53 protein-coding genes and 1 pseudogene (2 of these 54 cut by a window edge) are annotated in these 57,671 nt (G+C 58.0%); 24 read left to right on the forward strand and 30 right to left on the reverse strand.

From position 1 onward, the window contains the following. The 4 genes from JM93_RS15060 to JM93_RS15075 form a co-directional block, all read right to left on the reverse strand. Positions 1-215: the start of an ABC transporter ATP-binding protein gene (locus JM93_RS15060; RefSeq protein ID WP_145344998.1), read on the reverse strand. The gene continues 832 nt to the left of window position 1, outside the view; 215 of the gene's 1,047 nt are visible here — the first part of the coding sequence; the start codon lies at positions 213-215; the stop codon falls past the left edge of the window. Next, the gene (locus tag JM93_RS15065) at positions 212-2,149 is read right to left on the reverse strand and encodes a dipeptide/oligopeptide/nickel ABC transporter permease/ATP-binding protein (protein WP_145345000.1); all 1,938 of its coding nucleotides are present in this window, start codon (positions 2,147-2,149) and stop codon (positions 212-214) included. Before JM93_RS15065 ends, JM93_RS15060 begins: the two co-directional genes overlap by 4 nt. Continuing rightward, entirely contained in the window at positions 2,149-3,093 is a 945-nt protein-coding gene (locus JM93_RS15070; protein ID WP_145345003.1) for an ABC transporter permease, read from the reverse strand. The genes JM93_RS15065 and JM93_RS15070 overlap by 1 nt, the downstream gene beginning before the upstream one ends. A gap of 97 nt (positions 3,094-3,190) precedes the next feature. Then, a complete protein-coding gene (locus JM93_RS15075) occupies positions 3,191-4,750 on the reverse strand; it encodes an ABC transporter substrate-binding protein (protein ID WP_145345005.1) in 1,560 nt (519 codons plus the stop codon). 143 nt (positions 4,751-4,893) lie between these two features. On the opposite strand from JM93_RS15075, the gene JM93_RS15080 reads away from it, so the two are divergent. Continuing rightward, positions 4,894-6,135 carry a Zn-dependent hydrolase gene (locus tag JM93_RS15080; RefSeq protein WP_145345008.1) on the forward strand — a complete coding sequence of 414 codons (1,242 nt, stop codon included), beginning with the start codon at positions 4,894-4,896 and terminating at the stop codon, positions 6,133-6,135. Between the two features lie 161 nt (positions 6,136-6,296). On the opposite strand, the gene JM93_RS15085 is transcribed toward JM93_RS15080, so the two are convergent. After that, positions 6,297-8,117, reverse strand: coding sequence for an ABC-F family ATP-binding cassette domain-containing protein (locus JM93_RS15085; protein ID WP_145345011.1), 1,821 nt, complete (start codon positions 8,115-8,117; stop codon positions 6,297-6,299). Between the two features lie 181 nt (positions 8,118-8,298). Here JM93_RS15085 and JM93_RS15090 point away from each other — a divergent pair, with 181 nt between their 5' ends. From JM93_RS15090 to JM93_RS15110, 5 genes are all read left to right on the forward strand, one after another. Then, complete coding sequence (locus JM93_RS15090; protein WP_145345014.1) at positions 8,299-8,820, forward strand: BA14K family protein; 522 nt, start codon at positions 8,299-8,301, stop codon at positions 8,818-8,820. Between the two features lie 217 nt (positions 8,821-9,037). Continuing rightward, positions 9,038-10,621 carry a peptide ABC transporter substrate-binding protein gene (locus JM93_RS15095; RefSeq protein ID WP_145345017.1) on the forward strand — a complete coding sequence of 528 codons (1,584 nt, stop codon included), beginning with the start codon at positions 9,038-9,040 and terminating at the stop codon, positions 10,619-10,621. Positions 10,622-10,711: 90 nt separating this feature from the next. Continuing rightward, positions 10,712-11,635: an oligopeptide ABC transporter permease OppB gene (gene oppB / locus JM93_RS15100; RefSeq protein WP_145345020.1), complete on the forward strand. Its 924-nt coding sequence runs from the start codon at positions 10,712-10,714 to the stop codon at positions 11,633-11,635. An 11-nt stretch (positions 11,636-11,646) separates the two neighbouring features. Beyond that, positions 11,647-12,774, forward strand: coding sequence for an ABC transporter permease subunit (locus JM93_RS15105; RefSeq protein ID WP_145345023.1), 1,128 nt, complete (start codon positions 11,647-11,649; stop codon positions 12,772-12,774). Between the two features lie 5 nt (positions 12,775-12,779). Further along, positions 12,780-14,405 (forward strand): ABC transporter ATP-binding protein, encoded by a 1,626-nt coding sequence (locus tag JM93_RS15110; protein ID WP_145345026.1) that lies wholly within the window; start codon positions 12,780-12,782, stop codon positions 14,403-14,405. 38 nt (positions 14,406-14,443) lie between these two features. On the opposite strand, the gene JM93_RS15115 is transcribed toward JM93_RS15110, so the two are convergent. Together JM93_RS15115 and JM93_RS15120 are read right to left on the reverse strand one after the other, a co-directional pair. Further along, positions 14,444-15,178 carry a GntR family transcriptional regulator gene (locus JM93_RS15115; RefSeq protein WP_145345029.1) on the reverse strand — a complete coding sequence of 245 codons (735 nt, stop codon included), beginning with the start codon at positions 15,176-15,178 and terminating at the stop codon, positions 14,444-14,446. A gap of 307 nt (positions 15,179-15,485) precedes the next feature. Beyond that, complete coding sequence (locus tag JM93_RS15120) at positions 15,486-16,547, reverse strand: dipeptidase (RefSeq protein ID WP_244300854.1); 1,062 nt, start codon at positions 16,545-16,547, stop codon at positions 15,486-15,488. Between the two features lie 170 nt (positions 16,548-16,717). On the opposite strand from JM93_RS15120, the gene JM93_RS15125 reads away from it, so the two are divergent. Then, positions 16,718-17,443 carry a L,D-transpeptidase gene (locus JM93_RS15125; protein WP_145345032.1) on the forward strand — a complete coding sequence of 242 codons (726 nt, stop codon included), beginning with the start codon at positions 16,718-16,720 and terminating at the stop codon, positions 17,441-17,443. 37 nt (positions 17,444-17,480) lie between these two features. Here JM93_RS15125 and trhA read toward each other — a convergent pair whose 3' ends face one another. Beyond that, positions 17,481-18,137, reverse strand: a complete 657-nt coding sequence (gene trhA / locus JM93_RS15130; RefSeq protein WP_145345035.1) for a PAQR family membrane homeostasis protein TrhA — start codon at positions 18,135-18,137, stop codon at positions 17,481-17,483. Between the two features lie 289 nt (positions 18,138-18,426). On the opposite strand from trhA, the gene JM93_RS15135 reads away from it, so the two are divergent. Beyond that, entirely contained in the window at positions 18,427-19,785 is a 1,359-nt protein-coding gene (locus JM93_RS15135) for a malonyl-CoA decarboxylase (RefSeq protein WP_145345038.1), read from the forward strand. An 18-nt stretch (positions 19,786-19,803) separates the two neighbouring features. Beyond that, a complete protein-coding gene (locus JM93_RS15140; RefSeq protein ID WP_196220712.1) occupies positions 19,804-21,315 on the forward strand; it encodes a malonate--CoA ligase in 1,512 nt (503 codons plus the stop codon). Between the two features lie 22 nt (positions 21,316-21,337). On the opposite strand, the gene JM93_RS15145 is transcribed toward JM93_RS15140, so the two are convergent. Together JM93_RS15145 and JM93_RS15150 are read right to left on the reverse strand one after the other, a co-directional pair. Beyond that, a complete protein-coding gene (locus JM93_RS15145) occupies positions 21,338-22,702 on the reverse strand; it encodes an MFS transporter (protein WP_145345044.1) in 1,365 nt (454 codons plus the stop codon). Positions 22,703-22,785: 83 nt separating this feature from the next. Next, positions 22,786-23,754: a LysR family transcriptional regulator gene (locus JM93_RS15150; RefSeq protein WP_170230678.1), complete on the reverse strand. Its 969-nt coding sequence runs from the start codon at positions 23,752-23,754 to the stop codon at positions 22,786-22,788. 57 nt (positions 23,755-23,811) lie between these two features. Between JM93_RS15150 and JM93_RS15155 the strand changes: the two genes are divergently transcribed. Continuing rightward, a complete protein-coding gene (locus JM93_RS15155) occupies positions 23,812-24,759 on the forward strand; it encodes a DMT family transporter (protein WP_145345050.1) in 948 nt (315 codons plus the stop codon). A 39-nt stretch (positions 24,760-24,798) separates the two neighbouring features. On the opposite strand, the gene JM93_RS15160 is transcribed toward JM93_RS15155, so the two are convergent. Further along, positions 24,799-25,707: a LysR family transcriptional regulator gene (locus JM93_RS15160; RefSeq protein ID WP_145345053.1), complete on the reverse strand. Its 909-nt coding sequence runs from the start codon at positions 25,705-25,707 to the stop codon at positions 24,799-24,801. A gap of 91 nt (positions 25,708-25,798) precedes the next feature. Here JM93_RS15160 and JM93_RS15165 point away from each other — a divergent pair, with 91 nt between their 5' ends. Beyond that, positions 25,799-26,878: an L-dopachrome tautomerase-related protein gene (locus JM93_RS15165; protein WP_145345057.1), complete on the forward strand. Its 1,080-nt coding sequence runs from the start codon at positions 25,799-25,801 to the stop codon at positions 26,876-26,878. A gap of 110 nt (positions 26,879-26,988) precedes the next feature. On the opposite strand, the gene JM93_RS15170 is transcribed toward JM93_RS15165, so the two are convergent. Together JM93_RS15170 and JM93_RS15175 are read right to left on the reverse strand one after the other, a co-directional pair. After that, positions 26,989-27,645 carry a cupin domain-containing protein gene (locus JM93_RS15170; protein ID WP_145345060.1) on the reverse strand — a complete coding sequence of 219 codons (657 nt, stop codon included), beginning with the start codon at positions 27,643-27,645 and terminating at the stop codon, positions 26,989-26,991. Positions 27,646-27,769: 124 nt separating this feature from the next. Then, a complete protein-coding gene (locus JM93_RS15175) occupies positions 27,770-28,585 on the reverse strand; it encodes a substrate-binding periplasmic protein (protein WP_170230679.1) in 816 nt (271 codons plus the stop codon). Positions 28,586-28,847: 262 nt separating this feature from the next. Here JM93_RS15175 and JM93_RS15180 point away from each other — a divergent pair, with 262 nt between their 5' ends. Further along, positions 28,848-30,320 (forward strand): helicase HerA domain-containing protein, encoded by a 1,473-nt coding sequence (locus tag JM93_RS15180; RefSeq protein ID WP_145345064.1) that lies wholly within the window; start codon positions 28,848-28,850, stop codon positions 30,318-30,320. 90 nt (positions 30,321-30,410) lie between these two features. Further along, positions 30,411-30,881: a DM13 domain-containing protein gene (locus JM93_RS15185; RefSeq protein ID WP_145345067.1), complete on the forward strand. Its 471-nt coding sequence runs from the start codon at positions 30,411-30,413 to the stop codon at positions 30,879-30,881. A 50-nt stretch (positions 30,882-30,931) separates the two neighbouring features. Here the strand turns inward: JM93_RS15185 and JM93_RS21765 are convergent, their stop codons facing one another. From JM93_RS21765 to JM93_RS15205, 6 genes and pseudogenes are all read right to left on the reverse strand, one after another. Further along, positions 30,932-31,105 (reverse strand): hypothetical protein, encoded by a 174-nt coding sequence (locus JM93_RS21765; protein ID WP_170230681.1) that lies wholly within the window; start codon positions 31,103-31,105, stop codon positions 30,932-30,934. Positions 31,106-31,180: 75 nt separating this feature from the next. Continuing rightward, positions 31,181-31,744 carry a hypothetical protein gene (locus tag JM93_RS15190; protein ID WP_145345069.1) on the reverse strand — a complete coding sequence of 188 codons (564 nt, stop codon included), beginning with the start codon at positions 31,742-31,744 and terminating at the stop codon, positions 31,181-31,183. A gap of 307 nt (positions 31,745-32,051) precedes the next feature. Further along, on the reverse strand, positions 32,052-32,252 hold the full coding sequence (locus JM93_RS22175; RefSeq protein ID WP_145345072.1) for a hypothetical protein: 201 nt from the start codon (positions 32,250-32,252) through the stop codon (positions 32,052-32,054). 96 nt (positions 32,253-32,348) lie between these two features. After that, a pseudogene (locus JM93_RS22300) lies at positions 32,349-32,420 on the reverse strand (hypothetical protein); the annotation flags it as partial. 106 nt (positions 32,421-32,526) lie between these two features. After that, positions 32,527-33,870 (reverse strand): ATP-binding protein, encoded by a 1,344-nt coding sequence (locus JM93_RS15200; protein WP_145345075.1) that lies wholly within the window; start codon positions 33,868-33,870, stop codon positions 32,527-32,529. After that, positions 33,858-34,592 carry a response regulator gene (locus JM93_RS15205; RefSeq protein ID WP_145345078.1) on the reverse strand — a complete coding sequence of 245 codons (735 nt, stop codon included), beginning with the start codon at positions 34,590-34,592 and terminating at the stop codon, positions 33,858-33,860. Before JM93_RS15205 ends, JM93_RS15200 begins: the two co-directional genes overlap by 13 nt. A gap of 206 nt (positions 34,593-34,798) precedes the next feature. On the opposite strand from JM93_RS15205, the gene JM93_RS15210 reads away from it, so the two are divergent. Beyond that, positions 34,799-35,104 carry an EF-hand domain-containing protein gene (locus JM93_RS15210; RefSeq protein ID WP_145345081.1) on the forward strand — a complete coding sequence of 102 codons (306 nt, stop codon included), beginning with the start codon at positions 34,799-34,801 and terminating at the stop codon, positions 35,102-35,104. A gap of 94 nt (positions 35,105-35,198) precedes the next feature. Further along, complete coding sequence (locus JM93_RS21985; RefSeq protein ID WP_208995200.1) at positions 35,199-35,900, forward strand: SH3 domain-containing protein; 702 nt, start codon at positions 35,199-35,201, stop codon at positions 35,898-35,900. 97 nt (positions 35,901-35,997) lie between these two features. Here JM93_RS21985 and JM93_RS15220 read toward each other — a convergent pair whose 3' ends face one another. The 3 genes from JM93_RS15220 to JM93_RS15230 all read right to left on the reverse strand — a co-directional run bounded on the left by JM93_RS15220 (position 35,998) and on the right by JM93_RS15230 (position 41,269). Continuing rightward, on the reverse strand, positions 35,998-38,508 hold the full coding sequence (locus tag JM93_RS15220; protein WP_145345084.1) for a sensor domain-containing protein: 2,511 nt from the start codon (positions 38,506-38,508) through the stop codon (positions 35,998-36,000). Positions 38,509-38,709: 201 nt separating this feature from the next. After that, on the reverse strand, positions 38,710-39,054 hold the full coding sequence (locus JM93_RS15225; protein WP_208995202.1) for a hypothetical protein: 345 nt from the start codon (positions 39,052-39,054) through the stop codon (positions 38,710-38,712). Between the two features lie 181 nt (positions 39,055-39,235). Further along, on the reverse strand, positions 39,236-41,269 hold the full coding sequence (locus JM93_RS15230; protein WP_145345087.1) for a methyl-accepting chemotaxis protein: 2,034 nt from the start codon (positions 41,267-41,269) through the stop codon (positions 39,236-39,238). Positions 41,270-41,468: 199 nt separating this feature from the next. Here JM93_RS15230 and hmgA point away from each other — a divergent pair, with 199 nt between their 5' ends. The 9 genes from hmgA to JM93_RS15275 all read left to right on the forward strand — a co-directional run bounded on the left by hmgA (position 41,469) and on the right by JM93_RS15275 (position 50,774). Next, positions 41,469-42,839: a homogentisate 1,2-dioxygenase gene (hmgA, locus tag JM93_RS15235; protein ID WP_145345090.1), complete on the forward strand. Its 1,371-nt coding sequence runs from the start codon at positions 41,469-41,471 to the stop codon at positions 42,837-42,839. After that, positions 42,839-43,711, forward strand: a complete 873-nt coding sequence (locus tag JM93_RS15240) for an MBL fold metallo-hydrolase (RefSeq protein ID WP_145345094.1) — start codon at positions 42,839-42,841, stop codon at positions 43,709-43,711. Before hmgA ends, JM93_RS15240 begins: the two co-directional genes overlap by 1 nt. 3 nt (positions 43,712-43,714) lie before the next feature. Further along, on the forward strand, positions 43,715-44,725 hold the full coding sequence (locus tag JM93_RS15245; protein WP_145345097.1) for a fumarylacetoacetate hydrolase family protein: 1,011 nt from the start codon (positions 43,715-43,717) through the stop codon (positions 44,723-44,725). Positions 44,726-44,728: 3 nt separating this feature from the next. Next, positions 44,729-45,070, forward strand: coding sequence for a hypothetical protein (locus tag JM93_RS15250; protein WP_145345101.1), 342 nt, complete (start codon positions 44,729-44,731; stop codon positions 45,068-45,070). 24 nt (positions 45,071-45,094) lie between these two features. Beyond that, entirely contained in the window at positions 45,095-46,045 is a 951-nt protein-coding gene (locus JM93_RS15255; RefSeq protein WP_145345103.1) for an MBL fold metallo-hydrolase, read from the forward strand. Further along, positions 46,042-46,566 carry a DinB family protein gene (locus JM93_RS15260; protein ID WP_145345106.1) on the forward strand — a complete coding sequence of 175 codons (525 nt, stop codon included), beginning with the start codon at positions 46,042-46,044 and terminating at the stop codon, positions 46,564-46,566. Before JM93_RS15255 ends, JM93_RS15260 begins: the two co-directional genes overlap by 4 nt. Positions 46,567-46,588: 22 nt before the next feature. Then, complete coding sequence (locus JM93_RS15265; RefSeq protein ID WP_145345109.1) at positions 46,589-48,211, forward strand: FAD-dependent oxidoreductase; 1,623 nt, start codon at positions 46,589-46,591, stop codon at positions 48,209-48,211. Beyond that, a complete protein-coding gene (locus JM93_RS15270) occupies positions 48,208-48,411 on the forward strand; it encodes a DUF2783 domain-containing protein (protein WP_145345112.1) in 204 nt (67 codons plus the stop codon). Before JM93_RS15265 ends, JM93_RS15270 begins: the two co-directional genes overlap by 4 nt. A gap of 110 nt (positions 48,412-48,521) precedes the next feature. After that, on the forward strand, positions 48,522-50,774 hold the full coding sequence (locus JM93_RS15275; protein ID WP_145345115.1) for a sensor domain-containing phosphodiesterase: 2,253 nt from the start codon (positions 48,522-48,524) through the stop codon (positions 50,772-50,774). 42 nt (positions 50,775-50,816) lie between these two features. On the opposite strand, the gene kce is transcribed toward JM93_RS15275, so the two are convergent. The 8 genes from kce to JM93_RS15315 all read right to left on the reverse strand — a co-directional run. Further along, positions 50,817-51,788, reverse strand: a complete 972-nt coding sequence (gene kce / locus JM93_RS15280) for a 3,5-dioxohexanoate:acetyl-CoA acetone transferase (protein ID WP_145345118.1) — start codon at positions 51,786-51,788, stop codon at positions 50,817-50,819. Beyond that, positions 51,785-52,732 (reverse strand): 3-hydroxyacyl-CoA dehydrogenase, encoded by a 948-nt coding sequence (locus tag JM93_RS15285; RefSeq protein WP_145345121.1) that lies wholly within the window; start codon positions 52,730-52,732, stop codon positions 51,785-51,787. The genes kce and JM93_RS15285 overlap by 4 nt, the downstream gene beginning before the upstream one ends. Before the next feature lie 117 nt (positions 52,733-52,849). Then, complete coding sequence (locus JM93_RS15290) at positions 52,850-54,193, reverse strand: nucleoside hydrolase (RefSeq protein WP_170230683.1); 1,344 nt, start codon at positions 54,191-54,193, stop codon at positions 52,850-52,852. A gap of 387 nt (positions 54,194-54,580) precedes the next feature. Further along, complete coding sequence (locus tag JM93_RS15295) at positions 54,581-54,817, reverse strand: hypothetical protein (protein WP_145345127.1); 237 nt, start codon at positions 54,815-54,817, stop codon at positions 54,581-54,583. A 268-nt stretch (positions 54,818-55,085) separates the two neighbouring features. Further along, positions 55,086-55,856 (reverse strand): tyrosine-type recombinase/integrase, encoded by a 771-nt coding sequence (locus tag JM93_RS21775; RefSeq protein WP_170230684.1) that lies wholly within the window; start codon positions 55,854-55,856, stop codon positions 55,086-55,088. A gap of 323 nt (positions 55,857-56,179) precedes the next feature. Next, entirely contained in the window at positions 56,180-56,614 is a 435-nt protein-coding gene (locus tag JM93_RS21780; RefSeq protein ID WP_170230686.1) for a DNA-binding protein, read from the reverse strand. A 146-nt stretch (positions 56,615-56,760) separates the two neighbouring features. Continuing rightward, complete coding sequence (locus JM93_RS15310; RefSeq protein WP_145345135.1) at positions 56,761-57,084, reverse strand: hypothetical protein; 324 nt, start codon at positions 57,082-57,084, stop codon at positions 56,761-56,763. Between the two features lie 126 nt (positions 57,085-57,210). Continuing rightward, positions 57,211-57,671, reverse strand: partial view of a hypothetical protein gene (locus JM93_RS15315; protein WP_145345138.1) — the 3' end only. 610 nt of this gene lie beyond the right edge of the window; only the last 461 of its 1,071 coding nucleotides appear in the window; the start codon falls outside the window, past its right edge; its stop codon occupies positions 57,211-57,213.

A 57,671-nucleotide genomic window follows, 5' to 3' on the forward strand; every position in this document is an offset into this window, starting at 1 on the left:
GTCACCAGCCGGGCAAGGGTCGACTTGCCGCAACCGGATTCGCCGACAACGCCAAGGGTTTCGCCGCGCTTGACATCAAGACTGACGCCCTGAACGGCATGGACCGCGGGATTGTGCCCGCCGAACAGTTTCCGTTCGCCGCCGAACACCCGTTCGATATCCGTCATGGCCAGAAGCGGGGCCCCGCCGGTGCCTGGAGGGGACTGCTGGTTCATGCGTCTTCTCCCTTGCCGAGCGGAAACAGGCACCGCACGCCACTGTCCCCGGTGGTCATTTCAAGTTCAATTTCGCCCCGGCGGCACGCGGCCCGGGCGCGCGGGCATCTGGCGGCAAAGGCGCATCCGTCCGGCAGGTTGTTCACGACCGGCGGACGGCCCTCGATGGCATCGACCCGGCGTTCGGGCTGGCCCAGGACCGGCACACAGTCGATCAGCTTCGCGGTGTAGGGATGCCGCGGGTTGGACAACACGTCCTCGGTGGTTCCCGTCTCCACGATCTTGCCCGCATACATGACGGCGACCCGGTCGCATAACGCCGAGACGACCCCGAAATCGTGGGTGATGAACAGCACCGCGGTGTTCTTCTCGCGCCGCAGGCCGTTCATCAGGGTCAGCACCTGCGATTGAACGGTGACATCGAGCGCGGTGGTCGGCTCATCGGCAATCAGCACCTTCGCGTCATTCGCCAGCGCCATGGCAATGCAGACCCGCTGGCGCATGCCGCCGGACAGTTCATGCGGATAGGCGGACAGGCGCTCTTTTGCATTCGGGATGCGGACCAGCGTCAGCAGCTCGACCGCCTTGTCCGTCAGCGCCTTTCCGGACAGTGGCTGGTGCGTGCTGATGGCTTCCTTGAGCTGGTCACCCACGGTGAACAGGGGATGGAGGGTCGACAGCGGATCCTGAAAGACATAGGCAACGGTCCCGCCGCGCAGATCCTTAATGCGCCGGTTGCTGGCGGCAAACAGATCTTCGCCCTCCAGATAGGCCGCGCCGCCGGATATGCGGCCGGGCGGGGTTGGCACCAGCCCCATGATCGACATGGCGGTGACCGACTTGCCCGAGCCGCTTTCCCCGACAATGCCCAGGCATTCGCCCTGCTTCAGATGCAAATCGACGCCGCCGACGGCCTTGTAGACCGATGAGCCTATCTGAAACTCCGTGCGCATGCCGCGCACGTCCAGAACACCGTCTTCGCTGGACGGTTGCGGCACGGAAGTGCAGTCGCGCTCGACCGCCGTGCGGGATACCGGACGGGTCAGCGACCCGGCTCTCAGGCGCGGATCGAGAATGTCGCGCACGCCGTCGCCGAACAGGTTGATGCTCATGACGAGCGCAAAGATCATCAGGCCCGGGATGATCGACACATGCGGGGCGGTGAAAAGGATCTTCCGTCCTTCGCCCAGCATCGAGCCGAGGTCGGCCTGCGGCGGCTGCGCACCAAGGCCCAGAAACGACAGCCCGGCCGTTTCCAGGATCATCCAGCCGATGGTGGTCGACATGGTGATCACGATCACCGGCAGCACGTTGGGCAGGATTTCGAGAAACAGGATCTGGACCGGGGATTTTCCCGACAATCTTGCCGCATCGACGAATTCGCGCCGGGACAGCCCCAGCGTGATCCCGCGGATGTTGCGGGCAAAGAACGGGATGTTGACCAGCGCAATGGCGTAGAGCGCGTTCAACAGCCCCGGGCCGAGCACGGCCACAATTGCGAGGGCGAGCAGGATGTAGGGAAAGGCCATGACCATGTCGATGCCGCGCATGATTACGGCATCGGTGCGCCCGCCCGCATACCCGGCCACAAGCCCGAGCAGCGAGCCGAAAAACGCGGCAATGGCGGTTGCCGACAGGCCGACGGCAAGAGAGACGCGCGTGCCCCAGATCAGCCGGGAGAGCAGATCCCGGCCCAGATGATCCGTGCCCAGAAGATGCCCTTCGCTGAAGACCGGCAACAACCGGTTGGCCGGCGCGGTCACATCCGGATCGGGCAGGGGCAGGATCGGGGCGGCGAGGGCGATCAGGCAGATCGCCAGGAGAACGGCAAGGCCGGATGTTGCCAGCGTGTTGTTCAGCAACAGCGCGGCGGTGCCCGGCCGGTTGGAGTTCGGCGCCGGTTTTGCTGGTGCGGAAAGCGTTGTTTCGGCCATCAGCGCAACCTCGGATCCAGCAGGGTCTGCACGACGTCGGCCAGCAGATTGAACAGGACATAGGCTGCCGCGACCACCAGAACGCCGCCCTGAACCAGCAGGAGATCGCGGGTGGAGATGGCCTTCACCAGCATGGAGCCGATGCCGGGCCACTGGAACACGGTTTCGATATAGACCGCGCCGCCGATCACGAAACCGGCCTGGATGCCGATCACCGGAATGATGCTGACAAGGGCGGACTTGAAGGCGTGCTTGTAAATCACCTTGCGTTCGCTCAGGCCCTTGGCGCGGGCCGTGCGGATATAGTCCTGGCGCAGAACCTCAAGCATGGCGGTCCGCGTCAGGCGCGCAATCACGCCGGTTGCGACCACCGACAGCGTGAAGGCGGGCAGGGCAAGGTGATGGAGAAGGTCGGGCAGGTCGCCGCCGCCATAGATCGCATACATGCCCGAGACCGGGAAAAGCTTCAGATTGACCGCAAAGACGAGGATCAGCAGCAGGCCGAGCCAGAAGGACGGCGTTGAAATGCCGATCAGCACCAGAAGCGTGATGGCCTTGTCGGCCCAGCCATACTGGCGTACGGCAGAAATGATCCCGGCGATCAGCCCGAGGATCGAGCACAGCACGAGCGCGGTCCCGGCGAGGATCAGCGTGGCCGAAAACCGTTCCAGAACCTCGTCGAGAACGGGCCGGTTGAGCGTGTAGGAGCGCCCGAGATCGCCTTCAAACAGATTGCCGATCCAGATGAGGTATTGCTCGACCAAGGTCTTGTCGAGGCCGAGGTCCTTGTTGAGCTTGGCGACATTTTCCGGTGTGGCGTAAGAGCCCAGAATGGCGGTTGCCGGATCGCCGGGGATCATGGCCATGATCAGGAAGACGATGATGGTCAGCCCGAACAGGACCGGGATGGCAGCCAGAAGACGTTTGGCAATATAGCCGGCCAATGCACTCTCCCCCATTGGCACGAATGAAAAGCATGTGTGCTGCAACTGCACGCAAACGGCCCCGGCAACACCGCGATGGCGCCGCCGGGGGCTGTCGTCACATCGGTTTCTTCACATCCTGAAGCATCAGGAAGAAGGACGGCTGAAGCTTGAAGTCTTCAACGGAGGCCTTGGTCACCGCGTTCTGTTTCCAGTTCGCGACAAAGACCCAGGGCGCATCGTCCTGCACGATCTCCTGCATTTCCTTGTAGAGCGCGGCGCGCTCGGATTGATCGGTCACCTGACGGGCCTTTTCCAGAAGTTCGTCGACCTTCGGGTTGGAGTAGTAGCCCGAGTTGAAGCCGCCGTTTTCCGGCATGGCTTCGGTGCGCAGAGCCAGGAAGGGCAGGGTGTCGGGATCGTTGGTCATCCACGCCATCTCGGCCATGGCTGCCTGACCCTCCAGACCCGGATTGACCTTGCCCAGGAAGGTGTTCCACTCGTAGGTCTCGATCTTCACGTTCATGCCGACCGCTTCCAGATCGGCCTGGATCGCCGTTCCCATGGCAACCGGATCGAGCATTCCGGACCCGCCTTCGGTGACGAAGAAGGTGATTTCCTCACCCACGTAGCCGGCTTCAGCGAGCAATGCCTTGGCCTTTTCCGGATCATACGGATAAGGCTCCAGCGTCTCGTTGTAGGCCCAGGCGAATGCGGGCGGGGTCGGGCCTGCGGCAACTTCCGCCGTGCCCTGCAGGATGTTGTCGACCAGGGCCGTCTTGTTGATCGCGTAGTTGGCGGCCTGACGGGCGGCCTTGCTGTCGAATGGCGCTTCCCGGGTGTTCAGGATCAGGAACCAGACATGAGGTCCTGCCTGTTCCAGAACCGAGAAATTTTCGTCCTGCTTGAATTGCTGCAGGCTGTCGGGCGGCACCTCGACCATCACGTCCAGACCGCCGGACAGCATTTCGGCAATCCGCGTGTTGGCATCGGTGATCGGGCGGTAGATAACGGCTTCCAGATCCGGCGCGCCGTCCCAATAGGCCTCGTTTTTCACGGCGACCATTTTGGCATTGGCGTCCCATTCGGCGAACTTGTAGGCGCCCGTGCCGGACGGGTTGCGGCCAAAGTCGGCGCCGTGCTGCCTGACGGCCTCCGGCGACACGATCAGGCCGGTCGGATAGGCAAGATTGGACAGGAACGGCGCATAGGGCGCGCTCAGCTTGAAGGTCACGGTCATGGGGTCTTCGGCGATGACCTCTTCGACGGTCGAGAAGAAGAACGCCAGCGGAAACGGCCCGGTGTCGTGATAGGGGTGGTCTTCCTTCAGCATCCGGTCGAAATTGAACTTCACCGCTGCGGCATTGAAGTCGGACCCGTCATGGAACTTGACGCCTTCCCGGAGTTTGAATGTGTAGGTCTTTCCGTCGCCGGAAATCGTCCAGCTTTCCGCCAGGGACGGCTCGACCTCCAGCGTGCCGTCCTTGTAGCGGACCAGACCGTCATAAAGGTTCAAGAGAATGCGGAAGTCGTTCACGGCGGTGACCGCATGCGGATCCAGCGACTTGGGTTCCGCGATCTGCCCGACAACCAGCACATTGGGCGGTGTCTGCGCATGCACCGGGGGCGCAAACGCCACAAAGGCCGAGGCAAGCGCCGTGGCCAGAAGCTTCTTCATGATTATTCCCCTCGTTTTGGCTTTGAATAATTAATCATGTTTAATTGCGTCGTCGCAATAATTATTTCATATTGATTTCAACTCTGGCGATTGCTCTTGGCAGGCTTGCTATTCCAAACGTCTGAATCTTTGAAGGAAATTCCATGAGCCTGGCGCCGGCGAAAATCGATCTGGATCGTCTCAGGGCCCTGCTTGCCGGGGTCAACGCCTTCGGGGCCAATCCGGTGACGGGCGGGTTCAACCGGCCGGGGTTCTCCGATGCGCACATGGCCTGCATTTCCTGGTTTGAAGACCAGATGCGCGCAGACGGCCTGGCGACACGCCGGGACGGGGCGGCCAACCTGTTCGGCCGCCTGGGCGATCCGGACGGTCCTGCCATCCTGATCGGCTCGCATCTGGATACGGTGATCGAAGGCGGTGCGTTCGACGGCGCGTTGGGCGCGTGTGTCGCGCTGGAATGCGTGCGCGCGATCAAGGAGGCGGGGCTGACGCTCAAGGTCCCGATTGAAGTGGCCGCAACCTCGGAGGAAGAGGGTCGGTTTGGCGGCATGTTGGGCTCGCAAACAATCACCGGCCAGGTCAGCCCCGGCTGGCTGGAGACCGCAGCCGATGCCGGAGGTTTCTTGCTGACAGACGCCATGACTGCGCAAGGTTTGGACCCGCAAGCCATTTTCACATCCGCCCGCCCGCCCGGCAGCGTGAAAGCCTTTCTTGAGCTTCACATCGAACAGGGTCCTGTTCTGGAGGCGGAGGGGATCGCGATCGGTGTCGCGGACCGGGTGTCGGGCGTGTGCTCTCTGGAATGCGTCCTCTTCGGCGCTGCCAACCATTCGGGCACGACGCCGATGGACATGAGGGCCGATGCGTTTGCCGGTCTGGCGGAGGTGAGCGCGGCTATTCCCGACCTTGTTCGTGACCACGGGACGGACCAGAGCCGGATCACCATCGGCCGGGTCGACCTGACGCCAAACCATCCGCATACCATCCCCGGAATGGCCGCATTCACGGTCATATTGCGGGATGTCGATGAAGCGGTGATGCGGGCGCTGAAGCGGGAACTGAGCAAAGTCATCCGGCGCAAAGCGGACAAGAATGGGCTGACGCACAGGATTTTTGAACGCAGCTGGCTGCCGCCGGCCGCCCTCGACGTCCCTCTAGCGGACCATGCCCTGCGGATCGCCGGGGCGCTCGGGGTTCCGGCCAAACGCATGCCGTCCGGTGCGGGCCATGATGCCCAGACCATGCAGGCCCTGTGCCCGTCGCTGCTTGTGTTCGTTCCAAGCCGGAACGGGATCAGCCACGCGCCCGAAGAACACAGCAACTGGGCCGATATCGAAAAAGGCGCCAACCTGATGCTTCAGCTCCTGACCGATCTTACCACCTGAAGGGCCGGGCCGTTGGTCGACAAACGCTCTGTGCACCGAAACAGCGCTTTGGTGCCCACAGTTCCGAGGTGCACACACCCCTCCATAAGATCTGACTGGTTTCGGCTATGCCAGGGTAGGCAGGTGGTGCAAGCTCATAAGGGCGGGTGCGAAACGACGCGTCAGCCAGCCGCTTGTTCATTGAGCATTTCAAGTTCAAGCCATTGCTCTTCGGCGCTGTCTTTTTCGTTTGTGAGCTCTGTGATCCTGGCGGTCAGTTTGGAAAATTTATCCGGGTTTTTGCTGTACAGCTCGGGGTCGGCCATCTCGGCATTGAGCTTTTCCAGCTTTTTCTCGATGTCGGCAATCGTATCCGGCAGGGTTTTCAAAAGATGCTGCTGTGTGAAACTGAGTTTGGATTTTGGCGCTGCTTTCGGCTTTTGCTTTAGAGCCTCGGTGCTGTTGCCCAACGGCTTTTTGGTGGCTGGCTTGTCAGACTGTCTCGCCGTGACACCTTCGCCGCGCTGGGCAATCATGTCCGAATAGCCTCCGGCATACTCCTGCCAGCGGCCGGAGCCTTCCGAGACAATCACCGACGTGGCCACCCGGTCGAGAAAGTCTCGATCGTGGCTGACGATCAACGCGGTGCCTGGATAGTCTGCAAGCAGTTCCTGAAGCAGATCAAGGGTTTCCAGATCCAGATCGTTGGTCGGCTCGTCGAGCACCATCAGATTTGACTTGTTGGCCAGCGCGCGCGCCAGCATGACACGGGCGCGTTCACCGCCCGACAGCACACCCACGGGCGTGCGCGCCTGTTCCGGCGAAAACATAAAGTCCTTCATATAGGACATGACGTGTTTGGTTTCTTCGCCGATCACAACGGTATCGCCGCGCCCGCCTGTCAGCACCGAGGAGAGCGTATCATTGGGGTCCAGATTTTCGCGCTTTTGGTCAAGAGTGACCATCTCCAAATTGGTCCCGAGCCGGATCGAGCCACTGTCAGGGGCAAGTTCGCCGGTCAGCATCTTCAACAAGGTTGTCTTGCCTGCGCCGTTGGCGCCGACCAGGCCGACCCGGTCACCGCGCTGAATTCGGCTGGAGAACTCCTTGACGATGGGCCGTTCGCCAAACGTCTTGGAAATACCTTTGGCTTCGATCACCAGCTTTCCGGAAACTTCGGCTTCGGTTGCCGCAAGCTTGGCCGTGCCTTGCGGGCCGCGGTGCTCGCGCTTTTGCTTGCGCAGGTCCGCTAGCTCCCGCACGCGGCGCATGTTGCGTTTGCGCCGAGCGGTGACGCCGTAGGTCATCCAGTGTTCTTCGCGTTTGATCTTTTGGGCCAGCTTTTGCTGGTCGATCTCCTCCTGCTCGAACACGTCGTCGCGCCAGGTTTCGAAATGCGCAAAGCTCTTGTCCATGCGTCGGGAAACACCTCGGTCGATCCACACCGTGGCGCGGGATAGATTTTCCAGAAACCGCCGGTCATGCGAAATGAGAACGATGGCCGACTTTAAGCTTTTGAGCTCGCTTTCAAGCCATTCGATGGCAGGCAGATCCAGATGGTTGGTCGGCTCGTCGAGCAACAGAATATCCGGTTCGGGCGCAAGTGTTCGGGCGAGGGCAGCCCGGCGCGCCTCACCGCCAGACAAGGCAGACGGGTCTTCTTTACCGGTGAGGCCAAGGACGTCGAGCAGGTACTGGCCCCGGTAGGGGTCATCGCCCGGCGCAAGTCCTTCGTTCACATAATCGAGGGTTGACGCATAGGCTGACAGGTCCGGTTCCTGTGGCAGATAGCGCAAGGTGCGGCCCGGTTGAAAGAAACGCTCGCCACTATCCGCTTCGATCATGCCCGCAGCGATCTTCAGCAAGGTCGATTTGCCAGACCCGTTGCGTCCCACCAGACACAGACGCTCGCCCTCGGAGACCGACAGGTCGGCTCCGGTCAGGAGCGGAGTGCCGCCGAAAGTCAGTTCTATATCGCGCAGGAGCAGGAGGGGTGGAGCCATTTGTTTTTATACCGCGTCATGTGTGCCGAGGGGCCGTCTAGCGGGTTCTGACACAAATTGCGACCGTTTCAAGGGGCATTCACAAAATGGGCATGACTGGGATTCTTGAGCCTTTTTGCGCTATGATGGGGGCGGGCATGGGGAAGTACTACCGTTTCACGCGATGACAAAGGCGGGAAAAATGGCGTTGTTCCATGACTTTAGGGGAAAGAATCTTGGGATTCTGGCGTTAGCGCTGCTTTGCGCCGTCGTTGGTTTTCCAGTGTCTGGTGAGGCCAAGAACCGCCACCACTACGGCGGTGGAATATACGTTGGATCTGGCGTCGGCGTCGGTGTTGGCACCGGGGGAGCCTATTTCGGCTACTATGGCGGCCGAGGGTATCATCCACCTCGGCACTACAAACCGAGGCACTACCGCCCCCGGCACTATCGGCCGAGATATTATGCCCCGCGCTACTATCCCAGACGCGTTTACCGGGCTTACCCCTTTCCACCGCCGCTGACGATCTATCCGCCGCGGTCCAGGGTTTATGTTGCGCCTGGCCCCTATGTGGCACCGCGTGGTGCGGTTCCGCCGACCAAGACCGGGATCCCTCCCTTCACCCCGGCGTGGTATGCCTATTGCTCGCGGAAATTCAAATCGTTCGACCCGCGCACCGGCACCTATCTTGCCTATAGCGGCAATGTGCGTTACTGCCGCTGACTGCGGCCGGCATTACTGACCTTAGGTAATATATCTTCCATTGTGGGATTAACGGGGAAAGATTTCCCCATTTAATGGAGATGTGTGCATTAACGTCGCTTATCACGGCAAAAATGTGAAACATGACGTTAAGTGATGCTTGATAACTGGTTAAGAGCGTGGAATCTTGTGCCCTTAACGTATCCGAAAGTCTAAACAACCAAGAGGGGAGACCGATATGTTTAAGTCCCTGCGCGTTGGCGCGCTTGCGGCGGCACTAATGGCGGCAACATCACTTACCGCTGTCGCTGAAGTTGTCCTTCACCGTGACAATGGCGGCGAGCCGGAAACACTTGATCCGCACAAGACGTCCGTTACCACCGAAAACAACATCCTGAAGGACATGTATGAAGGTCTGATCGGCCTGTCCGCGGATGGCAAGCTCATTCCGGGCATGGCGGAAAGCTGGACCATTTCCGACGATGGCACGGTCTACACCTTTAACTTGCGTGATGCGAAATGGTCAAACGGTGACCCGGTCGTCGCCGGCGATTTCGAATATTCACTGCGCCGCATCATGGATCCGGCCACCGGCGCAAAATATGCGACAGTGCTGTATCCGATCAAGAATGCTGAAAAAGTGAACAAAAGCGAGCTTCCTAAGGAAGAGCTCGGCGTCAAGGCGATCGACGACAAGACGCTTGAGATCACTCTGGAAAGCCCAACCCCGTATTTCCTCGGCCTCCTGCAGCACCAAACCGGACTTCCGGTTCATCCCGCAACCGTTGAAGAGCACGGCACAGATTTCGTTCGGCCGGAAAACGTCGTCACCAACGGCGCCTTCATAATCACCGAGTTCGTGCCGAACTCTCACGTCACCGTGGTTCGCAACGAGAACTACTATGGCAATGACGACGTTCAGATCGACAAGGTTGTCTTCCACAACATCGAAGACCGCGGTGCTGCGGTGCGCCGGTTCGAGGCAGGTGAATTTCACATCGTGGACGAAGTGCCGACCGAACAAATGGCACATGTGAAGTCGACCATGGCAGACCAGCTTTTGGTCGCTCCTTATCTGGGTACATATTATTATGCACTCAACCATGAGTCAGAGAAGCTGAAGGATCCAGGCGTTCGCCAGGCCCTGTCTATGGCAATTGACCGCGAGTTCCTGGCAGACGAAATTTTCGCCGGAACGATGTCTGTTGCCTATTCAATCGTTCCACCCGGGATCGACAATTACGGCGAGCCGGCTTATGCGGAGTACAAAGGTCAGTCGATGATCGACCGCGAAGACGAGGCCCGCGAACTGCTTGAGGCGGCCGGCTACAACGAAAGCAATCCGCTCAAGCTGGAGCTTCGCTACAACACCAACGAAAACCACAAGAACGCGGCCATTGCGATCGCGGACATGTGGAAGCCGCTCGGTGTGGAAGTGTCCATGCTCAACACCGATGTGAAGACGCACTACGCGCATTTGCGTGATCAGGGCGATTTCGACGTCGCCCGGGCTGGCTGGATCGGTGATTATTCCGACCCGCAAAACTTCCTGTTCCTGGTGGAATCCGACAATACGGGCTTCAACTACGCCCGGTACAACAATCCTGAGTACGATGCACTCATGGACAAGGCTGCAGCGACGCTGGATCTGGAAAAGCGCGCAGACATCATGAAACAGGCTGAAGTGCTGTTCATGCGCGATCTGCCGTTCATACCGATCCTGCATTACAGCTCGAAGAAGCTCGTCTCCGACAAGATCTCCGGTTACGAACCGAACCTGCGTGACGAACACCAGAGCCGCTGGATCACAGTGTCCGAATAATCCGATGATCGGAACCCGGCAGGCCCGCCAAGGCCTGCCGGTTTTCGCAAGGCGGCGTCAGACCGCCCTCAAAAAAGCGAGGACTTCCTCATGCTCCGATACGTGATCGGGCGATTGCTGACAGCAATCCCGACCCTGTTTTTGATCATCACCATCTCATTCTTCCTGATCCGGATTGCACCGGGCGGCCCGTTCGATCTTGAACGGCCTTTGGAAGCCAAGGTGATGGAAAACCTGAATAAGATTTATCATCTCGATGAGCCGCTTTGGATGCAGTATGTGCTGTATCTGAAAAATGTTGCGGTTCTCGATTTCGGGCCAAGCTTCTATCTGCGTGACTTCTCGATCAACGAGTTATTCGCACAAAGCTTGCCGATCTCTATCCAGCTCGGAACCTCGGCTCTTGCTTTGGCGCTCGTGGTCGGCGGGTTTATGGGCGTGATGGCCGCACTGCGGCAGAATGGTCCGGGCGATTATTCGATTATGGCTGCGGCAACCCTCGGAGTGACCATTCCGAATTTTGTCGTTGCGCCGGTTTTGACGCTCATCCTTGGTGTGTGGCTCGGCTGGCTGCCGGTCGGAGGCTGGGGCGGAGGCGCTTTCGTCAACAAGATCTTGCCGGTTGTGACGCTTGCCTTGCCACAGATCGCCGTGGTCGCGCGCCTGACCCGAGGTTCGATGATTGAGGCTCTGCGGTCGAACCATGTCAGAACAGCGCGTGCGTATGGCTTGAGCGCCTATCTCGTGATCGTCGTTCACGCCTTGCGCGGGGCGATCCTGCCGGTCGTGTCCTATCTCGGCCCGGCTGCGGCTGCACTTCTCACCGGCTCGGTGGTTGTCGAATCCATTTTCGGCATTCCCGGCATTGGCCGTTATTTCGTTCAAGGCGCGCTGAACCGCGACTACACGCTCGTCATGGGCACTGTGGTTGTCGTCGCCTGCTTTGTGATTGTGTTCAACCTGGTCGTGGATCTGCTCTATGCGCTGCTTGATCCGCGCGTGCGCTACGACTGAGGAGAACTCCTGTGACTGCAACCTATCCAAACGACATTGAAGCGCCGACCAAAGGTCGCTCCTTGTGGGACGACGCGCGCGACCGGCTTCTGGCCAACCGCGCGGCTGTTGCCAGCATGATCGTGCTGGCTGTGATCACCCTGCTGTCGATCGTTGGCCCGTTTGTTTCGCCGCACGACTATGATGCGGTTTACCGGGACTACGTGAAGGTCCCTGCCAGCCTGGAGGCCTACCCGAAACCGGATCAGGTCCAGCCGGCCTTTGAAGGTTTGGCCAAAAGGGCGCGCTTGACCATCGACAGCTTTCAGCGCGATGGGGATCAAGTCGTGGCCGAGGTCACCTCGCGCCGCGAGATCGACCCGCGCACGATCCGTTATATCGACCGGAGCGATCTGTTCACGAATGCGTCGATCGGCGACTTTTCAGAAAACAACAGATTTGCGGTGTTACGTGCAGATATCAACTATATGCATTTTTACTTCGGCACCGACTCAAACGGCCGGGACCTCATGACCCGGACGTTCATGGCCGGGCGGGTTTCGCTGACGATTGGTCTTCTGGCTACCATTGTCGCGATCACGATCGGGGTGCTTTACGGCGCAACCAGCGGCTATCTTGGCGGCCGGATTGACCAGCTGATGATGCGTGTTGTCGACGTTTTGTATTCGCTGCCTTTCATTTTCTTCGTGATCATGCTGGTGGTGTTTTTCGGTCGGAATTTCGTACTGATGTTCATAGCCGTCGGTGCTGTCGAATGGCTTGATATGGCGCGTATCGTGCGTGGTCAGACCCTGACCATCAAACGTCAGGAATATGTTCAGGCGGCTGAAGCCATGGGGGTTCCCGACCGCGGGATCATCCGGCGTCACATCGTCCCAAACACACTTGGCCCGGTCGTTGTCTACATGACACTCCTGGTGCCGAAGGTCATTCTTTTGGAGAGTTTCCTGTCGTTCCTTGGACTTGGCGTTCAAGAGCCGATGACGAGCTGGGGTGTTCTGATCTCCGAAGGTGCGCGCAACCTTCAAGGGGCTGCATGGATGCTGATCTTCCCGTCAATCTTCCTGACATCGACGCTGTTTGCGCTGAACTTTATCGGCGACGGCCTGCGTGATGCCTTGGATCCAAAGGACAGGTGAGGGAAATGATCATGACAGACAAGACCCCCATTCTCGATATCAAGAACCTGACTGTCGACTTCGAGACCCCGACGGGCCCCGTTCACGCGGTCCGCGGCGTCGATATCAACGTCAAACGCGGCGAAACGGTCGCCATCGTGGGAGAAAGCGGCTCTGGCAAGAGCCAGACCATGATGGCGGCAATGGGCTTGCTGGCCTCCAACGGCAATACCGGAGGTACCGTTGAGTACCGTGGAGATAACATACTGGGACTGCCGGTCAGGAAGCTCAACAAGGTGCGCGGTGCCAAGATCACCATGATCTTCCAGGAGCCGATGACATCTCTGGATCCACTCTACACAATCGGCCGCCAGCTGTGCGAGCCGATGGTCATGCATGGCGGACTGTCCTGGCGGGCAGCCGAGGCAAAAGCGCTTGATCTCTTGAAGCTTGTCAACATTCCGGATCCGGACCGCAAGATTAAGGCGTTCCCGCATGAAATGTCGGGTGGGCAGCGCCAAAGGGTCATGATCGCCATGGCGCTGGCGAACGATCCGGATGTCTTGATTGCGGACGAGCCGACGACCGCACTGGATGTGACCACACAGGCACAAATCCTCGAGCTTCTGGCGGATCTGCAAAAGCGCCTCGGAATGGCCGTGGTTTTCATCACCCACGATCTGGGGATCGTGCGGCGGATCGCCGACAGGGTCTACGTGATGAAGACGGGGCAAGTTGTCGAAGCCGGCGAGACAGGAAAACTCTTTTCCTCACCCGAACATCCCTATACCCGCATGCTTCTGGATGCAGAGCCGACCGGCTCCAAGGCGCCTGTTCCAACAACGCAGCCTCTGGTGCTTCAGGCGCAAAAGATGGAAGTCGAGTTCGCGCTTGACAGCGGTCTGTTCAAACCCCAGCACATACTGCGCGCAGTTGACGATGTCAGCTTCGCGTTGCGCAAGGGGCAGACCCTTGGTGTCGTCGGTGAAAGCGGATCAGGAAAGTCCACACTGGGCCGCGCGGTATTGAACCTACTTCCAGCCAAAGGAAGGGTCGTGTTCAACGGCAGTCAGATATCCGGAAAAACACGCGCGCAGATGCAGCCTTTGCGTCGGCATTTGCAACTCGTGTTTCAGGATCCTTTCGGCTCCCTCAGTCCGCGCATGACTGTTGGCCAGATCATTTCCGAAGGGCTTTTGGTGCACGAGCCGGGACTGTCGGCCAAAGATCGCGATCTGAGGGCGTGCCGGGCGCTGATGGAGGTGTCCCTCGACCCGGCCATGCGCAACCGGTATCCGCATGAGTTTTCAGGCGGTCAGCGGCAACGCATCGCGATTGCCCGCACCATGGTTCTGAAACCGGATGTTGTCGTTCTCGACGAGCCGACCTCGGCGCTCGACCGGACGATCCAGAAACAGATTGTCGATTTGTTGAAAAATCTGCAGCGGCGCTACGATCTCACTTATGTGTTCATCAGCCATGACCTGGCCGTTGTCCGGGCTATGGCGGACACTGTTATGGTCATGCAGCGTGGGAAAGTGGTCGAAGCCGGGTCGACCGAGCAGATCTTTGACGATCCGAAGAGCGCCTACACGCGCGAACTGATCGGAGCTGCAATGCTCACCCAACAGCAGGCACGGGAAATTGCCTAGATGATCTCGGAGCCGGTGCGTGTTTGTTCCCACCGGTTCTATTTTATCCGCGTCACCGGCGTATTGGCGATGCGCGCAAACACATTCGTGCGCACGTCTTCGCTGACCTGGATTGTGTTTGATGTGACATGTTCGGCAACAAGCGTGCGGGTCAATTCGGTATTGCCGTTCGAGACGGCGTCAAGAATTGCCTGGTGCGACGCATTGATCTTTGAGATCCACTGCATCTGGCCCTGATGGCGCGTGATGATGAAGCGGTGGAGATGCAGAATCGTCCGCCGAAGAATAGGCTCGAGAATCGGCATGTCCGCTATGCCAATGAGCGCCATGTGAAAGGCAAGGTCCGCGTTTGACGTACCATAGATGTCGCGGTTGTCGCGCCGTTCATCGTACTTGTCGGCCAGATCAGAAAGGTATCTCAAATCCAGGTCGGAGGCTTTTGCCACCAATCGGTCGACACTCGCGGTTTCAATATCCCGGCGCAGCTTCAGTAGAACAACTGCCTCATCGTCGGTTGTCTTTGTGACAAAGGTGCCTTGATATCCCCTTCTGACTACCAAACCGTCTTCGCGCAAAGACAACAGTGCTTCGCGAATGGTGCCTTGCGAACAATTGAACTCTTGCGCCAGCGCCTGTTCGGTCACCGGGCTTTCCTGGGTGAGCTCGCCAACTAGGATGCGTTTTTGCAGGGCGAGGTAGACCGCTTGAGATTTCCTGGCGGTTTTCGATCCGGAGTTTTTAGCAAGCTGCGAAGAGGGGGCGATCGTATCCAAACTTACTCATTCCAATATGTCGTGCCCTACAGAACGATGCCAAACATGCTGGCGGCTGAGCCGATCAAGCGGGCCCGGGTTGTTCGCGGACATCCTGTAAAGGCGAAGTCGATGGGACCTTGCGGATACGTTGCCGCACTTCGCGCAGATTGACACATCGTCGCTATCCGGCCGTGAACACTTGAAGTACGTTACCGGAAAGCTTTCAATTTAACGAAAGTATGCCGCACAATTCGTTGATCTGCGACCCCGTTTCCAAATTCTATGAACGCCAGTGATCACAAAATTGTGAGAATTGTACGTTGGGTCAACTTTGTGTGAGCCTGAGGACTCTGAGCCAATTCTTATACGCGAGTTTCTGGATCGTATCCTCGTCAAATCCGTGGCTGCGGAAGGTTTCGATCAGGCGCGGCAGAGCAGCGACACTTGGCAGGTCCGCAGGAGGCATGCACCCGTCAAAGTCCGAACCAAGCGCAACCTTGTCCACTCCGAGGCGCTCGATAAGATAAGCAGCGTGGGCAGCAATCCGGATGAGCGGGGTATCGCGCGAAAACCCACCATCAGCCCGCAAAAAGGCAGTGTGAAAATTCAGTCCGACCAAACCGTCCGTTTCCCGGATCGCGTCAAGCTGCTTGTCGGTGAGGTTGCGCGCGTTTTCGCACAGCGCGTGTGCGTTGGAGTGGCTGGCAACAAGGGGCGCGTCCGTTATTTCGGCAACATCCCAAAAACCGCGTTCATTGAGATGCGACAGATCAACGAGGATTTTCAGTTCATTGCAGGCTTTCACCAACGCTTTTCCGGCATCTGTCAGCCCCGGTCCGGTGTCCGAAGACGCCGGGAAGGTCATCGGCACGCCTTCGGCAAAGTCGTTTGGACGGCTCCAAACAGGACCGAGCGACCGAAGCCCGGCTGCGTAGAGGGTTTCGAGCGCATCAAAATTGGTATCGATAGCCTCAGCACCTTCGATATGAAGGCTTATTGCCAGCCGTTGACTGGCCATGGCGGCTTCGATCTCATCCACGGTGCGGCAAATGGCGACCTCTCCCAGGGACCTGCGCTCTATCTGGAAGGCCCTGCGCAAGAGCCGCATAGTGAAGCCGAGCGCCTCCTCCTGCGGAACAGGGGCGTAGTTTGCCGGATCGCGCGGATCAAAGGGCTTGGAAAAGTCATTTCCAGGATTCGAGGGCACGAACATCGCGAACAGACCACCTGCAAAACCACCTTCCTGGCATCGCGGCAGATCCATGTGTCCGCGTTGGGAACGTGTTAAAAAATCGCGCTCACCGACGGTTCGGGATTCCAACTCAAGTTTCAGAAGCACGTCATTGTGCCCATCAAAGACCGGGACGGGCCTGTTGTTTTCAGCCAAGGGATGCTGCCTTTTTCGGTGTCTTACGGGTTTGCCAGAAAGCGGACTCGGTTCCGTCCATGTGGCTGATCGAGGAATTGTCATGACGTTGGGAGACGGAATTGGCTTGCCTCCTGTTCGATTATTCTCCATGAAGCACTTCGGCATTACCAGTCAAAAGTTGGGCGGATATGGCTAAGATCTCCGGGGGCGGATCATTTTCTTGCACTGCAGCAATCAGCAGGCGGTCTCTTTTGAAATACGGTGCAGCGGCGCTGACGTTGCCTCTTGCCGGCTGCTACACAGTTGACGTCGGGTTGCCGGATCAACCGCCCCTGCCGGATGAGGAATTCGACTACGCCTCAGCCTATGCAGCCCTGCCGGATGGCGACTACACTTGGCCCGCCATCAATTATGAAAACTTTGACCGCAAATACTGGCGGCAGGTTGTTGACTACCAGACGCGGGAGCGGCCGGGGACCATTATTGTGGATCCCTACAACAACTTCCTGTACTGGACGCTGGGCAACAAAAAGGCCCTGCGGTACGGGATTGGTGTCGGCCGTGCCGGTTTTGATTGGTCGGGAGAGGCCCTGATCCGCGTCAAGCGGGTGCACCCGATCTGGCGCCCTCCACGGGAAATGATTGCCCGCAAGCCCTCTCTAGAACGCTACTGGGAAAAAGGGTTTCCGCCGGGCCTGCGCAACCCGCTAGGCGCCCGCGCTATGGATCTTTGGCAAGGCAGTGTAGATACGCTTTACCGGATTCATGGGACCAACCAGCCATCCTCGATCGGCAAAAGCGTGTCCAGCGGATGCATTCGCATGTGGCAGCAGGACGTGATCGACCTGTTCAACCGCGTTCCGCTGCGCACCAAAGTGATCGTTTTGACAGAAGACCAGGCGGTTTCGGCCTGAGTATGGGACCGGTGCCGGCTGGACGCCGGCACTTTTGTCAGACGACGGCAGCGGCGCCCATCAGCGCAACATCATTCAGCACAGCCGAAAAATGACAGACGGCGGCCGCCAGGACAAAAGCGTGCCAGATTGCGTTTTGGAACGGCAGCTTCTTCCACGAATAAAAAACCGTTCCCACTGTATAGAGCAAGCCACCGGCTACGATCATCAAGAAGCCGAATGATGTCGCGTTCTCCATCAGCGGCTTGTAGGCAAACACAACGATCCAACCGAGTGCCAGGCATAGCGGAACCGTGATGCGGTCTACGCCTTGAAGTTTGAACAGTTTGAGGCTGGCGCCTGCAATCGCACCCATCCAGACAATTGCGAGCAGTATTCCCCCGGTCCATCCGCCGATAATCATGGCGGCCAAAGGGGTATAAGTGCCTGCGATCAGGAGAAAAATTGCTGCGTGGTCGAGGCGCCGCAAAATACCTTGTTTGTGTTCCTTGGCGAACATGTTGTACAGCGCCGAGCAGATCAGCATGGCCATAAGGCAACCGGCATACACAAAGACACTGACCTGCCGGGCAACATCCTCACGCCCCCAAAGCACGGTGACCAACGTGATCAGAGCTGCGATCCCAAGGCTTATGCCGATAACGTGGATGGTTCCGTCTGCGATTTTTTCTGCAAGCGTTTCCACGCGTGTCATGTTTTGCTGCCTTGCCGTTCTTTGCTGTGCACAAGCGTGCCTGAGCTGCGAGCACTGTGCAACCCGTGTCACTGGGTAAGGTTACACCTTTTCAAAGATTTAATATTGCGTTTGGAGCGCCGCGATCTTCAGATCCATGTGGTGCAGATCATCGCCGAAGGCCGTATTGGCGGATTGTCGGATTACCGCATCGGGGGGATTGCTCCTATATTTGGCAGAGGAGACAGGCACGGAGCGCACCACCTGGACCAATCGTGGGCATGCAGGATGTCTTGAAGGGCTGAGCAGGATGAACACCAGTTTTTTCGGGGAATTGCTGAACTCGATTACGGAGCAGGGCCGCGCGCTTTTGGATGTGCGAATCGGCCGGAAAGACGATTTGCCACTGCTTGATCTGTGCGAGGCGCTCTTGTCCGGTCGCGGCGAAGCATCCGGCGTCGCTATCGCAGAACAGGTGCTCGATAACTATCGCACGCTGTCGGTTGAGCAAAAGCAGGGCTTCTTCTTCGCGCTGCTTGAAAATTTCGGCGCAAATCTCGATGCGGTGCGCGATGCAGCCAAGAGTCTTGAAAGCGAGCCGGATGAGCCATCAAACATTAGGCGCTTGCATGCGGTAACTGAGCCGCGCCGCCAGGAGTTGATCCGCCGTCTCAATCTTGCGCCGGGCGGGACAAGGGCGCTTGTCGACATGCGGGCGGATCTTCTTGACCTTCTCTCGGTGCACCCGGATCTGCGCGATGTCGATCGGGACTTCGAGCACCTTTTTTCTTCGTGGTTCAACCGCGGTTTCCTCGTAATGAAGCACATCGATTGGTCGACGCCGGCTTCTATCCTGGAAAAGATCATCCGATATGAGGCTGTGCATGAGATCGATGGTTGGGACGATTTGCGACGCCGGATCGGGTTGGAAGACCGGCGGCTTTATGCGTTTTTTCATCCGGCGCTGGTGGATGATCCGCTGATCTTTGTCGAGGTTGCATTGACCCGCGACATCCCGGCTGCAATTGCTCCGATTCTGGCCGAGGAGCGCGCTGAAATAACCGCATCCGAAGCAACAACGGCCGTCTTTTATTCGATCTCGAACTGCCAAAGGGGCCTGCGCGGTATCTCCTTTGGCAACTTTTTGATCAAGCAGGTGGTGGAAGAACTGCGGCGCGAGCTGCCGGGCCTGCGCACTTACGTAACGCTTTCGCCGGTGCCCGGCTTTACCAAATGGTTCAAGACGGAATTGGCTTTGGACGATAGCGTGATTGATAGGCTTCTCTCTCAAGACGCTGTTGAGACCATTCGCGACGGGAGCTGGCGCGGTGACGACGAGGCCGAGAAACAGCTCCAGCCGCTGTTGACCAGCTTGTGCGCCCACTACCTGACCCGCGAGAAAGACCGCAAGGGCCGGACCCTGGATCCCGTCGCCCGGTTCCACATCGGCAACGGAGCGAGACTGGAAAGGGTCAACTGGCTCGGCGACCAGTCGCCGAATGGTATGGCGCAATCCTATGGATTGATGGTCAATTATCTTTACGATCTGCGCTACATCGAGAAAAATCACGAGACGCATGCTGCAAGCGGTGCTGTTGCGGCAAGTTCGAGTGTGACCAAACAAGCGCGGGTCGTGCCTGACCGGAAACAGGTCCAGTCCGCCAGCTGAGCGACTTTGAGATCCTTTATGTCTAACCATTTGTTCGATGAAATCCGTTCCCGCATTGCCGATCCTGGCAAGGTCTTTCTTGAAACAGCAGATGGGCAAAAGCTGACCTTCGCCGGGGTTCTTGAGCGGTCGGCACGCTATGCCAATGCTCTGATCAGTCTCGGGGTGCAGCCTGATGACCGGGTCGCCGTTCAAGTGGAAAAGACGCCGGATGCCTTGATGTTGTATTTGGCCACCGTGCGGGCCGGGGCGGTCTTTTTACCGCTGAACACAGCCTATACGCCGGCCGAGATCGACTATTTCATATCGGACGCTGAACCGGCCGTATTCGTGTGCGATCCTAAATCCGAGAGTGCCTTGCGCCCGATTGCTGACCGGGTGGGCGCCAAGCTTCAGGTGTTGGACAGCCGCGGACAGGGAACCCTGCGTGATCTGGCGGATGCAGTTTCGCCGGAGTTTGAGGATGTGCCGCGGCTCGATGATGACCTGGCAGCCATCTTGTACACATCCGGGACCACCGGCCGGTCGAAAGGCGCCATGCTTAGCCATGAGAACCTGGCCTCCAATGCCCGGACCTTGGTGACGTATTGGCAGTTTACCGAAAACGATGTGCTCTTGCACGCCCTGCCGATTTTTCACACCCACGGTCTGTTTGTTGCGACCAACGTCATGTTGATGGCGGGCGGGTCGATGCTGTTTCTGCCCAAATTCGATCTGGATGCCGCGCTTGCAATGCTGCCACGGGCGACATCGATGATGGGTGTCCCAACATTCTACACACGTTTGTTGGGATCAGACGCGTTCACAAAAGACCTTGTCGGCCACATGCGGGTGTTCATTTCAGGATCAGCCCCCCTGTCGGCAGAGGTTCACAGGGCGTTTCGTGAGCGGACCGGCCACGCAATTCTGGAACGCTACGGAATGACGGAAACCAATATGAGCACCTCCAATCCTTATGAGGGTGAACGGCGCGCGGGAACTGTTGGCTTTCCGCTCCCGGGCGTGGGGCTGAGGATCGCGGACCCTAAGACGGGACGCGAGGTCGCGGGCGGCGCAGTGGGCGTCATTGAGGTAAAGGGTCCAAATGTTTTTCAAGGCTACTGGCGTATGCCGGAAAAGACGGCCGAGGAATTCCGCTCCGACGGATATTTTGTAACTGGCGACATGGCGCGCATTGCATCGGACGGGTACATTTCCATCGTCGGACGGTCGAAAGACCTGATCATTTCAGGCGGATTCAATGTTTATCCGGCCGAAGTCGAGACTGTCATCGACGAGCTCCCCGGCGTTGCCGAGAGCGCCGTGATTGGGGTTCCGCATCCTGACTTCGGCGAGGCGGTTGTAGCTGTCGTTGCTGCGAAAGCCGGCGCAGACGTTTCGCCAGAGGCAGTGTTATCGGCGTTGCAGGATCGTCTGGCCAAGTTCAAACAGCCGAAAAAGGTCGCCCTGATCGACAGCCTCCCACGCAACACGATGGGGAAAATCCAGAAAAACATCCTCCGTGATGAACATCGGGACGCGTTCCAGTAGAGGAATAAGCTCCAATTGTGGATCAAGCGGGCTTTTTCGCTGGATATTCTTCCTCCAGCACCCAGAAGCAGTAGCCCAGCACCGCGATCAGCAGAACGCCCGAGACGATAAAGATCATCGGAAAGCCCAACCCGAGTGACAGAATGAGGCTGCCGATGGTCACGCCCAGCGTGCCGCCAATTAGGCGGATGGTGATTACCATGCCGCTGACCTCGCCCTGTTTTTCCATGGGGACCGCGTTCATGGCAATGCGGCCACCCGGGATCATCGCAAAGGGCAGCGCCAGCCCCCATGCGAGCAACACCGGGGCGAGCACCAGGTAGGATTTCATCAGCATAAGGCCGCCAAGAATGCCGGTGGCGGCGGCCGTGACCGCCAGGCCTATGAGGACCGGCAGCCGTGACCCGTATTTGTCTGCTGCATTTCCGGAAGTGGTCGACAGGATCGGAAATGGCAAGACGGCAATCACCATGCCTAGACCCGCATAAACCGGTGAGAAATTCATTTCATCTTGCAGGAAGAACGGTACGAACACGGCGACGACAATCTTGCTGTATTGGGTCGCGAGAATAATGAGGGCGCTGGCGTTGAAGACCGGGATCTTGAACAAGGCCATGTCCACGAGCGGAGCTTTCTGACGCAATTCATAGGCGTTGAAGGCAACCAGCCCCACAAGTCCAACGACTAAGGTTCCGAGGATCACCGGACTGGTCCAGCCATAATCCTGGCCCTCCATCAGAGCAAAGACCAATGCTGTCAGACCAGCCAAGACAAGAACAAGACCGATTTTGTCGATTTGCGGACGGACCTCCTTCCGGGGCTGGTCTTCCCAAATGGCGCAGACGATGGCGACGCCGCCGACAACGATCGGAATATTGATCCAAAACACCCAGCGCCAAGATACAAAATCGGTCAAGATGCCGCCAACCAGTGGGCCAGCGGCTAAAAATATGGTTGCTGTTCCCGCTAGGATACCGATGGCTTTGCCGCGCTGTTCCTTTGGAAAGGCTGTTGTTGCGCCTGCAAGCGTCAATGGAAAAATGATCGCTGCACAGCCGCCCTGGATGGCGCGCATTGCGATCAGAACGCCCAGAATATCCGAAAAACCAGCGATCAGGCTGGCGATCACAAACAGACTTCCCGCGGCGATCATTGACCGGCGAAGGCCGAACAGGTCCATGCACTTGCCGCCGACAGCGGCCAGACAGGTAAAGGCCAGAAGATAGGCGTTCAAGATCCAGTGTGCGTGGGTTTGAGAGACCTTTAAAGCATCCCTGATGGTCGGTAACGCCACGCCGAGGATGGTTTCATCGAGCATCACCAGCCCGCCCAAAAACCCCATGGTCATGACAATCACCGTTCGGCGGCGTTCTTCGGATAATGCCATGGTATTCCCATCCTGTCGGTCCGGCCCGATTGCATCATAGGCATGTTGCCACGCCTGTGCATGTCCTTAATTGAGCATTGGTTTCAGGTCGGCTCTGTTTCAAAGGCCAGCGTCGACAAGGCGTGGTCGGAGTTTCTTCCCCAATTTGCAAGAGCGCGTGCCAGACGCCCGGCGGGCCCGTCTTCGGGATCCGATGCCCGGGTCACGCACCACCAATCAAGCGAGATACCTTCCTCACTGATCGGACGGGCGACCAGCGTGCTATCGGCGAGTTCAGGCTCAATGGCCCAACGGCTGAAAATTGCCACTCCGAAATTGGCTCGTATCAAGTCAATGACCGCTTCGGGCGTCGGCATGTGGGTGAGCCGCCGGAACGGGACTGTGGGCGCACCCAGGAGCGTCGTCCAGTCGAAGCCCGGTTCGGCGGTCAGCGGGTAGGTAAAGAACCGCTCATTGCCCATATTCAGGCTGTTGACCACGGCTTCCTGTGCCAGCCGGTGATTCGGAGACAGCACGGCGACAATCGGATCCGCAGCAAGCTTGATGGCGCGGAAACTTGCCAAGGCCGGGGCGCGCCCGAAGATCAGAGATACATCCACCGAACCGTCGAGCAGAGCTTCGAGCGGATGGCCTGTTGCCCGGCCTGAAAGATCGACGCTGAGGTTCGGGTCTACCTTTTCCAGGTGATCCAGAAAAGCCGGCAGCCAGTGATAGCGGCTGTAGGTGGCCTGGCCGAGCCGGACGAGCAGCCGGCTGTCCTTGGCCGACGCCTCGAGCTCTTGTTCCAAGCGGAACAACTCACCCAGAAATTTCTCTCCAAGCCGCCGGATGCGTTCCCCTTCAGCAGTGAGAGCCAGACCCCGGTCCGTTCTTTGAACCAGCGGCAGGCCAAGGCGCCGTTCTGCTTCCCGCAGCCGGTGTGAAATGGCCGACTGGGTCACACCAAGCCGGGCGGCAGAGGCCGTCATGCTGCCGGTGTCGGCCAGGGCGGACAAAAGCGTCAGATGGTGAACAGCGAGCCTTGGAATCATGATGGTATGAATATATTTCATAAATGGCTTGAAAACTAGGAATTTTATTTTCCGAAACATTCGGGCTAGCGATGGAATATGGCTCGTCGATTTTTCATACCCATCTCCCTCATCACTCCACCGGTTCTCAGCGTCCGCGCGGCCACCGTGATTATTGCTGCAACAGCGATTTGTTTCGGCCTGGTGCCTTTGTTCGCACGCGAGTTGTCAGCCGCGGGTGTCGGTCCGGCATCGGTTGCGCTGTACCGTTATGGATTTTCGGCAGTGCTCCTGCTGCCATTCCTACCTTTTGAGCGGCGCAAGGCCGGTGGCGCATTGCTTCTGATCGGCGCGGGGGCCGTGCTCGGTTTGAGCTGGATCGGATATCTCGAAGCCATCACGCTCGTGCCGGTCGCAGCAGCCGGGGTGGTCTATATGTCCTACCCGGTGTTTGCCATGGTGTTTGCGTGGATACTTTTGAACCAAACGCCAACCTGGCAGTCTTTTGCGGCAGCCGGGCTCATCGTGCTCGCCGCCGCATTGCTGCTGGACCCTGGCTCCGTTTCGTCAGACGTGATGTTCGCGCTTTTGTGGGCCGTTCCGGCTCCGGTCGCTTTCGGCTTCGTGATTGTACTCCTCAGCGGCTTGTCCAAAGAGCTGAGCCCGGTCGAACGCACGGCTTGCGGTCTTGCCGGGTCGATCCTGGGATTGCTGCCGATGGCATTTCAGGAGGCGGGTGGGAATCTGCTGCCATCGGAAATGAGCGTATGGATGCTCGTACTTGCGATGGGCCTTTTGACCGCAGTGATACCGCAGGTGCTTTATGCTTTTGCCTGCCAACGGGTCGGCGCCATGCGTGCCGCTGCCGCCGGCAGTTTTGAGCTGCCGACCATGTTTGCCGTCGGGTATCTGTTTTTTGGCGAAGCCATCGGACTGCGGGAAGGCGTCTCGGCCATTTTGGTCCTCACGGCCATCCTGATTGCCCCCGCCGTCCGGTCCGCGCCGGTGCCGGTTCCGAACTCGGCACAACAAAAAATCAAGGCTTGAGTAGCGTTTGCACCTTCAAGGATCTTACGCGCGCGCAGCTCAGCTGCCAGTCTTGCCTCCTGGGCGGAGCGCGTTGAATGCCTGCATCGCAAGGTCGCCAAAAAGCTTGGTCTTCTGACCTGCACGCGTTTCGGGCGAAAAGACGAACCAGATCGGCGCAGACGGTTCCCATAAACAATCTGCTGCAACTTCGATCAGCCGGCCATCGTTCAGTTCATCGCGCACTGCGAGCCGCGACTTGATCGCAAGGCCCAAGCCCTTGACTGCGCCGTCGGTCAGCATGTCCGAATTGGAAACCAGCACGGAGCTTGGTGTCGTTAGGTCGCGCCGGCGGCCCATGCTGTCCTTCACCGGAATACGCCGCTGCCAGGGAAGGCTTACCCATGGGGCCTCCTCCAGATCCTGGGCATAGTCAAAGGGACCGTGCTGGGCGGCGAAATCCGGTGAACAGCAGATGATCCGGTCGTTTTCAGAAAGCTTGCGGGCAACGAGCGAACTGTCCTGCAGCTGTCCGACTCTGATGGCACAATCCTGGCCTTCGGCGACAAGGGATACATACCGGTCGACGGTGAGAAACTCGAATGTCAGTTTCGGGTGCCGCTGCTGGAAATCGGGCAAGGCCGGCATGATGAACCGGGACAGGATCCAGGGCGACATCGTCACCCTTAGATGCCCCGACAGCGCCGCAGCGCCGCTGCCTGCATCGCGCTCGGCTTGCGACAGGTCGGCCAAAATGGGCTGAACCCGCTCGAAGAACACCTGCCCCTCGTCGGTCAAACGCAAAACGCGGCTGTTACGCAAAAACAGCGTCAGCTGCAAAGCCGCCTCGAGCTTCGCGAGCCTGTGGCTTGCGGTTGCAGGTGAAATGCCCAGGCGCCGGGCGCCCGTGGTGACGCCTCCGGTCTCGGCAATGATCACGAAGGTTTTCAGGTCGTCTATGCTATACATTCGAAATTTTCAAACGCTGTCTTCATAAATGCCAATATATCTTTAAAATATTCATTCGCATAGGGTCCCTTTAACAACCTTGGAGGACGCTATGAAAAAACATCTCATGATATTTGGAGTGGCTTTAACCCTGGCAACAGGGGCGCATGCGCAGGATCTCGAAACCTATCTTGAGTTTCCGAAAGACACCCCGCCTGGCAACCTGGCGATCGCGCCGGATGGCCGGATGTTCATGTCTGTTCACGAGTTCTATGGCCCGGAACTGCGCATCGTCGAGGTCATGCCGGACGGCAGCACCAAGCCTTACCCGACCGAGGACTGGGCGCGTGCCCCCTCCGACGATGGCGACGGCTTGAATGGTGTGCTTGGTCTGCGCGCGGACAGGGAAGGTATCCTTTGGATGCTGGATGGACAGGGCGAAAACCAGACCGGGCGGATTGTCGGCTGGAACACAAACACAGAAGAGCTGCACGCCATCTATTATATCGGCGCGCCGGTCGCCCGGCCGACTTCGTTTCTCAACGACCTTGCCGTCGACCGTGAACATGAGGCGATCTACATTTCCGATACCGGCGATGGCGAAAACTCGGCGCTGATCGTGGTGGACCTGGACACCGGCCGCGCACGCCGCGTCCTGGAGGGAAGCCCCTTCACTGTTCCCGAAGACACCCCGATGGTGATTGACGGACGCGAGATCCTCCTGGGCGCCAATCCCGCCAAGATTGGCGTCAATCCGATCACCATCGATCCGACCAACACCTGGGTGTATTTCGCTCCCATGACGGCCAGCGCCATGTACCGCGTAAAAACCGCGGATCTCTTGAACGAGAGCCTTTCCGAGGAAGATCTCCAGGAGCGTGTGGAGCGTTATGGCGACAAGCCGATTTCAGATGGCTCAACAGTCGATACCGCGGGCAATGTCTACATCACGGCCATGACCGATAATGCGCTGGGCGTGACAAAGCGGGACGGCAGCTACGAGGTGCTGTTCCAGTCGGACGAAAACCTCCCATGGCCGGACGGATTTTCAATCGGTGCGGACGGCTTTGTTTATGCAACGATCAATGAGCTTCACCGTTCGCCGGTTCTGAACAATGGCGAGGATGCATCGGTCGGCACCTACCGGATCGTACGCTTCCCGGCACTGGCGCCGGCGATCTCGGGCCGCTGATCACCGGTCATTGCGAACGAGGCGGCTGCCAATCGGCGGCCGCCTTTGCGCTTGTCTCGGCGTGAAACAGAAGGGGTGTCTTATGTTGCGGCCTGAGCGTTTGTGCCTTGCTAGACGGCAAGGTGTCCGGTCTTGCGCCAGACCCGAGCTCCGTTTTCAGAGCGGATGGACTGCAGCGCACCTGCCGGAAGACGCAGCCATGTGCCTGCCGTGTAGGTGCCGTTTTCATCGGAGAAACTGCCCGTGACGACGAAATACTCGGCCCCGCCGTGATGGGTTTCTGCACCAAAGGCTGCGCCGGATGCCCATTCGTGCATGGTGACGGTTTCAGTCGCGTCCTTGAACAGCGGGAGCACTTTTTCACCGTCCCGCGCGTCTTGCCAGCCAGACGGATCGCCGGTGTTCACGCGAACATAGGCTTTGTCCGCCGGGTCCATCTGGCGCAGTTTGACCATGATCACCGCGCCCGGCGCACTGGAGGGAATATGTACCGACCCCGGAGGATTGCGGACGTACATTCCTTTGGGAAAATCGCCGGTTTCGTCGGTAAAGACGCCGTCAAGCACAAGGAACTCTTCGCCCAGGTCATGCTTATGAGCCGAAAAGGCCGAGCCGGGAGCATATTTAACGAGGCTGGTGGCGCGCGCCACTTCCTCACCGTCGCGTTCCAGCATGCGACGCTCGACCCCGGGCATGGGGGAGGGGACCCAATCCAGTGCGTTGGCGTCGACAACAGCAGGTTTTGTTAAGTCGGCATGGATTTGCATGGGGTGATCTCCAGAAGATTTCTTATCGACCAGTAGATAGTTTGTCGGAGTGCTCTTTCAAGGTGTCGCGAGCCTTGCAGGTTGGAATGCCCTGCGTAGCCACGGTTGGTTCCGGGCTGGCGATTTAGTTCATCTGCTCTTCCGGTTTTGGCTCGCGCAGGGCCATTGAGCCGAAACGTTCCAGATACACGTTTGTTGATGTCAGCTCTTGAATTGCACCGTTGATGGCCGTGATCAGTTCGTCGGACACTGTTTTACGACTGAACATAAAGTGGACCGGCTCTGACAACAGCTGGAAAGGGTGTTCGGCCAGCACGTCGGCGGTACCAAGCTGCCGTGCCATGGCCAGCGTCGAAGAGGGCACCTCAACCAGTGCGTCAATGCGCCCGGCGAGCAGCATTTTGACGCCTTCCTCGGTCGAGCTGACGATATAAACGTGTTTTTCTGACAGCGGCGAGGCTAGAAAGTCCTTGAAAACTTCGCCGCGGTAAGCGCTGTGCTCGTGGCCGAGAACCAGCCCATGTTTCACCACATCTTCGAGCGACGAAATTTCGTAGCGCTCGACATCTGCCTCGCGCATTACAAGCCCAGCTGTTTCGTAGCGATAAGCCGCGGAAAAGCGGGCAAAGGCCTGACGTTCTGCTGTTATCGACATGAAAGGCATCATGTCGATCCGCCCCGCTGCGAGTTCGGCAATCGATCGCTTGAACGGGATGTCTATGAACTCGTAGGAACAATCGATCTCCTGAAAAACCGACCGCATGAATTCAACGTCCAGACCAACAACGTTGCCGTGATCGCTCATGTAGCTGAAGGGGAGATAGTCGTCGGAAATCCGAACCCGAACCGGGTTTTCGCAGTCGAGCGCTGCAGCCGGCGCTGCGATGACCCCTGTCAACGTCAAGAACAGGGCAACTACACGTGTTCCGATGAATGTCATGCACCCGGCTCCTTGCTCCACCCATCCGGGCGTATTCAGCCCGAAACGCTGGGCATTTGCAACAAACGAGGGAGTGTGGGTTTCAAGAACGCGTGACTGATCACACCGAGGCGGCCACTCGTGTCTTGCCGCAAACGTCTTTTTTGGATAGGTGCCGCTGGTGCGCGGTGCCATCTTTCCAGCCGTGCTCGAATCATGCTGAATCTGCGCAACCAGCCAACTCTTTCCAAAAGCCCTCCACCTTGATGCGCCGGGAATGTGAATGACAGTTCGGATTGATATCGGAGAAATGTCTGGCGGCAAGCGCGGCGAGCTCGACCTTGAAGAGCTGCTGGCAACCCGGCTTCTCGTGCAGGGAAATTCCGGATCCGGCAAGTCACATCTGTTGCGGCGTCTGCTGGAGCAGTCGGCGAATTGGGTCCAGCAGGCAATCATCGACCCGGAAGGCGACTTTGTGACGCTCGCCGACAAGTACGGCCACGTTGTGGTTGATGCCGTCGGCACAGAAAAAGACCTGCAGATGGTTGCGTCCCGTGTGCGGCAGCACCGGGTTTCCGTGGTTCTTAATCTCGAAGGCCTCGATGCCGACCGTCAGATGAAAGCTGCGGCAACATTTTTGGATGGCCTGTTCGATGCCGAGCGCGACTACTGGTATCCGATGCTGGTCATCGTTGACGAGGCACAGCTTTTCGCCCCGGCAGCAGCAGGAGAGGTGACCGAGGAAGCCCGCCGGCGTTCCCTTGGCGCCATGACCAATTTGATGTGCCGGGGCCGCAAACGCGGACTGGCCGGTGTGATAGCCACCCAGAGGCTTGCAAAACTGGCCAAGAACGTTGCGGCCGAAGCGTCAAACTTTCTGATGGGCCGCACCTTTTTGGACATCGATATGGCGCGTGCGGCCGATTTGCTGGGCATGGAGCGGCGCCAGGCTGAAACCTTCCGCAATCTCGACAGAGGTCATTTTGTGGCGTTGGGACCGGCCATGTCGCGGCGTCCTGTGCCGGTCAAGATTGGTCCCGTGGAAACCGCGGGCCGGGGTGGGAGTCCGAAGCTCATGCCTTTGCCGGATCAGCCGGCAGCCGACGCAAAAGATCTTATTTTTACAGCGGCGCCCGGCGAATTACCGGTTCGCCCGAGACCACCTGAACCGGTTGTGTCGACCGGCGAGGTTCTGGACCAGATTGCTGGCGCGGAACGGGCCGCAACCGATGCGCAGGCACCGGCAGCCACACTGCTCGATTTTGGCGAGCGTGAGGAGACGATTGCCCAGATCATCTCTGAAATACTTGCGGAAGAAGACGCCGCTTTCCAGCCGATCGCATCGCTTTATCAGGATTTCCAGGTGCGGTGCCGCATCGCGAAGCTGCCGGGTGGAACGCCCGACCTTCAGGTGTTCCGCGAAAAGCTCTCGGTTGCGAGGGCTGGCGTCGATACCGATGATGTTGACGATGGCGCTTGGCAACAGGCCGAATTGATTGCATCCCAACTACCGGAAGAGATGCGCGGCGTCTATCTGCTGCTGGCCAAGGCAGCGCTTGCGAAAGCACCATGTCCGGGCAATCTGGAAATCGCCACGGCCTACGGAACCCGGTCGCCGGGGCGCGCGCGCTGGCTGCTCAGCCACATGGAGGAGCGCGGCTTTCTGGTTTGCGCCACGGATCTTCGCGGCAACCGGATCGTGACGCTGACCGATCTCGGCTGTCAGACGGCGCCGGGTGACGAAGCCGCTGCCTGATGTTCAAGCCAGCCTGACACGCCGTTGATTTGATGTGATCGTGAACATACCTACATCCGGCGCGGTTCAGCAATTTACCAAGGCCAACAGATGTTCCGCATAATCTCGCTTCTTCTGTCCCATGGAGCCGCACTCGCAGCCGGTTTTGCGCTTGGGGTCTATTTCCTGCCGATCCTGACCGCCCCTGAGGGGCCGGAAAAGGCGGTTCTCGCTGCTGCATCCGGGCAAGCCCAGTACCAGGCCGAGCTGACACGCGACCTGAAAGGAAGTGATTTTCTGCATTGGGGTGAGGGAACGATTGGCCTGTCGTCCGACAAGATTGTCCATATGGGCGCGCTGGCACCGGGGCCGGATTACAAGCTCTATTTGGTTCCCGAATTTTTAGAAGATGAAGCTGAATTCGAAGCGGTCAGAAACGCCTCTGTTCAATTGGGAGATATCAAGACGTTCGATGGGTTCATCATCGATGTGCCGGACAGCGTGAACATTGAGGATTTCACCACCGTACTCGTGTGGTGCGAGGCGTTCAGCGAGTTCATCACCGCCGCGCAATACCGGTGAACAAGAAGGTCGATCATCGGCAAGGCTCAGCCCCGGCCGCTCAGGGAATTTCACGTCTTTTTGTGTGTTGCGTCGTCAGGCAAGGCACTAGCAAGGTTCACAATAACGATCACCAGAATGGCTCCCAAAACGAAGGCGCCAAAGCGTATTGAATATTTACCGCCCGGTACGTCAAACATCATCACGATCATGCCAAACAACGCGATCAGCATGATCAGGCGCATTGCTGCGTTCTAGTATAGGTTCCCGGATCCCAATGCTGTTTGTACACTCCGGAGTTGCCGTTTTTCGGGTGCGTGTCAGATCCGGAAGGACAGACCGGTTTGCGTATCGGCCAGCATATCAAAATGCAGCCCGAGGACCTTGTGATCATCTTCAGCCGATGTTTGGAAACTCCGGCGGTCCGTGTCTTTGACAATCAAGAAAGCGGCCGCCCAGATCCCGATCAAGAAACCCGTGCTATCCCGGAGCTCCAGGCGGTGGCCGATCAGATCGCTGCCGTCCAGCCCCTTGTCATCTTTGCTGGCGCAGATTTCCAGACAGATCAGTTTGTTGCTGTAAAACCGCCAGGATACCTTGTGAAGGATGCAATCCTTGATGACCTGATCGGAATTCCAGACGAATTCGCACCAGGTAACGGGTCCGTCCTTGCCGTCGATCGAGCCGGTGTTGAACGTGTTCGATTGGGTCTGGGTGTGCGTGGAAAAATCGAGCGTTGCAGACGGTCGGGACAAGGGGATCCATGCGGTTCCGCTATCGCCAGTGACAGCCTTTTGAAGGGCGACAAAGCGCTCCTTGGCTTCTTCGGTCACGCCGAATTTGTCGAGCACCGGTTTTGCGAAAATCGAAGCAATGTGAAACAAGTCCGCCTCCAGCACCAAATGGCGAGCGCCTAATGACGTAGAGTTCAATCATACTGGGCACGTGAATTCTAGGGGTGACGATTGTCTTTTGGCCGGGTTTCATGCTTAAGGCTTGGAGGCTCTGCGCATGGGGGCTCATGCGGCGCCTTAGCAGTCGAAAACGCGCGAGAACCAACATCTCGCGCTGCAGCCATATTGTCTCTGCTGGCAAAAAACGGCGCAATCAGGAACCTGATTGCGCCAAAGCCCGGGATAAGCCTATTGCCAGAACATCACGGCTGTTCTGGCCGTTGATTGGCAAGGTCCGTTAGCCAAACCAGAACGGGTCGCTGTTCACAAACTCGCCCCAGGACGTGCCGTCTTCGACATTGACCAGAACCGCGTCCTGGCTCTCCTTGACCATCACAACGAAATGCTGGTCATCATCGAGAAACTTTTTCCAGATCATCAGATCGCTCCGATCGTCAACGCCGTGGGTACTTGCGAATTCGATCTTGTCGATGCCCATCTTAAATTCCTGGATGACATCGAGCGAAGAGACGTCCCAGTCAGAGCCTGGCAGATTGACGAGATCATTGCCCCAGAACAGGAAAGTATCGGCACCATCGCCGCCGACGGCGATGTCAGCATCCGGGCCGCCGACCAGACGGTCATCGCCTGCGCCGCCAAACAGCAGATCGCGTCCGGGGTCGTGTCGCCGGGTCTGAAAAAGGTGATAATTTTTTCAGGTTTTAATTACACCACATGCGCCACTTGGTGGTTAAGAGCCGTCGGTCGATCAGTCAGCTCACCTGGAATTTCGGCAGACGAACGCAGAACCGGGCGCCGCCCTTGGGAGACGTGTCCACGGAGACTGTTCCGCCATGTGCTTTCACCACATTGCCGACGATGGCCAGCCCGAGGCCAGAGCCACCGGTCTTCCGGTCCCGGGATTCTTCAAGGCGCGTAAAGGGTTCGAACAGGTAGGCGCGCTTTTCAAGCGGGATGCCGGGCCCCGCGTCATCGACAATGAGCTCGATTGTTTCGTCCGAGGCCTTCAGTGTCACAGCGGCTTCACGGCCATATTTCAGCGCATTTTCGAGCAAGTTGGCGACCATCCGCCTTAAGGCGAGCCGGTCGCCAAGAACGGAACTGTTGAGGGCGTCTTCCAAGATGGTCAGATCGATATCCGCGCCGGCTTGAACCCGGTCGGACACTTCGGTACGGACCAGAGCTGGAAATTCGATCAGTTCCTCATCCAGCTCGTTTGCGCCCGTGCGGGTCGCCAGAAGCGCGTCGTTCAAGAGCGCGATGATGTCATCGATATCGTGGACCGCGCGGGCCCGTTCGCCATCATCTTCGATCTTGTCCACACGGAGCCGCAACCGTGTGGTGAAGGTCCTCAAGTCATGCTGGATGCCGCCGATCAGGGCGAGACGCGCCTTGATCAGCGTTCGCAACCGGCCTTGCAAATGCTGGAACGCTGCAATCAGGGCTTTGAGTTCGGGAGACTGGGCCTTGATATCAGGCACTTCGACCAGCGGGCCTTCCGGGTCAACCTTGTTCAACACCGCGGCCAGCTGCTTCAGTGGCCGGATTTCGCGGTTCAGGACAATCAAGGCGCCGAGCGCGATCAGAACGCCGGTCAGGCCTGCGCCTAGTCCAAGCGGTAGGCCCAAAGGGTCGGTCAGATAGGGGCTCCAGGACGTGATCGTGACCCAACCGCCCGAGTTTAGTTCGACACTGATCACATAAGGATTGAGGCGTCGGGCCAGAAACCGGGGGAGGAGCGCCGCGGACTGCTGAAACACCCGGACATCCCGATTCCCGAAAACCGCCAAGTGATTGGGATAAAGAGCAGCAACGGCAAGATCTGCCGCATTGCTATCCGGTTCTGCAGGGGCATCGGAGAAGTGCACAGAGAATGACAGGGCTTCAACCGCTGCCAATACGTCGGCACGCTCGGTGCCTTGCGAGGTTTCAATCAGCCGGATGGTGGCAGCTAGACGGTCAGGCTCGGGCAGGGCGCTGACCTGGATCCGCAAGCCGTATGAGATGTAGCTGAGTATGATGACCCCGAGCCAGAGGCCGATCAGGGCCACAATCATCAAAATACCGAGCCGCCAGCGCAGGCTTAGCTGGGCCATGTCGGCTTGTCCTCAACGACAGCTGTGAACAAATACCCGCTGTTGCGCACCGTGGTGATCAGCTCTGAATGCGGACTGACGGCGGCGAGTTTGCGCCTGAGACGCGAGACAAGCATGTCGACCGACCTGTCAAACGGATCGGCATTGCGGCCATGCAACTGGTCGAGGATCTGATCCCGGGAGATGACACGGCGCGCCCGCTGCACGAAGCAGCACAAGAGATCGAACTCACCGCTCGTCAAGGTCAGCGGCCGCCCCTCATTGTCACTGAGTTGCCTTGCGTCCACGTCCAGAACAAACCGGTCGAACGTGTAGCGTTTGGAGGCCGCTGTGGCCGGCGCGTTCTGGTGCCTTCCCCTCCGCAAGATGGCCCGGATCCGCGCCAGAAGTTCCCGCGGGCCGAAAGGTTTGCCCAGATAATCATCCGCCCCGATTTCCAGTCCGACCACCCGGTCAATCTCATCGGTCTTTGCGGTCAGCATCAGGATCGCGGGACCTGTCTCCACGCGCAGCCGGCGGCAGATGGACAGGCCATCTTCGCCGGGCAGCATGAGATCGAGAACGATCAGATCGGGTTGGCGCTGAGCCAGCAGGGCATCCATTTCGCGCGCATCCATGGCCTCGGCGACCTCCAGCCCCTCGCGGGTCAGGTATTCGGCCACAAGCCGCCGGATATCGGCATCGTCATCAACGATAAGGATGTAGGGGCTTTGCTCGCTCATAGCGGAACTTTTATGAGCTTGGCGTCAAGACACAAGTCCCCCAACCTTAAAATTACATGCTGTTACATGACGGTGACCAAACGACACAAAGCCGGGCTGTTTTGAGATAAGCGCGTGACATCTTTCACATAACCTGCGTTTCGAAACGGCATGACAACGTTCAAGTGCGAGCGTGGTCAAGACGGAAGATGAGGAGCTTGGTTATCATGAAGGCAGCAATGAAAGCCTGCGCAGCGACGGCCATGTTGGCCGCGACGGTGTCCTACGCGTTTGCCGACACCCAGCAGCAGATGGTGCAGGCCAACTACCTGGCATCCGATGCCGATGGCAATGGTGTTCTGTCTTTTGCCGAGTTCAAATCCCTGATTGATCTGAATGCGCAAGACGGCATCGGCCGGTTCGGTCTGATCAAGCGCACCAACCGTTATGCCTTGGCGTTCGAACGCCTTGATACCGACGGCAATGCCGTCGTCAGTCCCGCCGAGCTCAAAGCCGCTGCCGAAAGACAGTAACACGGCCTGAGTTCGGCCCGGGCGGTCTCCTCTTGCCCTACCTTGGAGACCGCCCGGCCCCCTATCTTGCAGCTTGAACAGGGATTGAAACACAATGCTGAACGTCCGGACTATCTTCGCGGCGCTTATCTTGAATGTAGCCGCGCTCACAGCTTGGGCCGGCTTTGCTCAGGCCGCCGTGACATCCGTCGCCACCGCGAATGTCAACCTGCGCGCCGGGCCGTCCACGGCCTATCCGGTGATCGTGACGGTCCCGGCAGGCGCGGGCGTCGTGACTCATGGCTGCAATGCTGGTTATACTTGGTGCGATGTGAGCTACCGGACCTATAGGGGCTGGGTTGCCGCGTCCTATCTTCAAACGGTCTACCAGGGTCGAACCGTTGTGCTGACACCTGCGGTGGCCCCGGTCGTTGGAGTAACCGTTGTCGCGTATAACCGGGCCTATTGGGACCGGTATTATGCCGCTTATCCCTGGTATGGCCGCTGGACTGCCTATCCGGCCGGAGCGGCAACCGTGCGTTCCGGCACAGTTGTTGGACCCGCCGGCGGAACGGCGACGGGCAGCGCCGGATGCGGGCCCTATGGTTGCGGCAGGGCAGGCACGGTGACAGGTGTCAACGGCGGCACGGCAACGGGCGGCGCTGCGTGCGGCCGGTACGGGTGCGGGCGCGCCGGAACTGTTACAGGGCCGGCTGGCAACACGGCAAGCGGTGCTGGTGTATGCGGGCCGCGTGGCTGCCGTGGTGTTGCAGTTAGCCCCAATGGCACCGTTAGGGGCGGCGCCCGGTTTCGATAAAACTTCTGGAACTATCTTTTCCGCCCCGCACGCGGGGTGGTGTGAACGCAAGTGCCGGTTTGTTGCCTGGTGCGATGTCCGGGATCGTTGCCGGTCCTTATGCAGGGGCGCGCGAACCGACCTTGCGTTGTTGAAGCCGCGCCTCCTGGGTCTGAAGAAAAAGCACCAAATCCGCAAACGGCATGGGGCGGGCAAAAAGGTAGCCTTGCAGCTGGTCGCATCCAAGCTGTGCTAGGATATCGGCTTGTTCCTGGGTCTCGACGCCTTCTGCCGTTACGCCGATTTCCATAGCCTGGCCGATTTCGATAATCGAGCGCACGAGACGCAGGCCGCTGGTGCCTTCGACGGCAAGTGCACTCAAGCGCCTGTCTATTTTCAAACGATCTGGAGTAATCCTTTGAAGCGCGACAACAGATGCGCGCCCACTGCCGAAGTCGTCCACCTCAATCGCAATGCCAAGTGCGCGAAGCTGGTCCAATTGGTCGAAGAAGTCTTCTTTCTGCTCTTCAAGGAAGGTCGTTTCCAGAAGTTCAAAACAGATTTGACCGGGATAGGTCCGGATATTTTTGCCAATTTCGGCGATTGCAGAGTTGTTGATCCGGTTTTCGCTCACATTGAACGAAAGGGACAAAGGCAGGCCAGCGGGCGTCGCGATCTTTTGAAACAACTCAAGTGTCGTATCGAATACGAGGCGGTCTATTTCTCCGGCCAGGTTCAGATCGGTCGCGACCGGTAGAAAGGCATCCGGTGTTAAGGTGCCGCGCGTCGGGTGGCGCCACCGCACGAGGGTCTCAATCCCCACGATCTGACCGGTTTTTGCGTCAACCTGCGGCTGGTAGAACGGCTCGAACTCATTGCTTTCGATGGCACGCAGGATCTCATCTGCCAAGACTTTCGTACGCCGCAAGTCCTCGAGGTCAGAGCGGTCGAAGACGACGAGGCGGCCACGGCCTTGGCGCTTGGCTTTGTACAGCGCAATATCCGAGTTGGTCAGCAGCTCGTCGACGTGGGCCAAAGGCGTACCGGCCAGGCCAACCGATGCGCCAAAACGTATTTCTTTTCCGTCGAACTGCATCGGTCGAGACAGGTCATCGAGCAATGAATTGGCAAGTGATACCGGCCGTTCGATATCTTGATGGACATGCAGCAACACAATGAACTCGTCCCCGCCGATCCGGGCGACGACGTCCCACGGGCCAATTCTCGAACGAATACGCTTTGAGATTTCCAGCAAGACCTCGTCGCCTGCCGGGTGGCCCATTGTATCGTTGATTTGTTTAAATCGGTCCAAATCGATGTGGAGTGCGGCGATTTCACCGCCTTTTAATGATCGGGTTTTGATCATTTCATCGAACTTGAGGGACAGGAACCGCCGGTTGCCCAGGCCAGTCAGATCATCATGCAACGCCATGTGCGTGATGTCCTGGTTCGCCTGTTCCAGCCGTTTGGAATAGTCTTCCAACGCGCGGCGCTGGCGCACGAGTTCCGTTGTATCGATCCGCAAGATAACGAGATCGCCGTTCTCGACGCGTGAACGCAAGAGCCTGTGATGAACATCGCCGGGCAGTTCGAGATCCTGCACAGGCTTGGCGACCTCCGCTTCCAGATGCTCATCAGACATCCACTCTTCTTCGCGTCCAATCGCTTTTGCGACCTTGCCGGCCCGGATGGCGATTCTGGCAACTTCCGTGCGGTGCATACCGGCCTCGATATCGGCCGGATCATTGGCCATCGATGCGCGATAGGCGTCGTTGCAGACAACGAGGCAATCATTCGTATCGTAAATTACAAAAGGGGCAGGATATGCATTCAGCGCGGCAAGAAGGCGAGCTTGCGTCTCTTCAGCCTGCCGTTTTTGACGAACAAGCTCGGTCGAGTCCAGCCGGATGACAACGTAATCACCGTTGGCCGATCGAGAGCGGAGCAGCCGGTGATGGATATCTCCCTTGAGCTCGACATCTTCGGCCTTGCGGCCGAGATGCGCCGGCGACTGAATTTCCGCCATCCACTCCTCCTCACGGCCTACGGCTGCAGGGTAACGTCCGTGCTTGATCGCCATGCGCAGTACGTCACTGAGGTGCACGCCTTCCACCAATTGTTCGGGTGTGTCCGACATGGAGATTGCATAGCCTTCGTTCCGGAAAACAAGGTTCAAGTCCCCATCGTAAATGACGATCGGGTCGGGATAGGCGTTCAAGGCTGAGGAAAGCCTGTGATACGAGGCTTCGGCCTTTTTCAATGCCGTCACATCGCGATAAGTGGCAAAAACGATGTGCCCGCCATCCTCAGCCGGGACCGAGAATGTCGAAACGCTGGTCCAAAGTGTTCTGCCGTCGGCTGTCGATAGCTGAAATTCTTGAGGGGAGCAGGCTGCCTTGAGCTCCGGGCCGAAGTCTCCTGTCAGTGGTGTTAAACACTGTCGGACTTTCTGCGGTAAAGTCTTGCTCACCTTTCCGATGATTTCATCCGCACAATATCCGAAGGTCTCTGAAAACGATGCATTTAGAAAGATAATCTGTGGGCTTTCTGCATCCGGGCTGAAGTGACCGGCAGCGATCGGGTCGCTGCTCGCATTCAGAAATTGAAGTTGCAGGCCCTCAATATTCATAAATCCCTCAATGGGGCTCGAGACAGATTGCTACTTCCTGTCGTAAGGGAATAACTTTAAAAGTTTACATAAATCTATCAAATATACAAAAGGCAAAAACTTAATACTATTTACAATGTGATAAATACGAGTTCTTTTCGCGTGCGCGCGGTCCTTTGATTGTTGTTGCTTTGGAGAAACAGGTGGCCTGAATTGATCTGGCTAAATCGCAGGCCGCATTTTGGTTGCCTGAGGGGCCGGATGGTCACGTTTGGCAAGCAGATAACTCAGCTGTGCCAACTCCCGGTCCAGCCCAGCCATCGTGCGCGTCAAAACGCTTTCCAGATAACTGCCGGCCGGAGAGTTGTCGCGGACTTTTTCCGCCCTCAAACGCGCCTTGCGCAAGTAGGTCATCACCTCTTCCAGATTGGACTGTGATAGTCCGGAATGCGGCGCCGTTTCAGCCGCCGTGTTGCTTTGAGACGGTGTGTCGTCCACTCCATCTGCCGCCGAAAGCGGGAACATAGTCGGGCGGGACGAGGCGGCCGGCGTTTCTTGCAAAGACATAGCAGTATCCAAATGTTCCTATTTTGTTCTTTTTTACTCCGCTCACGGTTCAAGTTCAAGCGCCATGGCGGGTGGAAATCGACGATGGTTTTTTCAAAAGCAGCATATTGTGGCACGGGCCAACGAAAAAACCCGCGCCGGAACAGGCGCGGGTCTTTGAAAGTTTGTTGAGAACCAAGCCCTAGGCGGCCCGAACCCCTTTCAGGAAGTTCGCGATTGTTGTCTCAAGTTCTTGGGCCTGTTGGGAAACGGACTGGGAGACCGACAGCACATCAGCAGCCGATCCGCTGGTTTCCTCTGCGGCCTTCGTGACATCTCCAACGCTGTTGGTCATGTCGTCCGTACAGCTTGCGGCCTGCTGGACGTTGTGGCTGATTTCATTTGTGGCGTCACCCTGTTGCGAGATCGCAGCGGCGATCGCAGCGGTGAACTGGTTCACTTCATCCATCGTGTTTGCGATTTCCTGGATCGACCCCACAGCATCGCGGGTTGAGGATTGAATCCCGGTGATCTGGGCGGAAATTTCCTCGGTCGCCTTGGCGGTCTGCGTTGCCAGTTCCTTGACTTCGGAGGCGACAACCGCAAACCCTCTGCCTGCCTCGCCGGCGCGTGCGGCCTCAATCGTGGCGTTGAGTGCCAGCAGGTTGGTCTGCTCGGCAATCGCCTGAATGAGGCTGACCACTTCGCCGATTTTCTGGGCGGCGCTGTCAAGGCTCGCAACCTTGTCGTTTGAGTCACTTGCTGCCTGCGTGGCGCTGACCACCACGTCCTTGGTCTGCTCGATCTGTCGGCTGATTTCGCTGATGGACGCAGACAGTTCTTCTGCCGCTGAGGCAACTGTTTGAACGCTGTTTTGAGTGGTGTCGGAAGAGCTGGCAACCGAAGACACGCGGGAAGAGGTTTCCCGGGCAATTGCATCGAGGGCGGCCGCCGTTTGTTCCATGCGCTCGGAACTGCCGCTGACCGAAGTCAGGACCGTGTGCACGTCGTTTTCAAAGGACGCGATTAGCGCATCAACAATTTTCTGGCGTTCGAGTTGCTCTGCCTGCGAGCGTTCGGTATCGGACTGAAGACTGCGGCGCTGGTTCTCGTTTTCAACGAAGACTTCAAGGGCGCCCGCCATCTGGCCGATCTCGTCCCTGCGCTCGACAAAGGCAACTTCGGTATCAACATCCCCGTCTGCCAGATTGCGCATGCGATCTGTCAGGGTCCGGACCGGACGGGCGATGGTCGAGCCTAGGAGCCACATCAAGAAGGTGCCGACCGCCAGAAGCGCTGCGGTAAGGACCAGGCTGTACATCATGGTCTGGTTGGCGCTTGCCAGCAATTCGCCTTCGTCAACGGCGACCACCACAAACCAGTTCTGGCCGGTTCCCGCCAGTTCAAAGGACTGGATGGCTTCGGCAATCCCGTTTTCGTTGACATAAGTGGCCTCGCCAGCGTCGCCGGCAAGCTTGCCGATCATGCCTGCGTCGGCGGTTTTGCCGAGCAGGGCACTGTCGGGATGGGAGACCCAAACGCCCGTCTCGCTCAAAATGCCGACATAGCCCGTGTCGAAGACTTTTGCTGCATTGACCGTTTCCTGGAGCCCTTCAAGGGACACGTCAATCGTAGCTCCGCCGATGCCGCGGCCGGATGTGTCAAGGATCGGGGACGAGGCGGTTGCCATCAGCACGTCGACGCCGTTGACCGGATAAAGATACGGTTCGGTGACGGTGTCATGACCAAGGTTTCTCGGTTTGTCGTACCAGTCTTCCGAGCCGCTATCGCCGCCGAACAGCAGTGGTTCCCAGGCAACGCTTGCACCATCATTGTAAAAATACGGGATGAACCGTCCGTTCGGGTCGGAAAAATTCTGTCCGGCATTGTCGGCATCGGGCCCGGCCATGTCCGGTTCGAGGATCGCACCGCCGCCGACGAAGTGTTTGTTCTGGCTAATTTGGTGCTGCATGACAGCGCCATAGGCAGCCCGGTCGGTAACCCCTGCGTGCTGCAGGCCTTCAAGCGCATCGGCAGCAGCGCGTGCGGCCAGCTGCGCTTCCGCGAGTGTCTTGCCAGCGTCCAGGGCGAGTGCGCGGGCGGTCGTTCGAATGAGGTCTTCGCCCGACCGTTGACCGGTGCCTTGCATCATGACCGTAACCGCGATGATCAGGGCCAGAAAGCCGAATAAAAACACCCCGCTAGAGGCGAAGAAAATGCGATTTCGAAGGGACATTGGGGGCTCCGGAGAGGAATAGATTTAAACTAACCCTACGGTAAATATGTAAAGGAAGTCTTCGCCCCCGCTGGCAATCAGATACGCAGAACTCCTATGCGCAGCGGCGGCCAGGTCGGTCCGAATGTGTTGACCGTCTGTATGCAAATGGTTACAAGTGAAACTAATTTGACAGGCATCCATTCAGGAGCGCTCAGACATGGACCAGATCTCGCCCGACACTGCCGATCCGAACGGATTGTCCGCAGACCACAATCAGCTCAAATATATGCCCGGATTTGGCAATGACTTCGAGACCGAGGCACTTCCTGGAGCGCTGCCGCAGGGCATGAATAGCCCGCAAAAATGTGCCTATGGCCTTTACGGTGAACAGTTGTCCGGAACGGCCTTTACGGCGCCCAGCCACCAAAACGAACGCACCTGGTGTTATCGTATCCGCCCGTCGGTGAAGCATTCCGGCCGCTACCGGAAGATCGATCTGCCATACTGGAAATCGGCGCCGCATGTTGTGGATGATGTGATTTCGCTTGGCCAGTATCGCTGGGATCCCGTGCCGCATACCGAAGAGAAGCTGACCTGGCTGACCGGAATGCGCACAATGACCACGGCAGGGGACGTGAACACGCAAGTGGGCATGGCGAGCCACATCTATCTGGTCACGCAGTCAATGCGGGACGCGTATTTTTATTCCGCCGACAGTGAATTGTTGATCGTGCCGCAGGAGGGCCGGTTGCGGTTCTGCACCGAGCTTGGCGTCATTGATCTTGAGCCGAAGGAAATTGCGATCCTCCCGCGCGGACTTGTCTACAGGGTAAAGGTGATCGAAGGTCCGGCGCGTGGCTTTGTTTGTGAAAACTACGGCCAGAAGTTCGAGTTGCCCGGCCGCGGGCCGATCGGAGCCAACTGCATGGCCAACCGCCGGGATTTCAAAACGCCTGTCGCCCATTTCGAGGACCGGGAAGCGGCGTCCACGCTTACAATCAAATGGTGCGGCCAGTTTCACGAAACGAAGATCGGCCACTCGCCGCTGGATGTCGTGGCCTGGCACGGAAACTACGCGCCGGTGAAATATGACCTTCGGAACTACTGCCCGATCGGAGCGATCCTGTTCGATCACCCGGATCCGTCGATCTTCACGGTGCTGACCGCGCCATCCGGCGTGCCTGGCACGGCGAACATCGATTTCGTACTCTTCCGCGAGCGCTGGATGGTGATGGAAGACACGTTCCGTCCGCCCTGGTATCACAAGAACATCATGTCCGAACTGATGGGCAACATTTACGGCCAATATGACGCCAAGCCGCAGGGCTTCGTGCCGGGCGGCATGAGCTTGCACAACATGATGCTGCCACACGGCCCGGACAACGAGGCTTTCGAAGGGGCTTCGAACGCGGATCTGAAACCAAACAAGCTCGACAAGACCATGTCGTTCATGTTTGAGACCCGGTTCCCGCAACACCTGACTGAGTTTGCGGCCAAGGAAGCGCCGCTCCAGGGCGACTACATTGATTGCTGGGACACCCTGGAAAAGAAATTCGACGGCACACCGGAAGGCACTTGGAACAAGTGATGTCGGCGGAAACCGCATCTCAAAGTGATGACCGGCTTGTCATTCTCGGATCCAAAGGCGGACCAGCGATCCGGCCCGGCGGGCCGTCACCGACCGCGTCCCTGCTGGAAATTGGAGGCAGGTCCTGCGTGATTGATTGCGGTCTGGGCGTGACGCGCGGGCTTGTCGAGGCCGGTACCGTGCTGAAAGACCTCGACCTGATCTTCATCACCCATCTTCATTCCGATCATGTGCTGGAGCTTGGGCCTTTGATCCATACCGCGTGGACGACGGGTCTTCGAACACCCGTAGCGGTGTTCGGACCCGCCGGCACCGCCGCCTATTGGGACGGGTTCCTGGCGTCGATGGCATACGATATCAATCTGCGCATTGAAGACGAGGGCCGGCCGGACCCGCGGGATTTTGTATCCGTCGTGGAGTATGCTGAAGGCCCTCTTGAGATTGCCGGTGTCAACGTCCGCGCCTTGCGGGTCGATCATCCGCCAGTCACAGAATGCTATGCGTTGAAGTTTTACACGCCGGAGTGGTGCGTGGTGTTCAGCGCGGACACCACCTATTTCCCGCCGCTGGCGGATTTCGCCAGGGGCTGTGACCTGCTGGTGCATGAGGCAATGCTGGAGCATGGTGTCGACAGGATTGTCGAGATTACCGGCAACGGCGCACGCTTGCGCAAACACTTGATGGACAGCCACACCTTGGCACCGGATGCGGCCAGGATTGCAAATGAAGCGGGGGCAAAACACCTGGTTCTCAACCACTTGATCCCTGCCGATTTGCCGGGGTTCGAAGAGTCCGATTGGCGTTCGGCGGTCAGCGCATTTAAAGGCACCGTGTCCGTTGCCCGGGACGGTCTGGAGATAAGAAGGACATAATTCATGAAGCTGGCGAGCTTGAAGAACGGAACCCGCGACGGCCGGCTTGTTGTCGTAAATGACAGCGTAACCCGCTGCAGCTATGCCGATCACATTGCGCCAACCCTTCAGGCCGCACTCGACAACTGGGCCGATGTTGCGCCCAAGCTTGAGGTGTTGGCCGAGAGCCTGAGCCACGACGCGGTCCCTTCGCTTCGGTTTCACGAACATGATGCCATGTCGCCATTGCCGCGCGCTTATCAGTGGGCGGACGGGTCGGCTTATGTCAATCATGTGGAGCTGGTGCGCAAAGCACGCGGCGCGGAAATGCTGGAGAGCTTTTGGAGTGATCCGTTGATGTATCAGGGCGGCTCGGATGCTTTTTTGGGGCCGCGTGACCCGATCGTGATGGCGGACGAAGCCTATGGCATTGATATGGAAGGCGAAGTTGCCGTGATTGTCGGCGATGTGCCGATGGGCGCGAGTATTGAGACGGCCCGAGAGGCGATCCGCTTGGTCATGCTGGCAAACGACGTTTCCTTGCGCGGACTCATCCCGGACGAACTCGCCAAGGGCTTCGGGTTTTTCCAGTCCAAGCCGTCATCGGCCTTCTCGCCGGTCGCTGTCACACCTGGCAGCCTCGGCAGCGCCTGGGACGGCGGCAAACTGCATTTGCCGCTTATGGTCAATCTCAACGGCCAGCCATTTGGCCGCGCAAATGCCGGCATCGATATGACCTTCGATTTTCCGCAACTCATCGCGCATGCGGCCAAAACCCGGCCTTTGAGTGCCGGGAGTATCATCGGCTCCGGCACTGTGTCGAACAAGATGGAAGGCGGGCCTGGCAAGCCGGTTGCTGAGGGTGGCGTCGGCTATTCATGCATTGCGGAAATTCGTATGATCGAGACCATCAAGGACAGTGCGCCGAAAACGCCTTTCCTGAAGTTCGGGGATGAGGTGCGTATTGAGATGCTAGACGAGGCCGGGCATTCGGTCTTCGGCGCGATTGAGCAAACGGTCCAGAAAACCGGGTAGACCATGGCACGCAGCGAGACCGAGAAGCAGGCAACTTATTACGTGCGCAGTTTTTTGCTGCTGAACCTGTTCGGTTTTCCGGTCGCCGGATACGTGAGCAGTCTGTTGGCTCGCACATTGGCTGCGGCCAATGTGTCCGGTGACATCATCATGATGATCGCGCTGAGTATCGGGATCTGCTTGATCCTGGCCAATGCCTGGTTCGTTTTCAAATGCTGGAGGGCCGGTGGCATATCATCGACACTTGCAGCCTTGGCTCTTTGGACCTTTGCCTGCATCGCGACACTGCTTCTTTACAGCACTTATTCACCGCTCAACCTCGCCATGTTGATGGCTGCGGGCTGACGCCCATTTATTACGGGGAAACGCATGACAAAACAGTTCGCCTCCGCCGGTGACATGACGGAAAAAAACATCTCGTTCACGGAAATCGGCCGCGACTTGTGGGCATTCACCGCAGAAGGCGATCCGAACTCGGGCGTTATTGTCGGCGATGACAGCGTCATGATCATTGAGGCCCAGGCAACACCGCGCCTTGCCAATAAGGTGATCGAAAAGGTCCGCTCGGTAACCGACAAACCGATCACTCATCTCGTCCTTACACATTACCACGCCGTGCGGGTGCTGGGTGCGTCCGCTTACGGCGCTCAAACCGTCGTCATGAGCGAAAAAGCCCGCTCCATGGTCGCAGAACGTGGCCAAGAGGACTGGGAGTCCGAGTTCGCACGGTTCCCGAGGCTGTTTCAGGGCCATGAGAGCATTCCCGGCCTGACCTGGCCGACAATCACTTTCACCGATCGCATGAGCGTCTACCTCGGCAAACGGCGGGTGGATCTGATGTTTCTCGGCCGTGCCCACACTGCTGGCGATATCGTTGCATATGTCCCGGACGAGAACGTCATGTTCACCGGAGACATCGTTGAATACCACTCGGCCTGCTATTGCGGTGACGGTCATTTTCATGACTGGCCCGCGACCCTTGAGCGGATCCGCAGCTTCAACCTGGGTGCAATCGCGCCCGGGCGCGGAGATGCACTTGTGGGAACGCAAATGGTGAATGCAGCGCTCGACAGCACGCGGGACTTCGTGAAGTCAACCTACAGCCCGGTCGCGCGTGTTGCCTTGCGCGGTGGATCACTGAAGGAGGCATGGGATGCCTGCCGGGCCGAGTGTGACCCTAAGTTCAAGGATTACGCGATCTACGAGCACTGCCTGCCGTTCAACGTTGCAAGAGCCTACGACGAGGCACTGGATATTGACACGCCAAGGATCTGGACCGCGGACCGGGACGCTAAAATGTGGGCGGACCTTCAGGGATGACTTCGGCTGTCGACCAGCTGCGCCTGATGGCGCGGAACAACGCCTATGCGAACAGCCGGCTCTATGAGGCTTGCAACCGTCTGTCACAGCTCGAATTTTTGGCTGCACGGACCAACTTCTTTCCGTCGATCAAGGACACGCTCAATCACCTCTGGGAGGTGGACCGGTACTATCTGGATGCCTTGCGGGAACAGGGCGAAGGCCTGTCGGTGTTTGACGTTCCGTTTCTCCAAACGGCATCGGAGCTTTGGCGGGCTCAGAAGAAAGTGGACCATCAACTGATCGGGTTTTGTGATGATCTGGGCGAGACAGATCTCGATCGCGAGATCTGTCATGACCGGGGCAAAGCAGGCCAAATCCGGGAAACCGTCGGCAACACGCTGCTGCATCTGTTTCAACACCAGATCCACCATCGGGGCCAGGTGCACGCGATGCTCGCCGGTACCCATGCCGCGCCGCCGCAGCTGGACGAGTTTTTCTTGAAATTCGAACGCCACCCGGCGGCCGAAGACCTTTTATGAACCTAGGCCGTGACGAGGGGCGATGACCAAACTGTTCGAGACACCACTTTACCCGTACAAGCCATCGCCGGATCAGCGCGCGTCCGTGCCTGTCCGTCATCCTGTGGTGGTCGTTGGTGCCGGACCGGTCGGGCTGGCGCTTGCGATTGACCTTGCCCAATCGAATGTGCCGGTTGTCGTTCTGGACGACAATGACAAGGTGAGTTTCGGTTCGCGGGCGATCTGTTTTGCAAAGCGCTCGCTTGAAATCCTCGATAGGCTCGGGTGCGGCGACCAGATGACGTCCAAAGGCGTGATCTGGAACACCGGGAGGGTGTTTTTCGGCGAAAAGCAGGTCTACGAATTCAACCTTCTGCCGGAAGAGGGGCACCGCCGCCCGGCTTTCATCAATCTTCAGCAGTATTATTGCGAGCTTTATCTTGTTGAGCGGATCCGGGCGTTGCAGGCGGAGGGCAAGCCGGTCGAAATCCGCGGGGGCAACAAGGTGACGGCGCTCGACAGGCGTGTGGATCATACACGAGTTTCAATCGAGACTATGGATGGGCCATATGATCTGGAAGCAGACTGGCTGATCGCCTGCGATGGAGCAGGGTCACCGACCCGCGCAATGCTGGGGCTCGATTTCGTTGGCCGGGTTTTCGAGGACAATTTCCTGATCGCGGACGTGATCATGAAGGCCGATTTCCCGACCGAGCGCTGGTTCTGGTTCGATCCCCCGTTTAACAAGGGGCAATCGGCTCTTTTGCACAAACAGCCGGATGGTGTTTGGCGAATTGACCTGCAGTTGGGCTGGGATATTGACAAGACAGAAGAGAAGAAACCGGAAAATGTCATTCCGCGGCTGAAGCAGATGCTTGGCGACGACGTTGAGTTCGATCTGGAGTGGGTTTCGATCTACACGTTTCAATGCCGCCGGATGGAAAAGTTCCGGTATGGAAGGGTGATTTTCGCTGGCGACAGCGCGCACCAGGTTTCGCCTTTTGGTGCCAGAGGGGCAAATTCCGGGTTTCAGGACATCGACAATCTGGCCTGGAAACTGAAGCTTGTGCTGGACGGGACAGCGGACGAACAGCTTTTGGACAGCTATGATGCAGAGCGAGTCTTTGCGGCGGACGAAAATATCCTGAATTCAACACGGTCCACTGATTTCATCACGCCGAAATCGGAGATGAGCCGCGTGTTTCGCGACGCTGTCCTGCATCTTTCGGAGGCGCATGACTTTGCCAGACCGCTGGTCAATTCCGGCCGCCTTTCTGTGCCAAGTGTTTATGACGGCTCGCTGTTGAACGGCCCGGACGCCGATGAGCTGCCGGACCGCACCCGGCCAGGCGCACCAGCAAGCGATGCGCCGCTGCGCGATGGCTGGCTGCTTGACCATCTGGGGGGCTGGTTCACGCTGCTTGCCCTTAATCTCGATCCCGGTGCAAACGACGCCATTGCCGGGGTGCCGGTCCGCGTCTTGCAGATCGAAAGCCCCGAGATCGGAGAAGACATCCGCAAGCGGTACTTGGGAGCATCTGATCAGGCGGTCTACTTGATCAGGCCGGACCAGCACGTGGCAGCGCGCTGGACCGCCTTCGACAGCAGTGCCGTGGAAAACGTCATGGCCAATATCCTCATGCATCAGCGGCGGAGGCAAGCATGACCAAGGTGAATACAACCCCCAATATCGAGAGTCCGGACGCATTTTACTCAGATCTCATCTCTGCCCATGACGGTTTGAGCAGGGAGGAGAGTGAAGCCCTGAATGCTCGCCTGATCCTCTTGATGGCCAATCAGATCGGTGATGGCGCGTTGCTCCGAGAATTGATTGAATTGTCTAAAATTCGAGGTAATTACTCGTAGTATTACCAATCATGTATCGTGATTTGTGCTGATTGGTACATTTCATATTTGTTATGGTTTTATTGTTAGCGTCAAACCCAAGAGTAACTCTGCGGAATACTGCGTAAAACATGGCAGACCAACTTCAGCCGGAATTCGAAGCAGCGCGCTTGGCTTCCCTTCAGAGTACCGACATTCTGGAGGTGGACCGGGATGCCGAGCTGGACTGTATTGCGCAGATCCTTGCTGATATATTCGACTGCCCGCTCGCATTCGTCACCATTATTGATCAGGACACGCAGTGGCTGAAGGGCCGGTTCGGTTTGGATGTTGTGTGCACAAGCCGGGATGACAGCATCTGCAATCATGCGCTTGGAAGCACGGAACCGCTGGTCATCAACGACACGCTGGAAGATCCACGGGTTGCCGAAAATCCGTATGTCACCGGCGCCCCCTTCATTCGGTTTTACGCGGGCTGCCCTATCACGCTCGACGGCAAACATCCTATCGGCACGCTGTGTGTTGAAGGGCCGGAGCCCAAGCAGCCGACCCGGGCGCAATTGCGTCAGCTGCGCCGGTTGGGCAGCGTGGTTGAGCGCCTGATCAAGGCATTCACAGTCGAACACGACAGCCTGTCCGAAGCGGAGCAGACCCGCAACGAGCTGATCAGTGCGCGCGATGAAAACGCTCTGATGCAGCATATCGAGAAGATCTCGGGAATTGGCGTTTTCACGGTCAACTGGGCCACCGGGGAAACGAAATGGTCGGATCAGGTGTTCAAGATCCATGATCTGCCGGTCGGAAAAACGCCGTTGCTTCAGGAGGCCTTGCAGTTCTTTCCCGAAGAAGAGCGCGAGCGGATCATTCCCCAAATGCAGCGCGAGTTGGCAGACAAGGGCTCGACGTTCATTGAGGCCGACTTCGTGACGGCTTTAAAACGCGAGCGCCGTGTACGTTTTACCGGCGAACTGCAAACCAAAACAGAAGCCGACAGCGATCCGATGGTCATCGGTGTCATGCAAGACATCACCGATCAGTACCAGAACGAGCGTGCGCTGTGGCGCGCGGCCAATATTGATCCGCTATCCGATCTTGCCAATCGCAGCTGGTTTAACCGGCGGTTGACCGCAGAGCTGGACCGGGCGGGGGAGAGCCACAAGAATCTTGCCCTGTATCTGGTGGATCTGGACGGGTTTAAACTCGTCAATGACAGCTTGGGCCACCAGGTTGGCGATGACGTGATCCGCATCATGTCGAAACGGTTGAAGGAGAAGGCGGGCCACAACGCCTTTTGCGCAAGACTGGCGGGTGACGAGTTCGCGATCATCCGGATGTTCGACAGTTTGGGGATAACACTCAACGAAGAGATCCGGGCCCTCGGCGACGAGTTGGTGGAGTGCCTCAAGGAACCGCTCGCGCTTGCAGGCGAAAGTCTTTACCTTGGTGGCTCTGTTGGGATCGCGCGTTTTCCTCAAGATTCAGAACGGCCCGACGGTCTGCTAAAATGCGCGGACATGGCGCTTTACAAGGCCAAGCGGTCCGGACGCGGCATGGCAATGTTCTATGTCGATGAATTGAAATACATTTTCGGCGCACGCCGGGCGGCGATCGATATTGTGCGGGCGTCGCATTCATCGAAAAACATCGAAGCACATTATCAGCCGATCGTGGACATGCAGACGATGGAGCCAATCGGCGCCGAAGCGCTGGTGCGGATCCGCACCGCTGACGGCAGCCTGCTCGGGCCTGAAGACTTTTGGGCAGCGTTTGACGATCCTGAGAGCGCCCGCAGCATCGACCAAAGCGTTTCCGACCGCGTTCTGGTCGATATGGCAGACTGGCGCTCTGGCGGCGCAACTCCGGGCATCGTCAGCATGAATGTGTCTGATTATTGGTTCCAGACCAATGACTTTGCCGACCACACCCTGCGCTCTCTGGAAGAAGCCAAAATTGTTCCGTCTTCTATGCGCCTCGAGGTGAGTGAAACTGTGCTGCAGAACGATGACGGCCAGGGAATTGTCCGCGAGCTTCGCAAATTGAGTGAGGCCGGCATGTCGATCGCGCTGGACGATTTCGGCGCTGGCTTTGCCTCACTCACGCAGCTGCGGGACTATCCTGTCGATGCCATAAAGATCCACCGGTCCTTTATCCGTAACTTGATGACCGATCAGCAGCACATGTTGATCGTCAAGGCTCTGATCGACCTGGCAAACAGCTTGGAGATCGGTGTGATCGCCACAGGTGTGCAAGCCAGGCGTGAAGCCGATTTCCTCATGCAGCTTGGCTGCCATTTGGGGCAGGGATCTCTGTTTGGCGATGCGGTCCCGGCAAAGCAGCTGATTGCGAAGGCTGACCAACTGGCTTTCCGGGCCAAGGCCAGCTAGGGCCCGCCGGGTCCTCGTGCCGGTTCCGGCGAGGCGACAGGCCTAAAATGCGACCTTGTCCCCGCCTTTCAGGGACAGGATTTCCCGAGCTTCGTCAGGCGTTGCGACATCAAGGCCCAGTCCCTCGATGATCTTTCGTGCCATCGTCACTTGGTCCGCATTGGACTTGGCCAGCTTGCCCCTTCCCGCCCACAGACTGTCTTCCAGCCCGACCCGGATGTTACCGCCAAGTGCGGCAGCCTGCGCAGCAATGCGCAGCTGGCTTGCGCCCGCACCCAAAACGCTCCAACGGTAGTCGGCGCCGAACAGACGGTCTGCCGTGCGTTTCATGTGCTGCACGTCTTCCGGATGTGTTCCAATTCCGCCCAGGAGGCCGAAAACCGATTGGACAAAAAACGGCGGTTTGACCAGCCCCCGGTCGGCGAAATGCGCAAGATTGTATAGATGCCCGATATCGTAGCACTCGAATTCGAACCGGGTTCCGTTTTCGTAGCAGGTCGCAAGGATATACTCGATATCCTGAAAACTGTTCCGGAATACAAGATCGCGTGTCGCTTCGAGGTGGGCCTTTTCCCACGCGTGCTTGAAATCGAACTTGTCCGCCATGTGGAACAGACCGAAATTCATCGATCCCATGTTCAGTGAGGCGACTTCCGGCTTAAAGGCTTCCGCAGGGCGGACGCGTTCCTCGACTTTCATATAAGGGCTTCCGCCTGTGGTGATGTTCAAGGCTGCATTCGTGCCTTGCTTGATGCGCGGCAGAAAGGCAGCAAAGCCCTCCGGAGTCTGATCGGGCTTGCCCGTATCCGGATCTCGCGCATGCAGATGCAGGATTGCCGCTCCGGCTTCACTGGCTGCAATCGCCTCCTGAACGATCTCGTCTGCCGTGATCGGCAGATGAGGGGACATGCTGGGTGTATGGATTGAGCCGGTGAGGGCGCAAGTGATGATCACCTTGCCCCGGGGGGCGGCCGGTGTTGCGGGGTTTTTTTCTGGATCCGTCGCCGAGCTCATTTAGATAGGGCCTCCCGCATTTTCTTTTTGTGCGCCGCCAGTGCCATCAAAGACCTGTCACGCCATTTCTGACGGGCCTCCAGTGTCTCCGCGGGCCGCTTGGCCCGGCATTCAGCTTCAATCTGGTCGAGCACCGGCCCTGTCCAGTCGACCCGGTATTGCATTTGCTTGAACAGATTTTCGAACATCGGCTGGTAGCGGGCCGCGTAGTCCCGAACGCCGGCCGGTGCGTTCAGGTCCACGGTTTCAAATGGGCCCATGAAGGCCCATCTGAGCGCCAGGCCTTCCCGGATGCCGATATCGACGTCTTCCACGCTGGCATGCCCGTCGGCCACCAGCCGGAATGCCTCCTCCATCAGCGCCGCCTGCATGCGGTTCATGATAAATCCGTCCAGTTCGCGCTGCATCATAATCGGCGCTTGGCCGGCGCCCAGCATAAGCTGCCGGGTCCGCTCCATGGCCGGCTCGGAGGTCCAGGGTGCTGGAACGATCTCGACAGCGGGGATGAGGTAGGGCGGGTTGATCGGATGGGCGACGAGGCACCGCGCCCGGCCTTGCAGGTCCCCGGTAAACTTGGATGGCAGCAGGGCGGATGTCGAGCTTGCGATCACGGCATCGGGCGCCGCGAGCCGGTCCAGATCGGCAAACACCTGTTGCTTGACCTCCAGGCGCTCCGGTGTGCTCTCCTGAATGTGCGTCGCCCCGTCAAGCGCGTCGGCGAGATCGGCAACCGGTACCAGGCGCTTGAGGATGTCGTCCGGACTTGAACCGTTCAGCAGATCCTGGTCGGCCAGATCGGACAGCATGCCCTCGATATAGCCGATCGCCTGGTGCGGTGAGGACGGGTCGCCGTCCCACAGAGCGGTTTCATAACCCGCCCGGGCGAAGCTGATTGCCCAGGCCCGGCCGATAAAGCCGCTGCCCACCAGCGCAATTTTCATCATATTCCCTCCCAAGGTCTGCTCAGGCTTGCCATCGCCTTGTTTGTCCGCATCAAATCAGACCGGCGCAACAAGGGAAAGATGCTTGATTCTACGAGAAGCCTTTCGGCCTGGGCGAGTTCACCAGGTCCATTTTTTGAGGAACTCTGAAAAACGGGCCGGCGCGCCGTCATCCGCAAATGCAGTGCAGGCCATCACATTCTGCGCGCCTAAACCTTCCAGCTGGGGCAAGTTGCCATCAATCCCCGTTTGCCCGCGCACTAGGCTTCCTGGCATGGACAGATCCTGCGTTACGACCAACTGTGCGGGTATGAGCGAGAACACGCCGCTGGCGTCCGGCCCGTGATCCACGCAAGGGTTATCAGGCGCGTTGTAAGGCGTTTGGGTCGGCTTACCGTTGGCGTCTGCCGGATAGTCGGGGCTCCATGCGGGAAACGGACACATTTGCACGTAAGCAAGAGCTTGCCCGCATTCAAAAAGATTTGACCGCAGCGCCGCGGCCAGTGTGTACTGGTCAAATGGTCCCTCGATGGTTCCAAAAACACCTTTCCAAAGCGCGTTATGCGCCTTTGATGCAGCCAGCAACCACTTGAAGCTGTTTTGGGCTACCGGCGTTTTTTCCGCTGGGCCGGGAAATGTATTCGCGTCGAAACCGATCAGGGTGTCTTTTTGGGAGGTTTGGCCGGACAATGCAAAGGTGATAAAGCGCATCGGCACGTTGTGCCTCGCGTTTTCCGCCAGCATCAGGGCCCCGCCAACCGGATCAAGCCTGAAGTTAAAATCATTGACCCGTTTTCCGTTCAGCAAAAGCGGCTCGTTTTCAAGCCGGGAGGCGAGAACCACGATTTCTTCGATGTTCTGCAGGCTGGATCCTGGAGCATGCAAGAGAAGGCACGCAATGTCCGTCAGAGGGCCGATTGCAAGGATGGTCGTGCGGGGGTGCACGGCAAGCGTGTTCTGCATCAGTTGAACGCCGGGGTTCATGCAGGCGCGGGCAAACGAACCGTCCGGTCCCCCGATCCCAATCGTGGTGCCGTCAAACCAGGTTGGCGCAGGATTGAGGATCTGTGCTGCCGGGCCAAGCGCGCCGGGTGCTAGCGGAATGTCATCCCTGTTTTTGAGTGTCCGGATGATGTGTTCGGCGACCATCATTTCCGCCGGCAGCGTTGCGTTTCCGAAGGTTGGCACAACCGCAAGCAAGTTGACCTGTCCGGCCGCGTCAAGATTCAGCGCCATGGCCAGCGTCAGGCCGTCGTCAATGTCGGCCGGAGCGGAAATCTTGTCCCGCAACGGGGTGGCGTTCTGGTCGAACACGGCAGGGGCAAGGCTTTTGCCGCCATTGGTGTCGATCAGGCCGATGGCCACATCCGTCGACAAAATGAGATTTGGAACCCGTGGCCCGGGTGCGGCGGTTTGGGCAAAAGACGCCGGTAACGCGAGCGTTGCCGCAATCAATCCCAGCAAACCAGCTGCCTTTCTGGGCCTCCTTCCCAACATTTCAAACAGTACTAAAAATATAGGGCGCATCTGCATTTGTCCCCAGTCGTGTTCGTGGGACTGACACTGACACGCCTGCTTGCCGTCAGAACAGTCAAAACCGGGTTTTCCTTTCAAATTGTGTGGGGCGAGCTCTGTGTTGAGAACAGCAAACGGTTGCGCGGCATTGAAAGGTGCAGCGGGCGGGTAAGTGCCGCAACCGGCAAAAGGGCGCAATTGCGCAGATGGAACGCAGGCGCGTTCGCGGCACATATGGGAAGGCCGGACGTTCCGGTTCAGGGGAGCGCAGGCGAACGCAACCGTGTTCATCTGGCAAGCCGCGCGGCTTCTCAGAGTGCAAATCAGGGCGTTTGCCTAGCAGGAGATCGTGCAGCTGCTGCCGGTACAGTCACAGACCGGAGAGGTCGATGAGCTGTCGCAGGTCGTGCTGGCGGTGTCCTTCGCGCAAGAACAGGTGCAGGTCTTCGTGCCGAGCGTGCCATCGCGGAATTTGATGTATTGCACCGTGGTCGCGCCCAAGCCGTCCTTGTGTTCGTTGATTTCGACAATCAGCTCATTTCCCCCGGAAAGTGCAATGGTTTGGGTGTTCATATCCAGTTTCCTTGTGCTAGATAAAAAAACAACTATGACGGGATATGACGTTGAGTCAATTGCGGGAAAGGCCGTATGGAGCCCCGGCCGGAATGCCGGTCATTGGCTTGGGAGAGAGTTCAAGGTGTTCGGGGCTGACGCGTGACGTGAAAGAAAAATGGTCGGAGTGAGAGGATTCGAACCTCCGACCCCCTCGTCCCGAACGAGGTGTAATCAAGTTAAAGTGTATAAAAATCAGTCATTTATGTTTGTGTTGGTTGGCGTTCGTTCACGTTTGTTTGCGTTGTTTCATTGGCCAATCATTGGCCCGTTTTGTATCTGTACGTGTTCTGTTCGCGCGTTCTGCCAATTTGTTGGCCGCGGTCTTTTGATAGTCTGGATGGTGATGGGCGTATCGTTTCTGAAGGGTCTCAAGGGACATGCCGAGATAGCCGGCAGCTTCGGCCAAGTCGACGCCCTCCTGCATCATCCAAGTCGCGGCTGTATGCCGCAAAGTATGTCTCACCACATGCTTGTCGAGCTTTGCTAAACGAATAAGCCGTTCAAAGGACTTTCTGCAATTTGCAGGTTTGCCGTTGAACTCGACAACATATTTTGCGCCAGAATCTCTCCATTCGATCATTTCTTCGACAAGGGCCGGCGCGAGTGGAATGGTCGGATACTTCTTATTTCTGTGTTCGGCGCGACCTGGCGCCTTCCTGTAGAAGAGACCGTTTTCCAAGTCGATCCAGGGCCGATCCGGTTCGCGTTTGAATGAAGCCTGACAGATCGCACCGCTTCGCGTGCCGGTCATTACCGCGACACGAATGAAGCGCTCAACATGGGCTAGGGGCTTCTTGCGTGTTTCGACCTTCTGACCCTTTCGAGCGCCCTTGTGAATGGTTTGCACTTCACGGGTGTTGCGGGCGATTTGACAAAGGTGCTCGACCTCTTCTTCGGACAGCCACTCCTCACGGTTGGGGTTTTCCGAAGGAAGAAATATGCGCACGGGTTCTGAGAGGATACCGTCAGCTGTTGCCAGGCCGATCGCAGCGCGCAAATCTTCCAACTCTCGCCTGGCCCCGGCAGTTGTCGTCTTCCGAGGACTGGGATTTGAGGCATCTGTGGCAGACGCCCATACTTTTCCAGACCGGAAAACCACATAGTCATTGCAAGTGACTGATGAGATGTTGTCACAAGTCTTGTTTCCCCAAAACTCGAGAAGTCTTTGCATCCTCTGACCAAGCTCTCTTGGCCTGGAAACCTGTGAACCTTTGACTTCCATGTAACGGGCAAGTACTTCAGCGATGGAAAGCTCTTCTGCGGTCTTTCGGCGTGTGCTTCTGGTTGTCTCCTGACGGGTCTTTTCAGAGATGTAGCGGCTTAGCGCTTCTTCAGCTCCTGCGCGATCATTTGGGCCACATCCAGTGCTGATTTGTTTTCCAGCATCGAGGATGAGGTAGACGGCTTGTTTGACCGAGCGCCCGTCCGGGGTTTTGCGGGGAGGTCTGAGCCAGAGTCGGGCTGGTTTTGATGGACGCGGCACTTCTCTCTCCATTCAGCGATATAGCGACGGGTGGTGCGGAAGTTCTTTCCGTGGCGCTCGACTTCGAGATCTCCTCGATTGACTGCCGCACGCAACTCATTGATCGTTACCAGATAACTTCTCTTCCAGGAGCCCCCACCAAGTTCGGGCAGGAAAAGGGCGTCATCCAAGGAGATTGGGACGTCCTCATGAAGGTTTTCAAAGCCCGGTTCGGGAAGCTCGAATTTGTCAACGACGAGCTGATACCATCTGTGTCCACTGTCTTCAGTCACAACGTTTCTCCAAGGCGAACAAGGTGATGTGTGGTTCCAATCTCCTTGTGTGGAAGAGGGAATCTGTTCGCTCAATTTTGCGATTCATCCAGCCACGCCGTTCCAGGAAGTAACGGGGGGACGAGGTACATGACAGGGGAACGGCGTTACTCATTGGCAGAGTTCTCGAAGTCAGGCTTACGCTGGAACTCCCAGCCACTCTTTATCTTGTCGACGAGCGTTTCGATTGCGTCTTCGGTTTGGTTCCGATCGAAGCCGCGTTCCACCAATTGGTCAGTCACCTTTTCAAGTGATCCGTAGAAGGTTTTCCAACCGCCCTTGCGGGTGGTCCATTTAACAAGCCAATGAAAATACGCTACCGCGATATCGTCCCTTGATGGACGTCGCTTGTCTTTCATGTGTTTTCGGTATTCGCGTTGTCGTTCGGCCTTTTTGGCAAGGCGCTGTTTATAGGACGGGCGTGAAGTCATGATGGGACCTCTGTTTCATTTGAATTGGTCGGGCGGAATTTATTTCCTTTGTGCCGTCATTATTTGCTTTGTCGGCTTCGATGACGGTTCAGGAGACTTGAGTGGCTGCCCGATTGGGAAGGGGGATCAGACAGCCTTTTCTGCGGCTTTCTTCAGGAAATCCGGTCGCTGGAACTTCGACTTCTCTGCTTGCTGACCCGTCGGCGAAGGATCTCCTTCAACCGGCAGCTCTGTTTTTTCAGGCCGGGATTTCACCGGGGCTTTCTTGCCGGACTTTTTGGTAGCGTCCGGCGCATTTTTCTCAGCGGCCTTTTTGAACAGGTCTGCGATGAACTTGTCTTCAAGGCCAAGAGCCCATTTCAGCTGCTGGATCGCAGTGTCATTGAGGAAGTCTGGCAATTTCTTCGACAACACATTCTCAATGTACTGGAGCTGGTCGAGCGTATGGATCAGTTTTACCCAACCGCCGGCATTTTCCGGGTTTTCAAGATGAAGATGTCCAATCGCGGCTGCCCAATCGTCGGGGCGGCGAAAAAAACCGATCATGCTCCTAAGAAGCTTGCGTGCTTCCTCTGATTCCAGCCGGA

Origin of the sequence: Roseibium hamelinense (genome assembly GCF_007830545.1) — a bacterium.
Lineage (GTDB): Bacteria > Pseudomonadota > Alphaproteobacteria > Rhizobiales > Stappiaceae > Roseibium > Roseibium hamelinense.

Coding starts and splice junctions, on each gene's coding strand:
- JM93_RS15065 (WP_145345000.1), bottom strand. CDS start 2,149: ATGGCCGAAACAACGCTTTCCGCACCAGCAAAACCGGCGCCGAACTCC.
- JM93_RS15075 (WP_145345005.1), bottom strand. CDS start 4,750: ATGAAGAAGCTTCTGGCCACGGCGCTTGCCTCGGCCTTTGTGGCGTTT.
- JM93_RS15080 (WP_145345008.1), top strand. CDS start 4,894: ATGAGCCTGGCGCCGGCGAAAATCGATCTGGATCGTCTCAGGGCCCTG.
- JM93_RS15085 (WP_145345011.1), bottom strand. CDS start 8,117: ATGGCTCCACCCCTCCTGCTCCTGCGCGATATAGAACTGACTTTCGGC.
- JM93_RS15090 (WP_145345014.1), top strand. CDS start 8,299: ATGGCGTTGTTCCATGACTTTAGGGGAAAGAATCTTGGGATTCTGGCG.
- JM93_RS15095 (WP_145345017.1), top strand. CDS start 9,038: ATGTTTAAGTCCCTGCGCGTTGGCGCGCTTGCGGCGGCACTAATGGCG.
- oppB (WP_145345020.1), top strand. CDS start 10,712: ATGCTCCGATACGTGATCGGGCGATTGCTGACAGCAATCCCGACCCTG.
- JM93_RS15110 (WP_145345026.1), top strand. CDS start 12,780: ATGATCATGACAGACAAGACCCCCATTCTCGATATCAAGAACCTGACT.
- JM93_RS15125 (WP_145345032.1), top strand. CDS start 16,718: ATGGCTAAGATCTCCGGGGGCGGATCATTTTCTTGCACTGCAGCAATC.
- trhA (WP_145345035.1), bottom strand. CDS start 18,137: ATGACACGCGTGGAAACGCTTGCAGAAAAAATCGCAGACGGAACCATC.
- JM93_RS15135 (WP_145345038.1), top strand. CDS start 18,427: ATGAACACCAGTTTTTTCGGGGAATTGCTGAACTCGATTACGGAGCAG.
- JM93_RS15140 (WP_196220712.1), top strand. CDS start 19,804: ATGTCTAACCATTTGTTCGATGAAATCCGTTCCCGCATTGCCGATCCT.
- JM93_RS15145 (WP_145345044.1), bottom strand. CDS start 22,702: ATGGCATTATCCGAAGAACGCCGCCGAACGGTGATTGTCATGACCATG.
- JM93_RS15150 (WP_170230678.1), bottom strand. CDS start 23,754: ATGAAATATATTCATACCATCATGATTCCAAGGCTCGCTGTTCACCAT.
- JM93_RS15155 (WP_145345050.1), top strand. CDS start 23,812: ATGGCTCGTCGATTTTTCATACCCATCTCCCTCATCACTCCACCGGTT.
- JM93_RS15160 (WP_145345053.1), bottom strand. CDS start 25,707: ATGTATAGCATAGACGACCTGAAAACCTTCGTGATCATTGCCGAGACC.
- JM93_RS15165 (WP_145345057.1), top strand. CDS start 25,799: ATGAAAAAACATCTCATGATATTTGGAGTGGCTTTAACCCTGGCAACA.
- JM93_RS15170 (WP_145345060.1), bottom strand. CDS start 27,645: ATGCAAATCCATGCCGACTTAACAAAACCTGCTGTTGTCGACGCCAAC.
- JM93_RS15175 (WP_170230679.1), bottom strand. CDS start 28,585: ATGACATTCATCGGAACACGTGTAGTTGCCCTGTTCTTGACGTTGACA.
- JM93_RS15180 (WP_145345064.1), top strand. CDS start 28,848: ATGACAGTTCGGATTGATATCGGAGAAATGTCTGGCGGCAAGCGCGGC.
- JM93_RS15185 (WP_145345067.1), top strand. CDS start 30,411: ATGTTCCGCATAATCTCGCTTCTTCTGTCCCATGGAGCCGCACTCGCA.
- JM93_RS21765 (WP_170230681.1), bottom strand. CDS start 31,105: ATGCGCCTGATCATGCTGATCGCGTTGTTTGGCATGATCGTGATGATG.
- JM93_RS22175 (WP_145345072.1), bottom strand. CDS start 32,252: ATGGGCATCGACAAGATCGAATTCGCAAGTACCCACGGCGTTGACGAT.
- JM93_RS15200 (WP_145345075.1), bottom strand. CDS start 33,870: ATGGCCCAGCTAAGCCTGCGCTGGCGGCTCGGTATTTTGATGATTGTG.
- JM93_RS15205 (WP_145345078.1), bottom strand. CDS start 34,592: ATGAGCGAGCAAAGCCCCTACATCCTTATCGTTGATGACGATGCCGAT.
- JM93_RS15210 (WP_145345081.1), top strand. CDS start 34,799: ATGAAGGCAGCAATGAAAGCCTGCGCAGCGACGGCCATGTTGGCCGCG.
- JM93_RS21985 (WP_208995200.1), top strand. CDS start 35,199: ATGCTGAACGTCCGGACTATCTTCGCGGCGCTTATCTTGAATGTAGCC.
- JM93_RS15220 (WP_145345084.1), bottom strand. CDS start 38,508: ATGAATATTGAGGGCCTGCAACTTCAATTTCTGAATGCGAGCAGCGAC.
- JM93_RS15225 (WP_208995202.1), bottom strand. CDS start 39,054: ATGTCTTTGCAAGAAACGCCGGCCGCCTCGTCCCGCCCGACTATGTTC.
- JM93_RS15230 (WP_145345087.1), bottom strand. CDS start 41,269: ATGTCCCTTCGAAATCGCATTTTCTTCGCCTCTAGCGGGGTGTTTTTA.
- hmgA (WP_145345090.1), top strand. CDS start 41,469: ATGGACCAGATCTCGCCCGACACTGCCGATCCGAACGGATTGTCCGCA.
- JM93_RS15240 (WP_145345094.1), top strand. CDS start 42,839: ATGTCGGCGGAAACCGCATCTCAAAGTGATGACCGGCTTGTCATTCTC.
- JM93_RS15245 (WP_145345097.1), top strand. CDS start 43,715: ATGAAGCTGGCGAGCTTGAAGAACGGAACCCGCGACGGCCGGCTTGTT.
- JM93_RS15250 (WP_145345101.1), top strand. CDS start 44,729: ATGGCACGCAGCGAGACCGAGAAGCAGGCAACTTATTACGTGCGCAGT.
- JM93_RS15255 (WP_145345103.1), top strand. CDS start 45,095: ATGACAAAACAGTTCGCCTCCGCCGGTGACATGACGGAAAAAAACATC.
- JM93_RS15260 (WP_145345106.1), top strand. CDS start 46,042: ATGACTTCGGCTGTCGACCAGCTGCGCCTGATGGCGCGGAACAACGCC.
- JM93_RS15265 (WP_145345109.1), top strand. CDS start 46,589: ATGACCAAACTGTTCGAGACACCACTTTACCCGTACAAGCCATCGCCG.
- JM93_RS15270 (WP_145345112.1), top strand. CDS start 48,208: ATGACCAAGGTGAATACAACCCCCAATATCGAGAGTCCGGACGCATTT.
- JM93_RS15275 (WP_145345115.1), top strand. CDS start 48,522: ATGGCAGACCAACTTCAGCCGGAATTCGAAGCAGCGCGCTTGGCTTCC.
- kce (WP_145345118.1), bottom strand. CDS start 51,788: ATGAGCTCGGCGACGGATCCAGAAAAAAACCCCGCAACACCGGCCGCC.
- JM93_RS15285 (WP_145345121.1), bottom strand. CDS start 52,732: ATGATGAAAATTGCGCTGGTGGGCAGCGGCTTTATCGGCCGGGCCTGG.
- JM93_RS15295 (WP_145345127.1), bottom strand. CDS start 54,817: ATGAACACCCAAACCATTGCACTTTCCGGGGGAAATGAGCTGATTGTC.
- JM93_RS15310 (WP_145345135.1), bottom strand. CDS start 57,084: ATGACTTCACGCCCGTCCTATAAACAGCGCCTTGCCAAAAAGGCCGAA.